The following is a 57671-nucleotide window of genomic DNA, read 5'->3' as shown; positions in this document are numbered from 1 at the left end:
TATATACCGCCTGCGATACTTGTACCCTTTAAGTCAAAAGGGAGAAAAGAGCTGAGGACGAGCGCTAGGGCAATCATTGCCATAACGACAATCAATCCCATAACGAGACCAGCTAGAACGCCGCGCCACGATGGACGACGCTGAGATGAGTAAGTAGGGGTCATAATCATTCCTTTTAAGGATTACATATCAATTGTTATAGGCTAAATACTTCACTAATATTTGTGATATAAAGGTTACACGGCACAAAGTTTAGTGAATATATGGCAAGCTTAGTCAAATGCATTTGATATTAGTAATACTATTAGGTAGAGAATAACAAGCATCTTGTATACAAGTGTTAACCTATGTCATTAAAACCTGTAAATGTAAAATCATGTAAAGTTTAAAAGCTAGGTTGTTGATAGAAAAGACTATTTGTAGGATATGGTGGACGCTTGAGCAAAGGCTTATTGTGCTAGAATAAATAAGGATCTAAAGTGCAGACGACAAAAAGCCCAGTCACAAAATCGTGGCTGGGCTTTTAGTTGTGCTTACTAGTCTTATCTCATGCAAAGCAAAAGAGCTAATAATTGACACCAAATAGTGGCGTCCCCAGGGGGATTCGAACCCCCGTTACCGCCGTGAAAGGGCGGTGTCCTAGGCCTCTAGACGATGGGGACGCATAGAGTGTTGTATTTAATGCAATTAAGCATCGATACAACGGTCAATCACAATATCAGAGAACTTATTACAGATAACATAAAAAGTCTTGCCTAGGTGCTGATACTGCCTCTTAACTGTTTCATCTAAGATAAAAGAATCTAACGATAAAAATATGGTGGAGCTAAACGGAGTCGAACCGTTGACCCCTTGCATGCCATGCAAGTGCTCTACCAACTGAGCTATAGCCCCTCGTTAAGAGTGAGCGTATTTTAGGGAATAGCTAGGAGGTTGTCAATAGGTAATTTGGGGAATCGTGATAAATAGTCTGGCATGAGCGTTATTAGTAGGGTGCGCCTCGCGCACCGATTATTACTTTTAGCAATAACTATAATTCGCAGTTCAACATACGCTACTTTCACAATGTTAATTGATTGTGGGAAATCCTATTTAAAGGATTTCCTTTGCAAGCCTAAAAGTGACAGGCAGCTTTTTAACGGTTCTCATCAGCCAACAAATCAGGCAAATCTGCTGCTGTTTTCTCTAACTTCTTTAGCTTTTTCTTACCCAAACCACCAAGCACATCGATGGCGTGACGCAAGCGGGTCATCGTCATGTCCGCACCGATAATCCACATGGAGTTCATCACTGGCGTGGATGAGGAGCTGCCTGCAATAGCGATAAAGAACGGCGCAATAAAATCGCGCATCTTGATATCTAGCGCGGCTGCCATGCCTTTAACAATGGCATAAATGTTGTCTTCCGACCATTCTGGCAGTGCTTCTAATTGCCATAATGTCAGCTGCAAGATTTCCATAATTTGCTCAGGGGTAAGCGTTTTGTGCACAAAATCCTCGCTAGTGATTTCAGGTAAGTTTTGAAAGTAAAAACCGCCCCAATTAACTGCGTCAGAGAGTAGCTCAATACGAGGTTGTATTGCGGCTGCCATCGCCGTCAGCTTATCACTATTATTGGCCCAGTCGAGGATTTTATTCTTTAATTCTTCAGGCGTCAGTGCGCGTAGCCACTCACTATTGAGCCAATACAGCTTTTCGATATCAAAGATAGGCCCGCCCAAAGACACGCGCTGAATATCGAAACTGGCTATCATTTCATCAAGAGTGAATTTTTCTTCGTCGTTTGGCATAGAGTAGCCCATACGCCCTAGATAATTGAGCAGCGCCTCAGGGAGCACACCTGCATCACGATAGTAGGTGATGGAGGTTGGATTTTTGCGTTTTGATAGCTTGGATTTGTCAGGGTTGCGCAGTAGCGGCATATGGCACAGAACGGGCATCTCCCAGCCGAAGTACTCATATAACAATTGATGCTTGGGCGCGGAATTGAGCCATTCCTCACCGCGCATGACGTGCGTGATCTCCATCAAATGGTCATCAACGACATTAGCGAGATGGTACGTTGGCAGGCCGTCAGTTTTGAGCAGCACTTGCATATCGACTTGTTCCCACGGGATCTCAACCGTACCGCGTAGCATATCCTCAACCTTGCACACACCATCTTTAGGTACACGCATACGAATGACGAAAGGTTTGCCATCAGCGACCATTTTATCGGATTCAGTACGCGGCAAATCAGCATAGCGACCGTCATAACGCGGCGTCTCACCGCGCGCCATTTGCTCCGCGCGCATGGCGTCTAATTCCTCAGGGGTACAAAAACAGCGAAAGGCATGATCTGAGTCTAGTAGTTTTTGGGCATGATCTTTATAGATATCCGCGCGCTCGCTTTGACGATAAGGCGCACGGGGCCCGCCAACATCAGGACCCTCTGCCCAATCTAGACCCACCCAACGTAGCGCGTCCAAAATCATCTGCTCGGAGGCTTTAGTTGAGCGCACTTGATCGGTGTCCTCAATACGCAAAATAAATTCACCACCGTTTGCCTTGGCAAAAGCCAGATTAAACAGGGCGATATAAGCGGTGCCAACATGCGGAAATCCAGTAGGCGACGGGGCGATACGGGTACGAACAGGGCGCTTGATGGAGCTACTAGTCTGGGTCATAAGGGTCTCGGGATGTTGTTGCTAGTTAAAAAGTTGCCAGCTAAAAAATAGTCAATTAAAGAGTAGAAATAGCGTAAAATATAGCGCTAGTATAACAGAGCGTTTCGATATTTTTAACGAAAAGCCCCTCTAGCGCTTGACTCACCGTGTATCCTTGCGATAATAACGCAAGTTGTCTGATAACTTGTTTATTTTTATACTATTACTGGCCGCCTAGGTCGTCATTTACTGAGTGATTTGTGTCCTTATTAGATTCTAAGCCTAACGCCAATCTTGATACTGTATCAAGTGCTACGCAAACGCCAGAGCGTGATGAGCCTGTATTTGTGCATGACGCGGTATTATTAAACGAAGCGGTTGCTGCAGTGCTGGGCGTCAAATCCTTACCAAAAGCAGCTCGTTTGCAAGCGGACGGTATTTATGTTGATGCAACTTTTGGGCGCGGCGGTCATAGCCGTTTGCTGCTCTCACACTTAGCTGACGATGCCAAGCTTATCGTCTTTGATAAAGACCCGACCGCGATTGCAGTCGCTCACGAATTGGCGGCGACAGACAGCCGCGTACAGGTTATTCATGATAGCTTTGCTACTTTGACGGGCAGCTTAAATGCTTTGGGTATCGCTAAAGTAGACGGACTTATGGCAGATCTGGGGATATCCTCGCCGCAGATCGATGATGGCACGCGCGGCTTTAGTTTTATGCGTGATGGCGTGGTCGATATGCGCATGGACACAACTCGCGGGCAGTCTGTTGGACAGTGGCTTGAGCAGGTCGATGATGAGACCCTTGCTAACGTACTCTATGAGTTCGGTGAAGAGCGTCATAGCCGCCGTATTGCCCGCGCCATCAAACAAATGGACAGTTATGAGTCGACACTTGAGTTGGCTGAAGTGATAAAAGTGGCGCACCCAAACTGGCAGCGCGGCAAGCATCCAGCGACCCAAAGCTTTCAGGCGATGCGTATCTTTATCAACAATGAGCTTGGCGATGTCGATAGCTTTTTGGCGCAAAGTATTGAGATGTTAAAAACAGGCGGGCAGCTTGCGGTGATTAGCTTTCACTCGTTAGAGGATCGCCGTATCAAGCAGTTTTTGCAGCGTCATAGTAAGGGTCAGTATCCAGAGGATGAAAACCTACCCATGCCGCCTAAACGCCCGCGGTACTTTAGTAAGCCCAGACGCATTGGACCTAGCAAGACTGAGATCGCTGATAATCCGCGCGCGCGTAGTGCGTGGCTACGCGCCGCGACTCGTAGTGACGTGATAGTTAGTACGAACTAACAGCCACTGCAAACTAACTGCACAAAAGCTTGATTTAACGATGCCAAGGCATGAATAGCTACGCGCCTGTTAAGAACCTGTAAATATTCTCTGTTAAGCTGCTTCACTTTTAGCAGTATTCTTTTTTATTTTTATTTTGAGAGCGTCATGGCACCTTCTGGCAAACCGACCAAGCAGCAGCATACTTCTACAGCTCATACAGATGTCGGTGAACTGTTTGCCAAACGTTTTAATGTGGTTAGTATTTATGTGGTGATACTGCTCTTATTAGCGGGCGCTATCATCTGGAGTGGTATCAAAACTGCCCAAAACGTGCAGCAATATCATCAGGACTACAAAACCTTGCAAGACATGAAAAAACAAGAGCGCAAATTGCAAATTGAGCACCAGCGTTTATTGATTGAGCAGCAAACCTTTAGCGCTACCCCGCAAATTGCCAGCCGCGCGGTTGCAGAGCTAGGTATGTACTCGCCTACGCTCAAAGACAAGCTCATCATTCAGCCAGGTGTTGCCGCTGTATTATCGAGTGCCGCGCCAAATCCGCAGAAACCCTTAGCTGAGAAAAACACTGTAGCTGAGCAAGAGTCCTTGAGCGATACGCTACTAGAGAACGCGCCACAGGCGAGCACAGACGTATCGGAGGCGGCGCTATGAGTACTAAAAAACCTGACTCCAAAGCTAACAAGAATAAAAAACCTGCTAGCGGTAAGGTTATCAAACCCCTTCGCCGTGCTAGTACCGCCAAATCAGGTAGTGTTAATACTCGCAAAGCAAAATTATTTGGTCGCCTAAAAAAGAATGAGAGCGAGGGCGCTTACACCAGCGTCAAAAACCGTAAAAAACTTGCTTTTAATAAAGCCTCAGGCGCGTCCACTCGCGGCGGCTTTGAGGATGACAAAGACCGGTTTCGCATGATTTGGGGCATTGCCTTTGTTATCTTAATACTTTTAATCGCACGCGCCTACTATGTGCAAGTCATCAACGCACAGTTCTATCAAGCCAAAGGCGATGAGCTGATCACCAGCACTCGCACGCAAAAGTCTTACCGCGGTATGATTACTGATCGTAATGACTTACCGCTCGCCGTTAGTGCGCCACTTGCGACAGTCTCTTTTAGCCCGCATGATTATGCGCGCGAATACTACGAGATCAAGCGCATTATTCTGACCAATCCAAACAGCCCGCAACTACGTGCACGGATGGAGCAGCGCCTAAAAGACATGGATTTAACTATTTTGGCTGCTGCTGCCAATATTCCTGTTACTGAATTACAAAAAGTGACGGCTATTGATGACAGTATTGACGTCACTGATCCTGATGCGGTGAAAGCGGCGCTACCCTCTGGTGCAGGCTCACACTATCTACCGCTACTGAACAAAGTCACCCCTGAGATTGCACAAAGTGTGAGCTCACTTGACTTTACTGCGGTATACGAAAAGAACTTCTTTCAGCGCTATTATCCCCAGCCCCAGCCCAACTCGCAGCTACTTGGCTTTATGGGTCAAAACTCCGCTGATCCTGAGGGCGGCTATGAGGGACGTGCGGGTATCGAGCGCCAGTATGAGACGATGCTCGCTGGTGATGATGGCAAAGTCTTAGTGCTAAAAGACGCCAAACAAAACAGTTTAAAAGAGATCAAGCAGCTTGAACCTGAGATTGCAGGTAAAGATGTGGCATTGACGATAGATTCGCGCTTGCAGTATTTATTATATAAAGAGCTAGAAAAGGCAGGACGCTTGCAGCGCGCGCGTTGGTCGACGGGTATGGTCGTTGATGTCCAGACAGGCGAGGTGCTTGCGCTCTCAACATGGCCCTCATTTAACTCCAATGATCTCAACGAGATGACTGGTGAAAACCAGCGTAACCGTGCGGTGCTTGATGTCTTTGAGCCAGGCTCGGTGATGAAGCCGTTTACCGTTGCTGCCGCTCTAGACTCAGGCAAGTACACCGCTAATTCTCTAATCGATACCAATCCTGGTTCCATTCGGGTGCGCGGCTATACCATTCGCGATCATAACAATTTGGGTATGATCAATATGGCAACGCTACTTCAAAAATCGAGCAACGTCGCCTCAACCAAGATTGCTTTATCCTTGCCGCCTGATGCCATTACCAATATGCAAAGACAGTTCGGCTTTGGGACCAAAACGCCCCTGCAGTTCCCAGGTGAGGGTAGTGGCCTTGTCGTTACGCCAAAAGAAAAAGAAACGGCAAGACGAGCCACGGTCAGTTATGGCTATGGTCTACAAGTGACGCTCGCGCAAGTGGCACAGGCTTATGCAGCGCTAGCGGCAGGCGGGGTTATGCATCCGCTTACCTTGATCAAAGATAACGAAGCAACGCCAAGTAAGCGCATTATGGAACACGAGCAAGCGATGGCTATTGTAAAAATGCTTGAGTCCGTAACTGAGGCTGGTGGTACGGCAAAAGCGGCAGCGATTGATGGCTACCGCGTCGCTGGCAAGACAGGAACCTCGCGCCGGATCAATCCTGATGGTGGCTACTATACGGATCAATACCGTAACGTATTCGCTGGTATGGCGCCTGCCTCTAATCCGAGACTGGTCGGTGTTATGCTAATCGAAGACCCGCGCGGTCAGATTTACGCCGGTTTGACGGTAGCGCCTGTTTTTCATAATGTGATGAAAGAGGCACTACGCTTGTATAATGTGCCTCTTGATAAACCTTTGCAGACCACAGAACCCTAAACAAAAATAAAACCCTGTGTTGTCTCTCATTTTCTTTAGGAGTTGTCCATGACTGAGTCAAATTATAACCTTGTTACTTTGCAGCAGTTGATGGACGGTTCTCAAAGCGGTGATAAGGATCAAGGTAGGTTACGTCAACACCTGCTAGATATGCTAGTACAAGACCAATCAGTCGCTGATATCGCATTCCACCAGTTTCAATTAGACAGCCGGCAAGTGGGTGCGCAGGATGTCTTTGTCCTGCTAAAAAGCCAAATACCGAACTGCCAAAAAAGCCGTCACTACATCGAACAAGCCGCGCAAAATGCAGCCTTCATCTTATCTGAGATTGACCCGCAAGCTTTGTTTGCTACTGCTCATGTTCCGCCGCACCGTCATATCCAACTCGGTAACCACCAAGATACTGACTTGGCTTTATCAGATCTGCCTTGTCCTGTTCTTTATGTGCCTGATATTCGGGATTTTTTGGGTGATTTGGTTCAGAGCCGTATGCAATATCAGCAGCCTATCGCTTTGCCTACAGTAGTCGCGGTGACGGGCACCAATGGCAAAACGACGATTAGTCAACTGGTCGCGCAGCTTGCGCAATTGGTCGGTATGAGTAGTGCGGTGATGGGTACGGCAGGCAATGGACGCTTGGGCGCACTGGTACAAGCGAGTCATACCACAGGCGACGCGCTGGCGGTGCAGCAATTTTTATATAAAATGGGTCAAGAGCAAGCGCAGATATTGGCACTTGAGGCCAGCTCGCATGGACTTGATCAGCAGCGTTTGCAAGGCATACCTGTGAGCGTTGCTATCTATACCAATCTCTCTCGCGATCATCTAGATTATCATGCTGATATGAGCGAGTATGCGCAGGCAAAAGCAAGATTGTTTGACAAAGCACACTTTCCAGCGCTGACTCATGCCATTATCAACAGCGATGATGAGCATGCGCAAATTATGATAGATACAGCGCAAGCGAGTGATCTTATTGTATGGACGTATAGCTTGCAGCCTGAAAAGTCAGCAACTTTTATGGCAACTCGCATTGAGCCTAGCCTTGAGGGTGTACAAATTGCCTTGCATAGCGAGTTTGGGGATATTACTATTATCAGCCCATTACTAGGGCTTTTTAATGTGGCCAATTTGCTTGCCGCTATTGCTGCCGCTGTCGCTTTAGGTGTGGATATCGAGCGTGTAGCTAGCGTCGTACCTAAGTTGCAAGGCGCTATCGGACGTATGCAGCGCGTACCGTCGACTGATGGCTGCTTTATCGTGGATTATGCGCATACTCCTGATGCGCTCAGCCAAGTGCTCGCTAGCCTAAGAACGCATTGCGACGGGCAGCTATGGGCAGTGTTTGGCTGCGGCGGTGACCGAGATGCTGGCAAGCGACCACTGATGGCGCAAGCAGGACTATCAGGTGCTGATAAAGTAATATTGACCGCTGACAATCCGCGCACCGAAGACCCGAGTGTCATATTGCAAGATATGCAATCAGGTATGACAGATGAGCAATACAAGCGCACGCACATAGAGCCTGCACGCCAGCGTGCTATTGACTATGCAGTGACCCACGCCAAGGCTGATGACATTGTGGTTATCGCAGGCAAAGGTCACGAAACGTACCAAGAGATTAATCATGTGCGCCATGATTTTGATGACAGTGTTGTTTTAGCGCAAGCCCTCAAAAAAGCGCAACGTCTCTGATTTTATAACCTTTTGATACGATAACTACTATTACGACAACCATTAGTAAGATAATGAAAGCCCTACAAGGTAACCCCTATGACAGCTGACAACGATAATACCCTTCAGTCGCAAGGACTCTACGTCTGGCAAGCGGACAATCTGCTCGCTGCTACCAATGCACTCGATGGTCATTGGCAGCTACCAGACTCTGATCAAGCAGATCAAACCCAAAGCCCTCAACTGACAAGTAATCGTATCGCTACCGATACGCGTACAATAAAGACGGGTGATATCTTTTTGGCGCTCAGCGGTGACAACTTTGATGGTCATGATTATATCAATCTAGCGGCCACTCAAGGCGCTGTCGCTGCTATCGTCTCACGTCCGATCTCAACCAGTATCCCGCAATTAGTCGTCACTGATACGCGCCTGACACTTGGGCATCTGGCCGCTCATCGTCGTCAGCAGCATACTGATTTAACGGTAATTGCTATTACAGGCTCTAGCGGCAAGACCACTTGTAAAGAGATGCTTGGTAGCATTTTTGGGCGCTTAGCGCCAACGCTGATCACGCGTGGCAACTTAAATAATGATTTGGGCGTACCCATGATGCTCCTTGAGCTGTCCGATCATCATCGTTATGCCATCATGGAGCTTGGCGCGAATCACATTGGCGAGATCGCTTATACCACCGAGATTGTCCGTCCTGATGTGGCTTGTATCTTAAATATCGGCACTGCGCATTTAGGCGAGTTTGGTAGCCGCGAGGGTATCTGTCAGACCAAAGCTGAGATTTATCACACTTTAAATGATACTCAGTTTGCCATTGTTCCAGACAAAGACGATTTTACCAACCAACTGCGCCGTATCGCTGAGACGTATACCTCCAATGTTATCGGTTTTGGTAATACTGATGTCAGCGCCAGTCACCTAGACGTCGAGCCTGAGCGCAGTGAGTTTAAATTGCATATCGGTACGCAGGTGCAGGATATCAATTTGCCATTAGCAGGCGAGCACAATGTCAAAAATGCCCTAGCTGCCGCCGCATGCGCTTATGCTTTAAACATTCCTATTGAAGACATCGTGACAGGCCTCGAAAATTCGCGCCCTGCTAAGGGTCGCCTTGATAGTCAAATGCTCGGCAACCACCGCTTGATCGATGACACTTATAATGCAAATCCGCATTCAGTACGTGCAGGTGCTAAGGTGCTCGCCGCGCAAACAGGGACGCAAATCATGGTGCTAGGCGATATCGGTGAGCTTGGCGATGCGGCGGTAAGTGAGCATCAAAGCCTTGGACGCACGATTGCCGCGACAGGTATCGATGTGCTGCTCTGCGTTGGTGAATACGCCCGCTATACTGTCGCTGGTGCCAAAGAAGTGAGTGATATCAATGCCCATGCTTTTGATGACAAAGACAGTCTGCTTAAGTATTTGCAATCGTTTTTACAAGCGCAGCAAGCACAGCCGTGTACCGTTTTATTCAAAGGGTCGCGCTTTATGGCGATGGAAACCCTTATCAATGCGCTAGTCGAGGAGTAGGCGGTGTTAGTTTGGTTGTTTGAATGGCTTAGCCAATATTACTCACCGTTTTCTGCGGTATCCTCTTTGACTTTGCGCGCGCTACTAGCGGTGGTAACTGCGCTTGGGCTTAGCTTAGCGCTGGGTGGCCCTGTTATTCGCCATCTGCGCACCCTTAAATATGGTCAGGCGGTTCGTGATGATGGGCCGCAGTCACATATCATCAAGACAGGTACGCCGACGATGGGCGGGGTGCTGATACTTAGCACTATTGGGGTGTCGACCCTACTGTGGGCGCGTCTTGGTAACCCCTATATTTGGATTTTGCTCATCGTCATGATTATTTTTGGCGCGGTAGGCTGGGCGGATGATTGGCTCAAGATTAAGCACAAAAACCCAACAGGACTTATCGCCCGCAAAAAATACTTTTGGCTGTCTGTTGGCGCGATATTCGTTGGCGCCTCACTGTACTATATTGCTACTTTGCAGCCAGATATAGCGACGACGCGCAGTATGGTAGATTTACTACTGCCTGTATTTAAAGACTGGGTTGTGCCTTTTTCAGTTGTGCCCTTTGGTATTGCTTTTATTATCTTTACCTATTTTGTGATCAATGGTGCCTCAAACGCGGTGAACTTGACCGATGGCCTAGACGGTTTAGCGATCTTGCCTGTCGTCTTAGTTGCCGCAGGTTTAGGCGCTATGGCCTATGTATCAGGGGATATTCGATTCTCAGAGTATCTACATGTGCCTTATATTCCCTACAATTCAGAAGTGATTGTCGTTTGCGGGGCAATGGTGGGCGCAGGTCTTGGCTTTTTGTGGTTCAACGCTCATCCTGCGCAGGTGTTTATGGGCGATGTTGGCGCACTGTCACTAGGTGCTATGCTCGGTACTATTGCGGTTATGACCCGTCAAGAGATTGCCTTTGCCATTATGGGCGGGCTGTTCGTCGCCGAAGCGGTGTCCGTTATCTTACAAGTTGGCTCGTATAAGCTACGCAAAAAACGTATCTTTCGTATGGCGCCGCTTCATCACCATTTTGAAGAGATTGGTTGGAAAGAGACGCAAGTGGTGGTCAGATTTTGGATTATCGCTATTTTGCTGGTGATACTGGGTCTTATGACACTAAAATTACGTTAGACTTCAATAGCAAAAAGGCCATCTTAGAGACGACTAAGGTGGCTTTTTTATCGGCTATCAATCACAAATTTTGTTAAGATAAGCGCCATATTGCGCCGATTTTGAGAACCCTGTGTCTTTATTTATTTGTCCTATCTGTCAGTCACCGCTAACATCTGCCGCAGATACTTGGCGCTGTGATGGCAGCTTGCACCAAAAGCAAGTCTCGCACCCGTTTGATGTTGCGCGTCAAGGCTACGTCAATCTATTGCCCGTACAACAAAAAAAGTCCAAGATGCCAGGGGACTCTCAGCACTCTATTGATGCCCGTAAGCGTTTTTTGCAAGCAGGCTATTATGAGCCGCTACAGACGCTTATTTGTGAGCAGATAAGCGCATTAAATCAAAAGACAAATAGCCAAGCAGGCAAGAGTCGCTGGTTAGATATTGGCTGCGGCGAGGGTTACTATACGCAGGCGATAGCGCAGACAGGGGTGGATACTTTGATAGCTGCTGATATTAGTAAGCCTGCTGTCATCCGCTTAGCAAAAGCGAGTAAAGTAGCAGGTCAACTCTGGTATCAGCAAGATAAAAACGCGCGTGTAGCGACTATCTACCCTATCGTTACCAGCGCTGCACATTTACCTTTAAGCGAGCAAAGTTTAACTGGTATTAGTAGTATTTTTAGTCCGATATTGCCAGCCGCTTTTGCCAAGGTATTGCAAAAAGACGGCTACCTTATCATTGCTAAGCCTGATATAGAGCATTTAGCCTCGATACGCGAAGCTTTATTCGATGAGGTGCGCGCTCATGATTCAGATAAGTTTTTGCTAGAGGTTGCGCCTTATTTCACCTTACTAAAAACGCATCAGATCAGTACCGATTTGCACTTATCGACATCTGCGCTCGATGATTTATTGACTATGACGCCCTATGCCTACCGCGCTCGCGTCCATAAGCGTCAAGCGCTGCTGGATATAAGCCAAGATCAGCCATTTGCGACCACGGCTAGATTTGTGGTGTATGTCTTGCAAAAACGTGTTGCTGGTTTAGAGTCATGATAATTCTGCTAGCAAATAAGTCGTTATATAGTCAGTCCAATATAAAAAAGAGACAGCGGGGCTGAAATAAATTTTTTGCAGCCTCTGTCTGCGTAGGCACAGCAAGCCAGAAAAATTTATACTAGTCCCGCGTTTTTGAATAACGTATCCATTTTATCTAGTGTTAACTACAGTACCGGCCCCATAGTCGCGACGATGTTGTTCCATATTCTATACAGCAAAGACCAGTTCTCGACCTGTTCACGGGTAACCTCTTCAGAGTCTGCCAGATACTCATGCTGGCGCTCGATGATCTCAGCGCTCAAAGTTTTGTCGCTGAAGATGACGTTGTTCTCATAATTTAGATCAAAACTACGCAAGTCCAGATTGGTCGAGCCGATCAAGCTTATCTCGCCATCGACGGTCAAAGTCTTGGCATGCAATAGGCCTGGTTTGTATTCATAGATTTTGACGCCAGCTTCTAGTAATTCCCAATAGTAGCTGCGCGACGTGGCGGCAACGATAAAAGAGTCATTGTATTTAGGAAATATCATCGTGACATCAACGCCGCGATAGGCTGCGGCGCACAGACTACTGACCAAAGAGTAATCGGGAACAAAATAGGGCGTCGATATAATTAAGCTATGTTTGGCTTGACCAATAAGCGTCGTCAAAAACTGCGGCGTGGTGCCGCGTCGCTGCGTCGGCCCGTCCGAGAAGACTTGCGCGGCACAGGCATCATCCTTTGGCTCAGTATAATAAGGGAAGCTCTCAAGCGCGGTATCAGGGTTCTTCATCAGCCAGTCACTAGCAAATAGCATCTGATTCTGCGCGATGATAGGCCCCTCAAGTCGTAGCATGATATCGACCCACGGCGCGTATTTAGGCTTGACCCGAAACTCAGGGTCGGCGCAGTTACGGCTACCGCTATAGCCGATTTTGCCATCGATGACAGTAATCTTGTGGTGATTACGCAGGTCAATACGGCTAAAGAGTAGCACCTTGATAATATTGCTGATCGGTAGCGCCACGCTAACCTCGACGCCCGCCTCGATCATCTCGCGCCAAATTTTGGAGCGCACCATCTTGCGCGAACCCATACCATCGACCATCGCTCGGCAACGCACGCCGCGCCGTGCTGCTCGCATCAGCGCCTGCGCGGTATCGATACCCATACCATCGATAAGCCAAATATAGTACAGCACATGGATATGATCGGTTGCCGCATCAAAGTCTGCAATCATGCGCCGGCTAGTCTCAGCAGCGTCGCTCATCAGCTCAGCACGATTACCGACTGTGGTACAAAAGCCTGTAGCATTGGCAGAGTAGGCAAACGGCGCTTGGTATTCAGGGTCGATAGCGGCGCGCATCGTCTCCTCAGAGCCGAGTACTTCAGGGTTATTACGGTACAGCTCATTTTTGATGTGCTCATAGTCTTGGGTAAACCTGCGCCCTAAATGAATTTCACCAAACAACCAGTAAATCACAACGCCGATATAGGGCAGTATAAACAGCACCACAATCCAAGATAAGCGAGCAGGCGCTGTCAGATCGTGACGAGCAAGCACCCGCAGCGAGATAAGCACTAGCAGTATAAAATGCAGCGTCAAGAGCACATCTAACAACATATAGGCATCCCGTTATTATTTAAAACCGCAGTCATAAGTTTTGGTTAGTATAACCCACTTCAAAACTAAGGCGTGCTGATGCAAGGTAACACGTCTTAATACTCACCCAAAAGCCAACCGCTGACAAAGGCAAAATATTCACGAAACCATGCATTATATCGAATCGATAACGGCGTCGTACTCGCTACCGTTATCGGCTGCGTATAACCTTGATGGCGGGCAATGCTAGCCGCGCGAATAGTATGAAAGTCGCTGGTCACGATGGCGATAGGCTGCGAGAGGCAGACGCCTTTGGCAGCTAATAGCGGCTTGCTTAGACTTAAGTTCTCCTCAGTGCTAGTGCTCAGACCTTCTTGTATGATGCGCCTAAATGCAATGCCGTGCGCTTCACTAAGATAGGTTGCCATAATATCGGCTTCACTACGACTGCGCCCAAAACCAACACCACCGCTAGTGATAGCGATAGCATCAGGCTGCACTTTAATAACAGGGGCAGCCGCGTCTAAACGTTTGGCGAGGGTCGGCGTCGGCTTACCATCGACTGTTCCTGATCCTAATACGATGACAGCGGCGATATCTGGCAATGGCTGACGACTGCGCTCAATCTGCTGCTGTAAAGAGCCGATAAACACCCCAAAGCTGACCAGCCATACTGCAAATGCGCCCCATAATGCGCCCCAAACTCGCTTATACAGACGTCTACGTCCAATAAAGTCGCGAATGCGCCGCCAGTATAGACCATGAGCGACAAAGATGATGCCAATAGCAAACGGCACCACAGTACCGAAGTTAACTTTGCCCACCATCATGAGCGCTACGCAATCAACGATGATAACGATACCGATGACGGTTAATACAATACGAGCAGTGACTAAGAGACGAGTAGGAACTAAGAGCTTGGGCATAGAGTTATGATTTAGCGAGGAAGTGATGGTATTAAAAGAATAAGTGCCGATTATCTACGTAAGAACTCACCTGATAGATGAGTTCTATGTAGAAGATAAGACTTAACGACTGGTATAAGTAACAGTTTTGATACCATTGGCTGTAGGGATAGAGGCCGTAGCCTTGCTACTTAAGATATCGCCCTTAGCATCGATATTGTAACATTCTACAGTACTGCTATCTGATACTGGAGACAACAGATTTTGTGAGGTATTAATGCAGAACCAAGCGGTCGTTGGGCTAGCCTGCGTAAGCGACCATGACTGCTGGTAGCGGCTGATTTGATTGCGTTTGCTGCTATCGCTATAGACGTTTTCGGTAATCAATGTGCCTTTATCGCCAACGCGAGCGACTTTAGGTAGGTCAGCAGTTTGGGTCGCTACCGAATACGCGCCTGAGCTGTCGGTATAACCATAAAAACGCGCAGGGTTTAGGGTAAAGTAATTGATACTGGTCGAACGACTGACTACGTTACCGCCTACTTTAGTGACAGTGGCGTACTCAGCGCCTTGTACACGCTTGCCCTCAAATTCCATGATGCCTTTAGGAGTCACTTTGGTGTCAATAGTTCTATTTTGGGTACTATTGACCTCAGTGAGCGTCTCAGTGCGCGGCTGGGTATAGATATTGAGTAGAGCCGTCTCAACAGGGTACTGCGTGATGATAGGCTCGCCGCCCAGTGCTACCTCATTATTGGTTATTGTGACGCAAGCGCTTAGCATCGTTATCAGGCTCAGTCCCAAGCCCATTTTTAGTGTCTTCATAAAATACTCCTTTATTATCACATGAGAATGATCGCTATCTACTATAGTCGAATTTTTCATCAATAACATCTGTCTTATGACAAGAGCAGTACGATAGAGTAAGGGAGTAATTGACTTATATAAGGGTAGAGAATATTGTAGGAAAGGATAGAAGTATAATAGTCTAAAGTCATACAAGACTTTGCAAAAGCAGAGTTTTATCTTATAGAAATAATCCTTTATTAAGAAATTACATCATATTTAAACAGTAAAATCGCTACAGAAAAGCAAATTAATACGCTCAAAAATATATAGAACAAAACATGATTACTAGCTAGTTTTTTTCTAAAATCAGAATACCCTAGCGTATCAAAGGTAATATAGTCCTGATTAATACTGGAGTAATCAATGGTTTTTACAGTTTCGATAAAGTGCTCAACGAACCAAGAAGGCCAGTGCTGTGGTTCAAACGGGGAGATATCAGTGAGCTGAGTACGAGCTGAAAATTTATCCCAATTGCTAGTACTTAGATTAAGACTGTGCATGCGCCAATCGGTAAAGCTATAACGGCTTACTCTTTGGGTAAAAACGACATCGACGTCTTTATGGTTGTTATCTTTAAAGATTCTTTGCATAAGCGCAAAGATAGTGCTCTTTGTGCCTTCTAGACACTGCAAAAAGTTTTGATTGTTATTGCACAAAAACCCCATAATATGATTATCTTTATTAAAGGATTTTGAATGATTCTGTATATGTTCAAATACAGAGCTTTCAGTCGTATTTATGGCGCTGACATATATCAACCTTATGAGAGAGTCTGCAGGAGTTTCTCTCATAGATTTCTCTAACATGTGGTGAGTGACTATATGGGTTTTAATAGTGATATTCCTAATATTATCTTTTGCTTCTTGTTAGCGTGCTAACGATTATCTTACCGTTTTTCTATATATTTATCCAAGTTTACCTTATGAGAAATACCTTTAAACGTCCATAATAAAAGGCATTTTATCAAAGTTAAGTAGATAGTTTTTAAAAGAACACACACCAGTGAGTAAAACCTCGTATCATAACCGTTTAAATGATAAGTTGAGCTTACAACAGCAGTAGCCACGCATAAGGAGCATGTATGTCTGCCACCAAAGATGAGATCGTCGCCTTTATGGCGCAAGAGTTTCCGCAAGTTGGGTATCAGGTTGAACAAGTTAATGAGAAGGGCGCGATACTATCGCGTGAAATAGGGGTGAACGAGCTACGCCCTGGTGGCACGGTCTCTGGGCCTGTTATGATGAGTATTGCTGACGTCGCTATCTATGTAGCGATACTAGGTAGAATTGGCATCGTACCGCTCACTGTAACAACCAGCCTTAGCATTAATTTTTTGCGCAAACCGTCCAGTGACGCACGTATTATCGCAGATTGCACCTTAATGAAAGTAGGGCGCACGCTGATCATTGGTGAGGTGTCTCTGTATTCAGAAGGCTCTGATGATATGGTCGCTCATGTTGTCGGTACTTATTCTGTGCCGCCTGCATCTGTAACGCACGGACTCAGCAAAGCAAAGACTTAGCAGTCAGCTTTATAATCAAAAAGGTTTTGGAGGGGTGTGGATGTAAAGCTAGAGGCAATAACTAAGCTAATAGTATAGGCTAATAGTATAAGCTAAAAATAAATGGCGGTGACGGAGAGATTCGAACTCTCGATACGCTATGAACGTATACACACTTTCCAGGCGTGCGGTTTCAGCCACTCACCCACGTCACCTTTTTTGATACGCTAAAATTTGTTTAAAATAAAGCGCTCGTCTATTTCAGACGGCTTATTATAGCTCACGCGCACCCAGATGTCACTGGTAAATCAGTCTCTTATTACTTTTACTACTAGGTTTTGGCGGCTAAACTTTCTTTATCAGCGAGCGCCTGCTAGGATAGCGTACAAAGAGTTGCTAGCAAAAATGATAGGTAAACGATGAGCGCCACAGAATATTATCCTAGTTCTAAAGAGTGCCAAAAAAGGCATATTGCGCGCGCGATAAGCGGTTGGCTAGTAGTGATTGTCGCCTCAGTCACGCCCGCATATGCCGATGAGCTATCTAAGTGTAGCGAGTCCTTTTACGGTGGTATTTATCCTGAGTTTATCAATGATAAGCTAAGCCAAAAGACTCAGCCACTTTGTATGGATGGTTTTGGGGTCATGTACTCAGGCGTCTCGCGTACGCCGCTGTGGTCAGCTGAGTATCTGACGCGCGCGCGTCTTAATCAAGCCAAAGAGATCGATCGTGAGGACAGCTTTCACGAAGAGAGCCGCTTGCCTAAATCCGCTCGTGCCTCTTTAGATGACTATTCAGGCTCAGGCTATGATCGCGGGCATCTAGCGCCTAACGCGGACATGGCAACGCGCTCTCAGCAGTACGATAGCTTTAGCCTTGCCAATATCGCTCCACAGTCGCCGCGTAACAATCGCTATATCTGGCGCAATATTGAGTCCGCGACGCGTTACCTCACTCAGCAATATGGCGAAGTGTATACGCTTACAGGTGTCGCTTTTACAGACAAAAAAGCCAAACAGCTAAATGGACAAGTCCTTGTACCGAGCCACTTTTTTAAGGCCGTTTATATTCCCGCGATCAATCAAGCGGGCGTCTATTATGCGCCAAACGATGAGTCAGAGCGTATCGATATCATTAGTGTCGATGAGCTGGCGCAACAGACAGGTATCGATGTGCTACCTATGCTCGATTATCAAGTCAAAGCAGAGGCTATGGCATTACCGCTCAAGGCTGGGGAGAGTATAGATGAGTCAGAATTGCCGAGCGATGAGCCTATATGGATGCTATTTGTCTGGGCGATTATTGATTGGCTAGTCGCGCAATTGCAGGCCTAACCGATAGTTATCATCAGGAGATATTATGATTGAACCCTTTGCCAATAATCACCAAAGCATGCAAATTGGTGAGCTAGTTATTGAGAATCAAAAAGATAAAGTTATCATTTACGGTGACATAGATCTAAGACTTACCAAAAGTGGACATGAGCAAGCGCTGAGACTACATGAGCTCACCACTCAGATTCTACAAGCGTTTGAGGACGATAATATCTACAGTAATAAAGAAGAAGAGTCAAAACAAATAAGTGACCAATCAGATAGAGATATAGACAATCCTTTTTTGTAACTATTTGATATAGTTCTGATTTTATAGCAATAATTATCTATAAAAAAATTACTATCCAAAGTTTTAAAAATGCTTATAATAAGCCAAGTCATCACTATGGTGCTGAATCTTTGATAAGTGATTTGAGAACAAAGTTCAAATCTAAAGATTTATAGCAAGGATAAGCACAAAACCATAGCGTTTTGAAACATCATCGTATGAAGGGAGTCGATATATGAAATTATTTACTAAAACTGCAATAGCAGCAGCTGGTATCAGTATGGCAACTATGGCATTTGCCGCTGATCCATTGCACAACACTTCTTGGCAGACTTATGACGAAGGCAAACCAAAAGGCGTCGTCAAAATTACTGAATCTAACGGTGTATTGACAGGTAAGCTTGTCAGCACAGTATCAGATAAAGGCCAAAAGCACGTTGGCAAAACCATCATTAAAGGTTTAAAAGCCGATGGCGGCGGCAAATATAGCGGTGGTACGATTACTGATCCTGAAAAAGGCAAAGACTATCGTATGACAGCCAATCTAAGTGGTAACACTTTAGATCTTAAAGGCTATATTGGACCGTTCTCACGTAGTCAAACGTGGAAAAAGAAATAAACTTATAGTTTATTGTTAGGTTCAAAAATCCCGCATTACCGAAAGGTTTTGCGGGATTTTTATTGGCTATACTATAAACATTTTTGATTAAATAACAAATTCAGGATAGGCCTCCATACCGCATTCGGCGATATCAGCACCTTCATATTCTTCCTCTTCTGAGATGCGTAGACCTATAGTCGCCTTGATAATCACCCAAACGATGAGGCTTACGATGTAGACCCAAGCAAATATCGTTAGCGCACCGACCAGCTGACCGATAAAAGTCGCTGCAGAGTTGGTAATCGGTACGATAAGCAGTCCAAACAGACCGACTACGCCGTGCACTGATATAGCTCCGACAGGATCATCAATCTTTATTCTATCTAATGCCAGTATCGAGATGACGACTATGAGACCGGCGATAAAACCAAAGAGTGTCGCTTGTAGCGCTGATGGCGTAGAGGGTTCGGCAGTAATAGCCACCAGACCTGCCAATGCACCATTTAAGAGCATGGTCAAATCTGCCTTACCAAATATCAAACGTGCTAATAGTAAAGAGCCAATAGCACCGCCGGCAGCAGCAGCATTGGTATTTAAAAACACCATAGCAACTGTATTGGCGCTAGCAATATCGCCTAGCTTGAGCACTGAGCCGCCATTAAAGCCAAACCAGCCCATCCAGAGGATCAAAGTACCAAGCGCTGCTAATGGCAGATTAGCACCAGGAATAGCTCGTATCTCACCACGGCTACCATATTTGCCTTTACGCGCACCTAGTAGTAATACCCCTGCCAATGCTGCTGCTGCCCCTGCCATGTGCACGATACCAGAACCTGCAAAATCAGAAAATCCAATTTCGCTCAAACTGTATAATCCAAAGACGTCTTGTCCGCCCCAAGTCCAGCTCCCCTCCATTGGATAAATGAAGCCGGTCATAACCACCGCAAACAACAAGAACGCCCAGAGCTTCATGCGCTCAGCGACTGCGCCTGATACGATAGACATACAGGTAGCGACAAAGACAACTTGAAAGAAAAAGTCAGAGGCTTTGGAGTAGACTGAATCCCCACCAAAGCCGTTCTCGGTGGAAGCAGCTAGGGCATCTGTAACTAAGCGCTCACCGCCTGCGATACCGCTTAAAAATAGCTCATCACCATACATGATGGCGTAACCGCATACCATGTACATAGTGCAAGCGATAGCAAAGAGTGAGATGTTTTTAGTTAGGATTTCAACGGTGTTTTTTGAGCGTACTAAACCTGCCTCTAACATAGTGAAGCCTGCTGCCATCCACATGACCAGCGCCCCACATATCAAAAAATAAAACGTATCAATCGCGTACTGAAGCTCAAAAATTTGGTTTTGCATGTAAATTCCCCCTTGAATTTATGCAATATAGATCTTTATAACCTCTTATATTTACAGAGGTGTTGACGCTTTAGATGGCATCAGGACCGGTCTCGCCTGTACGAATGCGTATCACTTGCTCAAGAGCGGTGACGAAGATTTTGCCATCACCAATTTTGCCTGTGCTTGCGATGCGAGTAATGGCTTCGATAGCAGGCTCGACCATCTCATCGATAACCGCTACTTCTACTTTTACCTTTGGCAAAAAATCCACCACGTATTCTGCGCCGCGATAAAGCTCAGTATGACCTTTTTGACGACCAAAGCCTTTGACCTCAGTGACCGTCACGCCTTTGACACCGATGTCTGAGAGCGCTTCACGCACATCATCGAGCTTAAATGGTTTTAAAATCGCAGTGATTAGCTTCATAAAAATTTCCTTATATAAGTAATGTCGTCAGCTGATTCACTCATAGCGTTATGCCATATCACATAGTCATTCAAGAACTGTGCCAGAGCCTCTCAAGGGGGAGAGAGCGAGCAAATGGCTTATGATGACTACAAGATATAATGCTTGTATAGACAGTGCTTGCGTTACTCAAACAAGCCTTATCTATACAAGCAAAATGACTCAACTTTCGATGTGAAAACAAAGAGTAGTTTATTATAACCAACTTTTTGAACGCATGGGGAGGCTATCGAGTGACGATTTGCTAAAACATCACAGACCCTAACCTTATACATACGAGGGTAGAGATTGCTAGATAAGAGAATACGCTTAGCCAATAACCACAGCCACGATATCGCTATGACAGCGATAGGCTTTAGAGATTAGAGCTAAGCTTTAGGATAGAGGAGGTACGGGGTTTTGGTGCTAATAAGTAGCTTTTCGGTATCGCTACCGCGTAGCAATTCGCGCAGGCGCGATTGACCAAAGGCTCCGCTCATAAGCAAACCAATATCATGCTCGCTTTGATAGTAGTTCAAGGCGGCGCTGACATCTCGGCTATCTAGTAGGGCTTTTTTGCAGCTGATACCTGCTTGCTTTAGACGCGCGTAAGCTTCACGCAGCGCATCACAGTTGGTAGTGTTTTCTTTGCCGACCATAACGATATGGATAGTCAATGCGCGCACAAGTGGCGTTTTGCATAGCCAATCTAGTAATTTATGAGAGGTGGCGCGATTATCAAAAGCAAAAAGCGCGGTAGTAGGGGGCAAAAATGGTGCATGAGTCACCAAGATGGGGCAGTGACTGAGTCGAATCAGTTGACTAAGCGTTGATTTACACGTCACATGGTGACCGATGACGATCAATTGTGACTTTTCATCGACATAATCAATACTTTGATTGAGGTTCTCGTGCCGATGCAGAGTATAAGTTTTACGCTTATGATGCTGCTGCTCACAATAAGCAGTAGCTTGATGCAAAAGCAGCTTGCCTTGTGCTTTGAGCTCACAATTACTTAAGTGCTCGTGGCTTGTGAACTGATCGAGCATAGCGCTTTCATTGTCAATAGTTAAGCAGCCTGAGTAATTCACTGCCGCTTTTTGTTGCAAGGTTGGCACGGCATGCAATAGACCAATAGGCGCTTGCATACGCGAGGACGCCCACATACTGGCATCCAATACCGCTTGCACATGATCAGGACAATCTAGGCAAGCGATGACACTGTCAGGTTTCAAATTACTCATAAGACAACCACATCATTTTAATAAAATACGGTTAGGCTTCAGATATGTTTTGGATAGGCTCTAAGTACGTTTTAGGTTCTAATCGAGCAAGCCAATATCGCGTCTATCATGCACCGAGAAGCGATCAATTAGGGTGCGACTGGCATTGTTTAATCCAACTACTTTGACATCTATACCCTCGCGTTGCAAGCGCATCACTAGCTTATCTAAAGTATCGACCGCGCTAACATCCCAAAAATGTGCTTGGCTGACATCAATCTCGATATTATCGAGCGCCTCTTTGCTATCAAAGCTATCGATAAACTGCGTGGTTGAAGCAAAGAATACCTGTCCTTGGACATAATAGTAGCGAGTGTTACTAGAGTCATCGTACTCACTATATATGGTTAAGAATTGACCGATCTTGTTAGCAAAGGCAAGTGCAGATAACAGTACGCCAACACCGACCCCATAAGCTAAGTTATGAGTAAATACAGTCGTCAAAACTGTCGCTAACATCACAATATTAAAAGATATTGGATGAGTTTTGAACTCGCGGATAGACTGCCAGTTAAAGGTACCGATAGAGACCATAATCATAACCGCTACAAGTGCGGCCATCGGAATCAGACTGACCCAATCACTCAAAAATACCACCATAATCAGCAGCACAACACCTGCAATCAACGCCGATAGACGCGTACGTCCTCCTGACTTTACATTAATCACTGACTGCCCAATCATCGCACAGCCTGCCATACCGCCAAACGAGCCTGCTACGACGTTCGCAATACCTTGTCCACGGCACTCGCGGTTTTTATCACTTGGGGTATCTGTTAGCTCATCGACAATAGTCGCTGTCATCATAGACTCAAGCAGACCGACGATAGCCAAAGCGACAGAATAAGGGGCAATAATAAGTAAAGTATTTAGGTTAAGTGGAATGTCAGGCAGCAAAAACATTGGCAGTGTATCGGGTAGATCGCCCATATCACCAACGTTACGAATATCAAGACCCATGTACATTGCCACTGCGGTTAGACCTACGATACAGATAAGCGGCGAGGGAATAATGCGACCAATCTTTGGAATCAGAGGAAATAAGTAAATGATAGCAAGGCCAGCTGCGGTCATAATATATACCGTCAAGCCGACGCGTTCGGTTGCAGGGTTTAGCTCTGGTATTTGCGCGGCAAAAATCAAAATCGCCAAAGCATTGACAAAGCCGATGACCACAGAGCGCGAGACAAAACGCATCAGATTACCCAGCTTTAAGATACCCATCACGATCTGAATCGCGCCGCATAATAACGTCGCTGCCAGTAAATATTGCAGGCCATGATCAGCAACCAGATCGACCATAAGTAGCGCCATCGCTCCTGTTGCTGCCGAAATCATTCCTGGTCGACCACCGACAAAACTGATGACCACCGCAATACAAAACGAGGCATACAACCCTACTTTGGGGTCAACGCCTGCGATGATAGAAAAAGCGATAGCTTCAGGAATCAATGCCAACGCCACCACTACACCTGATAGGATGTCGCCGCGAACGTTAGAGAACCATTCATCATGTACATTGGTATAAAAAGAGGTCATAGGTCAACTACATACATTTGGAGGTAAAAAAGCACTCATCGAGTCAGAGTGAGGCATTTAAGGATTAAAAATAATAGCGCTCAAGGTCAGCGTCAAAAGATGATTAGATAGTGTCTGATAAAAGTTGTGATGTGCTAAGATAAGCGCCTAAGCTTTCGCCCCAAATAGTACATAGGGACGTCAATACAAAAAATATGCGCATAATAGCATAAAGTGATGACGTAGCTGTACCGAAATATGAACGACTGCGTTATCTCACCAAGCGTCGTTATAGACAAGACGTTGTCTTCTAAGTGGTCAAATTATCGTTGTTAAACTACTTTTGTGAAATTACTTTTGTTAAATTACTCTTGTTAAATTATTGAGGATTCTCTATGAGCGCTGTTGCCGCCACCAAAAACTTACTTCATAAGGGCAGCGGCTTGCAAGTCGTCGTCGGTTTGGGACAGTCAGGATTATCCGCCGCGCGCTACCTAGCAGAGCAAGGCTATCAAGTGGCGGTGACCGATGCTCAAGCTACGCCTACGCTTGCCGATCAGTTGCCTAAGACAATTGAGATACGTCAGTTTGGTGCGATCGATGGCGAGCTATTGCTACAAGCCGCTCGCATTATTATTAGTCCAGGTATTGCTTTGGACATAGAGGCTGTTGCTGCCGCGCGCCGTGCCAATATCCCTGTGGTTAGTGATATTCAGCTGTTTTGTGAGGCGTGTAGCGTACCGATTGTGGCGATTACCGGCTCTAATGCCAAGAGCACTGTGACCACTTTGGTTGGACAAATGGCAAGTGATGCTGGCATCAATGTCGGCGTTGGCGGTAATATTGGTGTACCAGCACTTAGTTTGCTTAGCAATACAAATATGGCACTCGCTGTCCTTGAGCTCTCAAGCTTTCAACTAGAGACGGTCACCAACCTAGGCGCGCAAGTCGCTACGGTACTCAATATGTCACCTGATCATCTTGACCGTCACGGCGATATGCTGGGTTATCATCAGGCCAAGCACCGCATTTTTCAAGGCGCAAAGTCGGTGGTCATCAGTCGCGAAGATGCGCTCACTCGTCCGCTAGTAGCAGATAACTTGCCGCGTATTAGCACGGGTATTCATGCTCCTGACAAAGGTCAGTACGGTCTGATTACCGATCCTGATGGGCAAATTCATTTGGCGCGTGGCACTGAGCGCCTGCTACCTGCTGATAAATTACTCATCAAAGGTCGCCATAATTTACTCAACGCACAATCGGCTCTAGCACTCGGTGAGCTGGCAGGTATACCGTTAGAGAGCATGCTTAATACCTTGCAGCAATTTGGCGGCTTAGCGCATCGTTGTGAGTATATCGCTCAAGTGGCTGATATCGACTACTTTAACGATTCAAAGGGGACTAATATCGGCTCAACTATGGCAGCCATCGAAGGCTTGGGCGCAGTATACGCTCCAAAGGATGGCAAACTGCTATTGATATTAGGCGGTCAAGGTAAGGGTCAGCAGTTCGGCGAATTACGTCCTTTAATTAACAAGTATGTCAGTCAAATACTCTTTATCGGAGAGGACGCGGCGCTTATCGAAAAAGATTTACGCGCTGCAGGCTTAGATGAGGGAGTTGCCTTGCATCAGTGCCAAACCTTAGCAGGGGCTTTTAAGTGTATAGAGCCGATTACCCAGAGTAGTTTGTCACAAGTCCAAGCGGTATTATTGTCGCCTGCCTGTGCTAGTTTTGATCAGTTTAGCGGTTACGCCGATCGTGGTGAGCAATTTGCCGCTTTAGTGCAAAAACTTGAGCATAAATAATTGTTTTGCTTATATATTGCTACTGTAGATTGCAGCTACGGTCAGTTATAATCAAAGGCTCAAATGTGAATGGTGTTCTTACTTGAATCATGTTCTTAATTTGAACGACATTTTAATCCTATTTTTAAACGGTGGCGTTTTTTAAGCGTCGTGTTCCTTGTTTGCTTGTGTACCCAAATATTATGGCGCTCTCCTTTTTCTCTCGCTCAAATCGTCAATCATCCGCTACGCGTTCAGATGGTGTCCTATCTATGCCCTCAGCGGGCGCAATTTTGCTCGCGAGTGTTGGCTGTATGCTGGTGTTTAGTTTGTTGATGGTGGCCTCAGCCTCCATTCCTTATGCGCTAAGCCGCGGTATGACAGAGCTGCACTTTTTTACCAATCAGCTGACTTATATCGGTATCGGTTTAGTTGCCGCCGCTTTGCCTTATTATTTTGTACCGCTCAAAACCTTGTACAAGACTGAGACTCAGTTTTTGCTGCTGGCGATTACAGGCTTGTTACTCTTAGCAACCTTGTTTAGTACGCCTGTGAACGGCGCCAAACGCTGGCTGGATTTGGGTGTGATCAACTTTCAGGTCGCAGAGCTTGCCAAACTGGTGATGATTGTCTTTGTGTCAGATTTTGTAGTGCGTCGCTCCTTTGAAGTGCGCAACGGTTGGGATGGCTTTTTACGTATTATTTTAGTCGTTGGGATGATCACGATATTCTTGTTATTACAGCCAGATTTTGGCTCCTTTGTGGTTATTTTAGGCACAGTATTCGCGATTTTTTATATTGCAGGCGCGCCTTACAAGCAGTTTTTGGCGCTAGGGGCTGTCGCTGTTGGCGGTGTTATTTTGATGGTGACGACAGCTCAGTATCGTTTGGTACGGGTCATGTCGTTTCTTGATCCATTTGATGACGTGCAAGATACGGATTACCAATTGGCGCGTAGTTTGATCGCTTTTGGCCGTGGTCAGTTCACAGGGGTCGGCTACGGCGAAAGCGTGCAAAAGCTGTCGCATTTACCCGAAGCCCATACCGACTTTTTATTAGCCATTACGGGTGAGGAACTTGGTTTTGTCGGCGTTACGATGATTTTGTTGTTAGAGGCATTGATTATCGGTAGCGCGATGCGTATTAGCTACAACGCGCTCAAACGCAATCAGATGCGTATGAGTTATACGGCGTTCGGTATTGGGGTGGTGTTTATTGCGCAGACCATTATCAATGCGGCGATGAATATGGGCGCGATTCCAACCAAAGGTTTGACCATGCCATTTTTTAGTTATGGCGGCTCCTCCATGCTGATCAGCTTAGTGATGGTCGCTTTGTTGCTTAAAATTCATAGAGAAAGCCCGAATATCGAAAAGAGTCAGGGACGTTATTACTAAGTACGATCAAATCACTAAGGTCAATCAAATATCAAGAACGTCGCAATAAGCGACGTTTTTTGTTTAATAGTAGAGCAGTTATGATAATTAAGACGTTCGATCGGTGTGTAAAGGCAGAGCTATATGCTGCTGACCATGCAGGGCTGCATTGTCCCATTGAGCGATGGCTTGTTTAAGCATACGATCTGGCGTATCTACGTCTACAGGTTGTTGCTTTAACAGCTGCAAGGCAAGTGTAATCAGAGCACTAGGATTGCGAGTGTCAATAGGCTGGGCAAGGTTTTGTTTGGAGAGTTTTTGTCCATCAGCATGACAGATTAGCGGCAGATGATACCACTGCTCGATAGCGGGCAGATTTGCTGCATTTAAAATACTAATTTGAGCACTCGTCATCGGCAGAATATCTAAGCCGCGCATAATATGAGTGACGCCTTGCAATCCATCATCGATACTCGCCGCCAAAATATAATTAATCATCCCATTCTGGCGCCGCGCTACCATATCTCCAAGCACCTGCTGCGGATTGGCCCACTGCATACCTTGAATACCATCTCTAAAGCCTATGGCATAATCAGGCAGTTGCAGGCGCAGCTTATGCTGATCGCGCGCAAGATTGGCAGTGATGCAGCACCGTGGGTAGCGTTGTCTATAATGCAGTTTGTCATTAGCATCAAAGTTATCATTTTGACTAGCTTGCTCTTTTAATGATATCTGCTCTTGCCAGTAGTGCTCTAATGTCTTACGAGAACACTGGCAACCGTAGGTGAGCGGCTTTAGCGACGAGGATAAGTAGTCGTTGTATATATCAACACGCTCAGATTGATAAACGATATCACCGTCCCACAGCATTCCGAGCATCTCAAGATCCATGATAATCTGCTCACTAAACTGAGTAGAACAGCGCGCAGTATCGGTATCTTCAATACGCAGCAACCATTTGCCGCCTAGTGACTTAATATGGCAATAGCTGGCTAGTGCAGTCGTCAATGAACCTAAATGCAGCTCACCTGTTGGTGAGGGCGCAAAGCGTCCAATAGGGGGTATGGACGGTAAATCAAGCATAGTCAATACTCAAAATATAGAAGTGATTGTCTGATAAAGCAAAAGTAGAAGCATGCAGCGCAAACGAGCGACTAATCATATAGTCGCTCGCTCTTTAGGGTTTAGTTACTTTAGGGTTTGGATGCTATAAGAGAGTTAAACGCGTTACACGTGCCCCTGATTTTGGCGCTCTTTGATCTCTGAGAGCGTTTTGCAATCGATACACTGAGTCGCTGTCGGACGTGCCTCTAAGCGGCGCAGGCCAATCTCAACACCGCAGGTATCACAGAATCCATAATCGTCATTTTCAATTTCAGCCATGGATTTGTCTATTTTGCGAATCAGCTTGCGCTCACGGTCGCGAGTACGTAGCGCTAGGGCGAACTCCTCTTCTTGAGTGGCGCGATCGTTAATATCTGGCATAGCGCTTGACTCATCTTGGATATAAGTCTTAGTGCGATCCGCTTCACCGATAAGCTGGCTTTTCCAATCTAACAAAATAGCTTTAAAATGCTCTAACTGAGCATCGGACATGTATTCTTCATCTTTTGCAGGTACATAAGGGGTGAATTTTACATCACTTTGATCTGTGGGCAGAGTGGTCATATAAGTATCCTACTTATCCAAATTGATTCAATAAAACGGCTTGTCATACAAGGCGTTATAAACTTGCCAAACGTTATCTATCTTCCATTACAAAACGTTTTGTATCTATGCACAAGGTGCAAGAGTTAGCGGTATAAATGAGGCCTAATAATCAAGTCTCAATAGTGCTTTAACTTATTCTTTTTATTGAAGCTGTTTTATTTAAGCCGATTGTAACCAAAATACAGTAAGCGGCGGTGTTACTTTTTATAGTGTTTTTTAGACAAAATTATTGTCAGCAAATCAAGTATCTAATCTTTTCACCCAGCTTACAAGCCGCCCATTGTTATCAAGTTGCAACCAGCGATAACCAGGCATTGTCTGTGTATCATAAGCAAAATCATCATTGAATGGTTTGAACTGATAGCAAGTAGAGGGCGTACTATAAACAGTAACCTCTTGATGATAGCGAATCTGCTCTTGATGATTATGACCGCTAATAACAGCCTGTATGTGTCTAAAAGCAGCTAAGCTGTCCCAAAACGCCTTTGTGTTTTGTGCCATATGCGCGTCTATCCACTGAGATTGAATAGGCAGAACATGATGATGTACAGCAATAACTGCAGGCTTAGAACAACGAGCTAATTGCTCCGACACCCAAGCGATATCTGTATCATCAATATAACCCGCTACTTGACCGGGCACTGACGAGTCTAGTAGCAGTAGCTGCCAATACTCTGACTCGATTAAATGACGACTAAGTAGTCGTGGATCAGCAGGTTGAGCGATAAGTTTACGCTCATAAAAGGGCAGGTCATGACCGAGCTCATTGGTCACATCATGGTTGCCTGCGATGCACGCAAATGGAATATCAGTCGCTTGCAATACATCAAAGATATGATCGTATGTCGCCGTTTTGACTTCACTAACCAAATCGCCAGTCACCACAATCAAGTCGCAGCGTATCGCTTCACCAAGCGCCTGTTTGACAACGGCCTCAAAGCTTTGTTTACAAGTAAGATGACTTTTAGATGCGGTGTTTTGAACCTCAGTATTCGCTGTTGCAGAGACATCTGATAAATGTAGGTCAGTAATCTGCAGCACATTTAGAGTATCATCTGGGGTGCTGATCTTACGAGCAGGGTAGCTTGGCATAGCGTCAGTCCCATTGAGGATAAATATCATTTGTCTAAATAAAGGTCTATATTCTTTAAACAGAAATTTATAACATATCAGGCAATAAACCTCTAGTAGTATCTATCAAATAAAGTTGGTTACACTATACGCTTAGCTAAAATGAACTTATTCATAAACCATCTTATTACGACTTTGAAAGTGTAAACTTTGAGACAACTAACGCTAAAAAGAACAGGATCGCTAGTATCAAAACAATCGACAGTCCTGTCTGTATATCGAGCCATATGCTGCCCCAAACGCCCAGTGTAACGCCTACTTGCGCAATGATGAGTGACAAGATAACCATTTGCTTGGGCGTTGCTGACCATAGGCGCGCTGTTAATGCTGGCAATACCAATAAACCGCTAATTAACAGGCTACCGACCGCTTGCAAGGCAATAGCGCAAAACCCTGCTAATAATCCCATAAAGAATAAGCGCTGGCGAGTAGGGTTAATGCCTTGAATGCGAGCGAGTGCTTCGTGTGTTGCCAGCTTAATTTGGGCAGGCCAGATATAACTAAGTAGCGCAAGTCCAATAACGACGCTACCGCCAATCACAGGTAAATCACGCCAATCAAGCTCCAGCAAATTACCAAATAAGAATCCTAATACATTGGCCTGCTGATCGGTCATTTGAGTCAGCGTCAGCAGCCCCAAGCATAGTAGCGATACTGCAACTACTGCTAGTACCGCATCCACTGGCAAGCGCTCATCATCAATGAGCACCAACCCTATAACGACTAGCACACTCACCAGAGCAATACCTACGCCCATAGGCAGCTGCCACAGCACCGCAAGCGCTACGCCAAGCAAGGTACCATGCGCTAAGGCATCAGCAAAGAATGCCATACGCCGCCATAACACTAAGCAACCGAGCGGCGCTGACAAGAGCGCTAATATACTGCCAGCAATCCAAGCAGGAGCAATAATGGCCAACCAAGCAGTCATAAGCGATGTCCATTAATAAGGGGTAAATGGTTTTAAAAAGGTATTTTAAATATAAAAAACACTACATCTCATGCGGAGCATGATGCTCACAAGCATGTGGTTTGTGCACATAAGGCTGCTCGTAATGATGACCAAAGAGTCTTTGAAATTCAGTAGTAACCGCAAGCTCGCTGGGCTGACCTTCACAGCAAATGTGCTTATTGAGGCAAATGACCCGCCTGCTGCCTCTCATTACCCAATGCAAATCATGCGAGACCACCAGCATAGCGCAGCGCAAAAAATCTGGCAGCTCATCGATAAATTGATAGAGCCAAACCTCTGTCTCTGAATCAAGACCTTGCATCGGCTCATCTAATATCAGCAAATTGGGCTTATCAAGCAAAGCGCGCGCCAATAATACGCGCTGAGTCTCGCCACCAGATAAATTACGCATCTGCCGCGTCAGCAAAGACGTCAAGGACAAATTATCAAAAATAAAGTCACGCTGCGTAGGTGTCAGGCGTTTTTTGTCAGCTTGTGCCAGCAGATCTTGTACCCGTAGCGGCAGTATAGGCGGCACTGAAAAACGCTGCGGCACATAGCTTAGCTGCAGCGGCTGATGCGCGGTAATATGACCATGAGTAGGCGTAATGAGACCCAAGATGAGCTTGACTAAGGTGGACTTGCCAGCGCCGTTAGGCCCGATCAAACTCACAGTTTCGTTCACGGCGATGTCGATAGTGATATCAGATAACAACCGCAACTGATCGATATCGTAGCTGACGCTGTTTAAGCTTAATAGCTTTTGGTCACTCATAGAGGTTGTTGTCTTCTTATGATTGGGTTTATGAATAATTCAATAGTGATTATCACTGGCAATCTGAGCAGCGACCACTGAGCTCAATGACGCTACGAGTGACGCTAAAGCCGACATCTTGCTCAGCAAAACTCATTATCTCTTGCACCGGCAAGCTGCTGCACTCTTGCACTCGCAGACAAGTATCACAAATCAAAAATGCGGCGGTATGCTGCGCTCGCGGATGACAACAAGGCACATAGGCATTAATAGAGGTTAACTGATGGATAAGACCTTGCTCAAGTAAAAACTCTAAACTGCGATAAACCGTAGGTGGTGCAACATTTTTACTTGTTGATGGGTTTTGATTGACTGAGGTATCAGACTCAGACGAGCGCCTATGCTGCAACTGAGTGATGAGATCATAAGCACCTACTGGTTTATTGGCTTGCAATACCAGCTCATATATCTGCTCACGCAGCGGCGTAAAGCGTACCGAGCGCTTGCGGCATTGCTCTTTAGCTGCATTTATGCGTGCTGCGATATCAGATACTGTAAAATCCTGTACATCGTGTGGATGCATGCAAGTTGTCACAATACCAGCTCCTAAGTCAGTTTGATGTTTTAAGGTAGCGTTCTTTATTGTTATAGTATAACATAATGAAAATTAGAAGCTAATCGCTTTTTTGGCTGTCTTTGTGCTACTTAGTTTTTGATAGCTACTTTTGCGATAGCCCAGACTTTTATAGGATTGCAATATGAGTACGTTTTTTTTAACCATTAGACGGATTAATTTTTTCATTGTACATAAATCTTTAGCTAGTGTACTAAGAACGTTCTCTCAGCTAGCTAAGCGTTATTTTTTCGCTACCGCTATAATAATGCTTGGATTTATGGCAATAAGCGTACAAGCTGCTACGGTCACAGTCAGTAATTATCCGCTATTTTTACTAAGCCAAGCGGTAACCGCAGGCGCGCCGCCTGCCAAGCAGCTGCTACAAGCAGGGGAGGTCGGTCATCACGGCAGTATCAGTCCGCGCGATATAAAAGCCATTCAAGACAGCAAATTTGTGGTTTGGTTTGGCGAGCCTCTAGAGAATAATTTGGCCAGCAGCTTAAATAGTGCACCCAATGCCATTGCGCTTTTTAAATTTGATGCTTTTAAGCGTTATCCGCTACGTGATGCGCAAGCCAAATCTATCCCCAATACTTTAGACCCCCATATTTGGCTTGATCCGCAAAATGCCAAAGCGATCACACGCGCCTTAGCCGTCATACATAGCCACGCCAATCCGCAGTACAAGAATCTATATCAGACCAATGCGCAAAAATTCGCTCAACGTATGGATAGGGCAGTGACAAGCGTACAATCAGGCTCAAAAACCGCTCAGCCGTATTGGGCGTATCATGATGCATATCATTATATCGAGAATAGCTTAAACCTACAGCTCGTCGGTAGTCTAACAACCGATCATCACCTGTCACCAAAGGCCAGTCAGTTGCGTAAGTTGAACGAGCAGCGCCCTAACTCGACTATGTGCCTAGTCACTCAAAGCGATCCTGCCAAAGGCTTACTCGCCAAACTCCAACCAGTCAAAACGACGGTGCAAGCAGAAGACATGAGCAGCAGTACAGACTTTGTTATAGGTTGGCAACAAATGGCGGAGCAGATGCGCCGTTGTATTGATTAATTGCTGTAACGGCTTGATGGCCTAGCTGTTGTAGCAGTCAAACAGTGGAGCACAGCGTTTATCTTGCCAAAGTAACGCATGGTTATTACAATAAGCGGCTGATACAAGGCAAGTGATGTTTTATAGAAAAGTCATACCGTTTAAATAAGCACGATACTCTACTTAGTAAGACTCTACTTAGCAAGGTAACTAATGACCCAGCCTGCCAAACGCAATCAAAAAGATCAGATAGGGCGCCATATCAAACGTCAAGTTTGGATACTGCTGATTTTGATTATTCTAGCTTGGCTGCTAGATATCGTTTGGCTACGAAGCGATCTTTTGATCGTTCAAGGAGTAGCTCTTGGTGCAGTCCTAAGTTTTGCAACTCAAATGATCTTTACCTTATTTGTGTTTAGGCATACTGGATTTCGTGCGCGTGAGCATATTGTTAGACAGCTTTACCGCGGTCAGGCGGTCAAATGGGTATTGACGGCCTTTGGCTTTGCTTTAATCTTTATACTTATAAAACCGTTGTCAGCGCCTGCACTATTTGCAGGCTTTATTGTTATGCAAATGAGCTACAATTGGATGCTGGTACGACTAAACTAACTAGTACGTTTGGACTGATAAGTTAATGTCTAACGAGATACCAATTAGGCGCTAAATACTCGCAGTAATGTTGGTATTTATTTTGAAAATGTTGTAAAATCTAACAAATATTTAGCAGTTATAAAGTACTTACAAATTATATTTATCGCTTTATTATCGCTGTACCCTCACATTTATATACGTTCCCTATCACAATCAAGTATTTATCACAAATAAAAAGTTCACAATTTGCTTTACATGAATACAACGCTGCATTACTATATGCAGCTAAATATTTTGCTTAGGCGCATGTCTCTAATATAGACAAAGCAGACGCAAAATATCTATGTGTAGGTCTCAAGGGCTGGTAATGTTTACTCATAAGCCCTTTTTTGATAGCTAGAATTTATAAAACTGTATCAAAATCAGATATTTACATAGGTGCTACTTACTTAGGTGCTACGGGTTGGATGTTATCTGCTAAGTGATTTAAGTTGAACCACTTAACAGATGACAACTATATTTTTGGTAGTTGATTAAATCGTTGATTAATAAGAAGCTTACATTATGGCATCCGAACAAACATCATCAGAATATATCTCTCACCATTTAACGCATTGGACGTATGGCTATCTGCCTGGGGAGGGCTGGAAAGTTGCTTACAGCGCAGAAGAAGCTGGGCAGATGGGCTTTAATGCCATTCATCTTGACTCTATGCTATGGTCAATCGGTCTAGGTATTTTGTTCTGTGTCATGTTTTGGATGGTGGCTAAAAAAGTCACCTCAGGTGTTCCTAGCAAAACTCAAGCAGCGGTTGAGCTGATCGTTGAGTTTGTGGACAACAACGTTCGTGACTCTTACAGCGGTACCTCAAAACTGATTGCGCCACTGGCTTTGACTATCTTTGTCTGGATCTTTTTGATGAACTTGATGGACTTAGTGCCCATTGACTTTATCCCGTCTCTAGCAGGGCAAGTTGGTGCGGCGATGGGCTATGACTCACATCATGTCTTCTTCAAAATCGTACCAACAACTGATCCTAATATTACGCTAGGTATGTCATTTGCAGTCTTTGCTTTGATTATTTACTACAGTATTAAAGCCAAAGGCGTTGGCGGATTTATTGGTGAATTGACGCTACATCCCTTTAGTGCCAAAAACCCAATCGTACAAATTATTTTAATCCCAATCAACTTTATCCTCGAGTTTGTTACTTTGATTGCAAAGCCTGTGTCACTAGGTTTGCGACTCTTTGGTAACATGTATGCTGGTGAGTTGATCTTTATTCTGATTGCGCTGATGCCGTTTTGGATTCAGTGGGCGCTGTCAGTACCGTGGGCTATCTTCCACATCTTAATCATTACCCTTCAAGCGTTCGTATTTATGATGTTGACAATCGTTTATATGTCACTTGCATCATCAACTGAACATTAATTTTTCTATAGGTAAAAGAGGATACATCAATGGATCCAGTATTAGCAGTATTAAACGGCTACACGGTTATCGCAGTAGCACTTCTTATCGGTCTAGGTGCACTAGGTACAGGTATTGGCTTTGCAATTTTAGGTGGTAAGTTCCTAGAAGGCGTTGCCCGTCAGCCAGAGCTTGGTTCACAATTGCAAACTCGTATGTTCATCGTCGCAGGTCTACTTGATGCGATTCCAATGATCGGTGTTGGTATTGCTATGCTATTGTTATTTGCAAGCCCTCTAGCAGGTTAATCAGAAAGCTCAGTTGTAAATGTTTGGCTTTTGATATTGGTAAGCTCAGTAGATCGTCAAAACTAGTAGACTTATAAGAGCCAAACATGATCAATGAAACTGATTTTTCATTAACAAAGAGGTGATCACGTGAATATCAATTTTACTATCGTCGGTCAGGCTATCTCTTTTGCAATTTTTGTAATTTTCTGCATGAAGTTCGTATGGCCACCGCTTATCGGTGCTATCAACGAGCGACAGCGCAAAATTGCTGATGGCTTAAATGCCGCAGAAAAAGCAAAAGCAGATTTGGCTTCCGCAGAGCAAGACGTCGAGCAAGAGCTTAATCTTGCAAAGACTAAAGCAGCTGCCTTGATAGAGCAAGCGAACAAAAGCGCCAACCAGCTCGTTGAAGATGCAAAAACACAAGCCCAAGTGGAAGGTGAGCGCATCCGTCAGCAAGCACAAGCGGCCATCGACCAAGAGATCAATCAGGCGCGTGAATCACTACGTGCTCAAGTGGCTGAACTTTCTGTACTTGGTGCCGAAAAGATTCTGCAAGATAGAGTCGATGCACAAAAACATGCCAGCATGTTAGAACAACTGGCGGCGAAGCTGTAACTGTGAGGATATAATGGCTGACTTATCAACCTTAGCACGACCCTACGCAAAAGCGGCGTTTGACTATGCCAATGATAACGGTGCGGTCAACGAGTGGGAAGACTTCCTGTTTGTTGCTAGCACCATTGTCCATGACAAATCGTTTCACGCCTTGCTAGAGAACCCAGCTGTTACGGCTGAGCACAATTCAGCCGCTTTAATCGATCTTTACGATACACAAGTAGCTGGCGCAAGCGACTCTGCCCTAAAGCAATTACTAGGTGAGAGTAAAGGCACACGTTACGATAGCAGCACAAGCTACCCTAAAGTATCTCTCGCGCTTAGCAACTTTATAAATCAGTTAGCGCAGCAAGAGCGTCTGGCACTGCTTCCTGAAGTTTATGAGCACTATCGTCGCCATAAAGCACTCAGCTTAAAGCAACTTGACGCCTATGTGACTTCTGCCTACCCACTGACTGACGCGCAGCGTGAAATGTTCCAATCGCGCCTTGCAGCATCACTAAATGCAAGCGTAGTGATTCACGAAACGGTCGACCCTAGTCTCTTGGCAGGCGCTACAATCAAAGTCGGTGACAAGATTATCGACGATTCTATGCGCGGTAAGTTACAACAGTTAAAAACACAGCTAATGGCTTAGTATGTTTGTAGGTACCAACCGATTGAGTTTGGGCCTCAAGGGACGTATTTGAGTCAATAGGCGAGTTATCATAAATTAAAGGAAACAAGGCAATGCAACAATTGAATCCAGCGGAAATCAGTAATCTGATTAAGCAGCGTATTCAAGACCTTGATGCAGGTGCAACTGCAAAAAATGAAGGCACAATTGTCAAAGTATCTGACGGTATTGTGCAGATTCATGGTCTTGAAGATGCCATGTACGGCGAAATGATTGAGTTTGAAGGCGAAATCTACGGAATGGCGCTTAACTTAGAGCGTGATTCTGTTGGCGCGGTCGTACTTGGTGACTTCCTAAAACTACAAGAAGGTCAAAAAGCCTATTGTACTGGTCGTATTTTAGAAGTACCAGTAGGTCCTGAGTTGCTCGGCCGTGTTGTTGATGCCTTGGGTAATCCTATTGATGGCAAAGGTCCTATCAATGCCAAGATGACGGATAAAGTCGAAAAAATCGCCCCAGGCGTTATCGACCGTCAATCCGTAGATCAGCCAGTAATGACCGGTTATAAAGCTGTTGACACCATGATTCCAATCGGTCGCGGTCAGCGTGAGCTTATCATTGGTGACCGTCAGACGGGTAAAACCGCGATGGCTATCGATGCGATCATCGCTCAGAAATCCTCTGGTATTAAGTGTGTCTATGTCGCTATCGGTCAAAAACGCTCTACGATTGCGAACGTTGTACGTAAGCTCGAGCAAACAGGCGCGCTAGAATATACCACGGTTGTTGTTGCATCAGCTTCAGAGCCTGCAGCGCTACAGTACATTGCGCCGTACTCAGGTTGTACGATGGGTGAGTACTTCCGTGACCGCGGTGAAGATGCACTGATTGTATTTGATGATTTATCAAAGCAGGCAGTCGCTTATCGTCAAATTTCACTACTATTACGTCGTCCACCAGGCCGCGAAGCCTATCCAGGTGATGTCTTCTATTTACATTCACGCCTGCTTGAGCGTGCATCACGCGTCAACGCGGATTATGTAGAGAAGTTCACCAATGGTGAAGTCGTTGGCAAAACTGGGTCTTTGACTGCTCTACCTATTATTGAAACCCAAGCCGGTGACGTCTCAGCATTTGTACCGACTAACGTGATTTCAATTACTGATGGTCAGATCTTCTTAGAGTCAAGCCTATTTAACTCAGGTATCCGTCCTGCAGTGAACGCTGGTATCTCGGTATCACGTGTTGGTGGCGCCGCCCAGACTAAGATTATTAAGAAACTCTCTGGTGGTATCCGTACCGCTCTTGCTCAGTATCGTGAACTTGCAGCCTTTGCTCAGTTTGCCTCTGATCTCGATGACGCCACACGCGAGCAGCTTGATCATGGTGAACGCGTTACAGAACTTATGAAGCAAAAGCAGTATCAGCCGATGTCTATCTCTGAGCAAGCGGCCGTTATCTATGCTTCTAACGAAGGATACTTATCGGATGTGCCTGTAGAGAAGATCGGTGCATTTGAAGAAGCTTACTTGCGTTATTTGCATGATGAGAAAAGTGACTTGATGAACGAAATTGATGACACTGCAAACTATAATGATGATATTGCTTCTCGCTTGAAGGTTGCAGTTGAGACTTTTAAACAAAACCACAGTTACTAATTAATTAGCGACTAAGTTAATAAATACTCAGTTAATAAAACTAAGTTCATAAAACTAAGTTAACGGGTTAGGCTGATTTGGTTGGTTGTATCAAGCGATGCAGCCAACTTCATATGACTATATAGTGCTACAAAATGCTAAGATACTGTTTATAGGTAACTTAATTATAAACATAGCATTGACGATATATCGTTATATTTGCTAATGCTTTTAACCCATTTATATTGGAATCATTATGGCAAGCTTAAAAGAAATACGTGCCAAAGTCACCAGTATTAAAAGCACCCAGAAGATTACTCGCGCCATGCAAATGGTCGCTGCAAGTAAGATGCGCCGTGCTCAAGAGCGCATGGACGTAGGTCGCCCGTATGCTGACAGTATGCGCCGGGTTATCTCACATTTAGTACATGCCTCATCAGATTACAAACACCCTTATATGGTATCGCGTCCCGTTGAAAAAGTGGGATACATCGTCATTACCTCTGATCGTGGTCTTGCTGGTGGTTTGAACATTAACTTGTTCAAAGCGTTATCTAAAAGTATTCAAGAGTATCAAAATCAGTCTGTACAGGCCGAGTTTGCAGTCATTGGCGCAAAAGGCGTCAGTTTCTTCAAAAACTTTGGCGGTAAAGTAACTTCAGCGGTGACTGATTACGGTGACAAGCCTACTTTTGAGCAGATCAACTCTCCAGTACAAGCGATGCTTGATGATTATAGCAATGGCAAAATAGATCGCATTTATGTGGTTTATAATAAGTTTGTCAATGCGATGACGCAAAAGCCGACGATCAATCAACTGGTACCTCTACCAGAGGGCTCGTTTGGGGATGAAGAGAGCGGTATACAAACAGAGCTAAGCTGGGATTATATTTACGAGCCTGACATCAAAACTTTGATTGATGATCTGCTTGGTCGCTACATTGAGTCAATTGTTTATCAAGCAGTTATGGAAAACGTGGCCTCCGAGCAGTCCTCACGTATGGTTGCGATGAAAGCGGCGACAGATAATGCTGGCGACTTAATTAACGATTTACAGTTGGTTTATAACAAGCTGCGTCAAGCGGCGATTACCCGAGAGATCTCGGAAATCGTTGGCGGTGCTGCCGCTGTTTCATAAGTGAAACCCTTTATAAAACCTACTATATACAGAAGTTCAAGGAGAACGCAATGAGTAGCGGTCGTATTGTACAGATTATTGGCGCGGTTCTCGACGTTGAGTTCAACCGTGACGAAGTACCCTCAATCTACGATGCTTTGCAAGTAGACGGTACTGAAACCACTTTAGAAGTCCAGCAGCAGCTGGGTGATGGTATCGTACGTACCATCGCAATGGGTTCAACCGAAGGCCTTAAGCGTAACTTGCCAGTGACAAACACTGGTGGTCCGATTGCTGTACCTGTAGGTATTGGTACTTTGGGCCGTATTATGGATGTTCTTGGTCGTCCTATCGATGAAGAAGGCCCAGTTGCAGCCGATGAGCGCTGGTCTATTCACCGTGAAGCGCCAAGCTATGCGGATCAGTCAAACAGTACTGAATTGCTAGAGACGGGTATCAAGGTTATTGATTTACTTTGCCCGTTTGCTAAAGGGGGTAAAGTTGGTCTGTTTGGTGGTGCCGGCGTTGGTAAAACGGTCAACATGATGGAGCTGATTAACAACATCGCTCTAAAGCATGAAGGTCTATCAGTATTTGCTGGTGTTGGTGAGCGTACTCGTGAAGGTAATGACTTTTATCACGAGATGCAAGAAGCGGGCGTTGTCAACGTTGAGGACTTTAGCAAATCTAAAGTTGCGATGGTATACGGTCAGATGAATGAGCCACCGGGTAACCGTCTACGTGTTGCACTGTCAGGCCTGACTATGGCTGAGTACTTCCGTGATACCAAAGATCCTGCTACTGGCAAAGGTCGTGACGTCTTATTGTTCGTTGATAATATCTACCGCTATACGCTAGCGGGTACAGAAGTCTCTGCACTACTAGGCCGTATGCCATCAGCGGTTGGTTATCAGCCAACACTTGCTGAAGAGATGGGTCTACTTCAAGAACGTATTACCTCAACGCAATCAGGTTCGATTACATCTGTTCAAGCCGTTTATGTTCCAGCGGATGACTTGACGGATCCTTCACCTGCAACGACATTTGCTCACTTAGATGCAACCGTCGTACTAAGCCGTGATATTGCCTCACAAGGTATCTATCCTGCTGTTGATCCACTAGATTCAACCTCGCGTCAGCTTGATCCACAAGTCATTGGTGAAGAGCATTATAATGTCGCTCGTGGCGTGCAGGAAGTCTTGCAGCGCTATAAAGAGCTCAAAGACATCATCGCTATCTTAGGTATGGATGAGCTATCAGAAGAAGATAAGCTAGTGGTTTACCGCGCTCGTAAGATTCAGCGCTTCTTATCACAGCCCTTCCACGTAGCTGAAGTCTTTACTGGTGCACCTGGTAAGTATGTTTCATTACGCGATACTATTGCGAGCTTTAAGGCTATTATCGCAGGTGAGTATGATGATCTTCCAGAGCAAGCCTTCTATATGGCTGGTGGTATCGATGAAGTAGTGGCAAAAGCTGAAAAAATGAAGTCTTCTGCTGCATAATCTACTTTAGACTATGAGTGAGTAGGGAGATTGACTACTCACTTATCAAGTAGCTACTTTTATAATGAGGAATTAGGTATGGCAACATTACAATGCCGCGTCGTAAGCGCTCGTGAAGAGTTATACTCAGGCGATATCAGTATGCTAATCGCAACGGGTATTGAAGGCGAGATTGGTGTATTGCCAGGTCATACGCCACTGATTACTTTATTAAAGCCAGGTCCGATGCGCGTACAAGCGGCAAATGGCGAAGAAGAAGTTATCTACGTCTCAGGCGGTGTACTTGAGATTCAGCCAAAAATGGTTACTGTACTAGCTGATACGGCTATGCGTGCAAATAACCTTGATGAGAGCAAAATCGTTGAAGCTCGCAAAAAGGCAGAGCAAATGCTAGTGAATCAATCTGATACGGTGCAAACCAATGCAGCTTTGGCATCATTAGCAGAATCAGTAGCACAGCTACAAACGATTCGTAAATTTAAGAATCGCGTCTAGTATTCTTATTAATAAAAAACAGTCCACTATGGGCTGTTTTTTTTGTCTAAAATTTATACAGCCTTGTTATAAAATAAAAGATATGGTTTGTACTGAATTTTTAATGACAACTATTAGTACAAAAATAGTTAAAATCATAATGAATCTGCCATTATATGAAGTGTCTTAAAGTCTTCACAATTTATTATCTTGTTGTAGGTATCAAGGTTTGTATCTGCGCATTACTAATAGTTAGATTATAAAATGATGAATAAGACAACAAGGCTCGCGCTAGGTTATAAATAAATTAATCTTGGACGTTAACTAAAATTTTAATAGGTATTATTTATAGGTTTTGTTAACGTCTATAAGCTATAGTATAGGAAGCTTAGGGTTTGGTAGTATACTGTGCTACCACACTTGCAATACTTAAACTAAGATAAGTCAAGCCGCTTTATTGGCATTTAATTTTGATCATTTACCATTTTTAATTTAGATGTATTAGAGGACACCAAAATGACCACGAATGAAGAAGACAACACCCCGCGAATTTTGATCGTTGAGGATGATGAGCGTCTGGCCATGCTGACCCAAGACTATTTGGTCAAAAATGGCTTGGAAGTCGCTATAGAAACAGACGGGAATCGCGCTATTCGCCGTATCGTCAATGAACAACCAGATCTAGTAGTACTCGATGTGATGCTACCAGGTAGTGATGGCTTGACGGTATGCCGTGAAGTACGTCCGCATTATCAAAATCCTATCTTGATGCTAACCGCTCGTACTGAGGATATGGATCAAGTATTGGGTCTTGAGATGGGCGCCGATGATTACGTTGCCAAACCTGCTCAGCCTCGTGTATTGCTTGCGCGTATTCGTGCGCTACTGCGCCGCTCAGAGAATGCGCCATCTGAGGATGTGCCGCAGCGCCTTGAGTTTGGTGAATTGGTTATAGACAATGGCGGACGTTCGGTTACCCTAAGCGATGAGTTGGTTGACTTTACTAGTGCTGAATATGATTTGTTATGGTTATTGGCTTCTAATGCAGGTCGTATCTTGTCTCGCGAGGATATCTTTGAGCGTCTGCGCGGTATTGAGTATGATGGTCAAGATAGATCTATCGATGTTCGCATCTCGCGTATTCGTCCAAAAATCGGCGATGATCCTGAAAACCCAAAACGTATCAAAACCGTTCGAAGCAAAGGCTATCTATTCGTAAAAGAAGGCAACTAGTTGGTTAAACTTATAGTAGCTTTCAACAAAAAACCAGCGTCAAGCTGGTTTTTTTATGGCACAGGTTTTAATTTTTAAACTTATTTATCTGATTATATGGTTTAATTAGCGATGATTGTGGGTAGTAGATCAGCATTTATCGTTTTGCTCCGTTATCTAAGTTTGATTGTCAGTAGTTGTATTGGTGTTTACCAGTTATTAGCGCCTTAGTATTTATCTCGATTTATAATGAGTGGTCATCGCACGTATGTCATTAGTTTCTTCTTTAAAGCATAGTATTTTTGTACGTATTTACGCCGGTCTTTTGATAGTCTGTTTGTGCGTGGCGTTATTTGCGCAGCTGCTCATGGATACGATCAATAAAGAGCGCGTACAGTCTTATCGCGAAGATATGGCAACAGGCGCTTTTTATCTTATTAGCGAAGGCATAGATCATCAAAAGGATGAGATACAACGAGACTATTGGCTCTCTGACGCCAGTAGTTTATTTGGCACTACTTTTAAAATAGTACCTATTGATACTATTGATTTTAATTCAAATGAGCTGCGCCGCCTCGATGATATTCAGACTATCGTGCGTTATAACAATCAACCGACTTATGCAGATATCTATCACAAGCTACCAGATGGTAGCGGTGTTTTGACCGCGAGGGTATCGCAAGTTACTGAGCAGCAAGTGCGTGCGATAGCAGTGTTTTTGTTAGATGATTTGTCTTATTACACGACTCTTTCTGAGAAGCGTGCGCGCCTAAACGTTTTGGAAGAAAAGTTTCCTTTTCCTTTGAGTTTTCAAGGTGTCAATGCGCTTGATTTAGATAGCGATCAGATGGCACGCCTTAGCCGTGATGAAGTCGTTATTTTATTGCAAGATACCAATAATAGCCAAAGTAACTCTTCAATCAAGATTGTTGTACCCTCTGAAATTAATGATATGGCGATTTTGATAGGGCCAGTACCGCTATTTAATTGGTTCCCGCTCAATCTAATCGTCAGTATGGTTTTGATCAGTATGTTTTTGATAAGCCTTGGGGTCTATGCTCTAATTTTCCCACTTGAGCGCAAACTGCAACTGATCCAAGTCGGGGTCAACGAGGTTAGTCAGGGCAACCTGGATATTCAAGTGCAAGTGATCGGTCAAGATGAGATTGCACGGCTATCAGCGACATTTAACGCGATGACTGAACATATCAAGCGTCTTATTGAATCACAGCGGGAGCTGACTCGCGCCGTCTCTCATGAGCTGCGCACGCCTGTTGCACGTATTCGTTTTGCAGTCGATATGCTAGCTGATACCGAGGATGAGGATTCGCGGTTTATGCAGCGTGATTATATCGATGAAGATATTGAGTCTCTAAACGGCTTGATTGATGAGATTTTGACTTATGCAAAATTAGAGGAAGGCTCACCCAAACTAGATCTTGAACCTGTTAATCTCAAAGAGCTCGTAGAGCAGATCGTACGAGAGACCAATGCGCTGGGCAAAGACATCAAAGTCGTCGGGAATCCGCCGAGCAGTAAAATCACAGCTATTGCTGATCGCCGCTATTTACACCGCGTGATTCAAAACTTAGCAGGTAATGCCCTGCGTTATGCGGAGACAACGATTACCATCAGTGCAGGTGTCAAAAAAGGCGATGCTTTTGTCAGCGTCGAGGACGATGGACAAGGCATTCCAGAGGCCGATCGCGAAAAGGTGTTTATTCCTTTTGCACGCCTAGATGATAGCCGTACGCGCGCCTCAGGAGGCTATGGTTTGGGTCTATCTATCGTATCGCGCATCGCTTTTTGGTTTAGTGGTAGTATGAGTGTGGATGAAAGCCCAGAGCTTGGCGGCGCCCGCTTTGTGATGACTTGGCCAATCAAGCCACTCACTCAGACGATCGCCGCCGATCAAATCACGCAAGAAAAAAGCGACCGTACTTTTGAGAGCTAAATAAAACGCAAAGATTCATCTGAAACATTAAGGCTTGAACAACAAGGCTTGAAAATCGACGCTTGAACCTGAAGGCTTGGATAAAAAGGAGATTAACTATGCCTTATCTATTTGGTGGCTTGGTATTATTAAATGCGCTCACGCTCGGCTACTTTTTATTTATCAAGCAGCCTACAACGACCCAAAGTTTGCAAGAGGCTCAGGCGCAGATTACGCAGCCCTTAGCCTTTACCAATAGCGCAAAATACATTCCACCGCCTATCGGCAGCAAAGAGTAGAGAGAATCTACTGCTAGTAGAGCTGTTTACTTTTAGAGCTATTTACTTTGTGTCCTCTGCTGTCTCAGTTGACGCGCGCTCATCCCCAGTAACTTTTGAGATGAGAGGTATACGTATACAGACCTGCAAGCCGCCCTCAGGATGATTGATGGCTTCAACCGTACCATGATGTAAGCGGGCGATTCGATTGACAATCGCCAAACCCAGTCCACTACCTTGAGTGGTACGCGCCGTTTCACCGCGCTCAAACGGCTGCATAATGCGCTCTAATTGATCCTCGGCCACGCCGTCGCCGCAGTCTCGTACGCATATTACCAGCTGCTCTTGGGCCTCTGTATTGATTTCGCTCTCACTGACAACATCCGCATCCTCTACTACAGCCGTCTCTGTAAAGGTCGGCACGACTGTCGCTGAGAGATATATAGGCGGCTTGCCATAACGTTTGGCGTTGTTGACCAGATTGATAACTAAGCGCTTGATAGAAAGAGGTCTGACCGGCACCTGCTTATGACATTGTGATTCATAGATAAAGCGCATAGGGGCGAATTGAACCATCACTTCATTAAATATCGTATCCAGATTCGTCAAACGCACAGGTTCATCAGAACCATCTTTCATATAAGAGATGAACTGCTCTAAGATAGCGTCCATATCCTCGACATCATAGATAAGACCTTCCCGAAAAAAGTCATCAGGTAGCATCTCAGCGGTCAGGCGCATACGGGTCAGCGGCGTGCGCAAGTCATGAGAGATGCCAGCTAGCATAATCGTACGCTCTTTTTGCGCCTGACTTAGAGTAGTAAACAGACGATTAAACGCTGTGTTGACCTGCCTGATTTCAGTTGGGCCAGTAGTTGTTGGCAAAGTAGTAGCGTGACCTAGACGAATGTAGTTAGTCGCGGCACGTTGCAAATAGCGCAGTGGCCGGTTGAGCTGCTGCACTAGTAAGATAATAGTCAGCAAAGTCAGTATCGGCAGACCAATCAAGAATAGGATCAAAAGTGCAGGACTATATTGCGAATAGTAAACGACTGGCTCACGAATCCAAAAGCTCTTGTCGCCGCTGTCTTGCACCCAAAGCTGCGGTGTTGGTTTGAATTTAAAGTACACCTCTACAGGTCGACCCAATTGAGCACCAATCTCACTTGATAGAACATCGGTAAATAAGCCTACAAATATTTTGTCCTCAACCTCTGGAAAATCATTGGGGCTGTCAACCACTACAACGTGTGAGTGCTGATAGATCCATTGACGCACCCTAGGGTCATCTCGCCAGTCCTCACGCGCACCATTCATAAGACGCAGCTCACTGGTCAAATAGCGGGCGTGGTTTTTGAGCTCTGGCAAATATAGACTACGCCAAAAAAACAAAATCGTCAGGCCAACACTAATGAGCACAATAAAGGCAACGACTAGGGTAGTCAGCCAACTGTTTGAATAAGAGCGTTCAAGCCAGCTTTTGCGGCGCGGCATAAGAGGTGTAGTCATAACCATTTTCGGCATTTTTGATAAGGATTATAAAGTATAGTGCAATAGCGCAAGTGACGCTACGAGAACCCTCTGCCATTGCCCCTAAAAAGAGTTTGCAAAGTCAAAGGTTACGATGATAAATCATATATAACAGGGCACAGACAAAGCGGCACAAACTACTGTTATTAAATAAAAATAGTTTATGTTTTCAACATACGAAGTCTATGATATAATTGTGCCCTTTTTGGTATACCTGCGAAAGAGAGAATTCACATGGTTGTTATTCGTTTAGCACGGGGCGGTGCCAAGAAACGCCCATTTTATCAAGTAGTCGTTGCTGATCAACGCCGCGCGCGTGATGGCCGCTACATTGAAAACATCGGCTTTTTTAACCCGCTCGCTAAAGAGTCAGAAGAAGCGGTACGTTTGAACATGGAAGCGTACAATGCTTGGATCGAAAAAGGTGCACAACCTTCAGATCGCGTGGCTTCTTTAGCAAAAGCTTACAACAAGTCTGCTAATACCGAAGCAACAGCTTAAGTTTTAGCTATTGTTTTGATTTAGTAATGGCTTAATTTTACCTTTGGGATAAATTAAGTAGCGCAGCTGGCATGACCAGTAAGCGCGATTAGTTGTTTATTATTGTTTTGTTTATTGGTTATAGCTACTGTCAGGTCAACCGTTATGTCTACGCCTACTGCTGATACGCTCATGAAAATCGGCCAGCTCAAAAAGCCTTATGGCATTAAAGGCTGGCTTTGGGTATTTAGTGATACGGATGAACGTACGGCGATATTTGATATGCAGCCGTGGTGGATGAAAACTGCCGCTGGCATGAAGCCTTTGACCGTAAAAGCTTGGCGCGAACAGGGATCGGGGCTTGTGGCTCAGTTTGAGCAAGTCCCTGATCGCAATGTTGCTGAAACGATGAATGGTGTTACCCTTTGGGTTGAGCAAAATGTGTTGCCTGAGACGAGTGATGACGAGCATTACTGGTCAGATCTAGTTGGTTTAAGGGTAACTAACGAGCAGAACGAATATCTGGGTGATATCGCTGAGATGTTCGAAACTGGTGCTCATGACATCATGCGTGTTGCAGCAACATCGGCTAGCTTAGATAGTGAAGAGCGCTTGATACCTTGGCACAAACAGACGGTATTACAGGTCGATACGACTGCCAAAACCGTTGTTGTGGCTTGGCCAAGTGATTACTAACTCATGATTAGTGACGCCTAATGTATTTTGCTGTTATCAGTATTTTTCCTGAGATGTTCGCCGCGATTCGTGAGTTTGGAATTACGGGCCGAGCAGTCGCTGGGAATCAGGTGACTATAGAATGCATCAATCCGCGTGACTATACCACTGACAATTATCGCCGTATTGATGAGCGCCCCTTTGGTGGTGGTCCTGGTATGGTGATGATGGCAGAGCCTTTAGCGCAAGCTATCGAGGATGCCAAGTTGCGTGCTGCCAAGTACGGTTGCCGTATCGATAAAGCGCATTGTCCGGTGATTTATATGTCGCCGCAAGGACAAACGCTCAGTGAGAACAGTGTGGTCAGTATGGCTAAGTTTGACGGCATGATTCTGTTATGTGGTCGTTACGAAGGTATTGATGAGCGTCTGTTATCACAGTATGTCGATATGGAGGTGTCACTGGGTGATTATGTGCTCACAGGTGGTGAGCTACCAGCGATGGTAGTTATGGATAGTGTGATACGTCGTCTGCCTGATATCATGGGCGATGATAAGTCCGCCATACAAGACTCGTTCGTCGATGGCTTGCTGGACTGCCCGCACTATACTAAGCCGCATGAGTTCGCTGATATGAGGGTTCCTGAAGTACTACTCTCAGGGCATCATGCTAATATCGCCAAGTGGCGCTTTGGACAACAGGTTACTCGTACCCAAGCGCGTCGCCCAGATCTATGGCAAGCCTTTACGCCAACGTCTGAGCAAGCAAAATGGCTTAAGGCGCTGGCTAAAGAAAACAAAGCAAAATAGTAAGTAAGTAATCAGAGTAAAAATTTGAGAATGTGCTGTTTATTGATGGCCGTATCTTAACCCCTTTATGTTGTATCTTGTTGATGACTATCACTATTTTGATAGTTGCCGATATTAGATATGATCAATTATTACAAACAGGTAGTATGCGTAAAGCCTCTATTATCTAATGTGAGGAGATAACTCTCATGAGCAACAAGCATCCATTGGTTCAAAGCGTTGAAAATGCGCAGCTGGTAGAACGTCCAAGTTTTAGTCCTGGCGATACCGTTGTTGTACAAGTAAAAGTACGTGAAGGTGAGCGTGAGCGTTTGCAGGCATTTGAAGGCGTTGTTATCGCTAAGCGTAACCGCGGCTTGAACTCTGCATTTACGGTTCGCAAAATCTCAAGCGGCGTTGGTGTTGAGCGTGCATTCCAGTTGCATTCACCAATCATCGATAGTATCGAAGTCAAACGTCGCGGTGCAGTTCGCCGTGCGAAACTTTACTACTTACGTGAGCGTTCTGGTAAATCAGCACGTATCCGCGAGAAGCTTGGCGCACGTCCAGCAAAACAAGGCGCTCAGAAAAAGACTGACGCTGGTGTTCCTGATGCGGTTGAGACTGCACCTGGTATTTAATGGGTCGAATACGACGTATACGTATTTCACTTTTTAAATACTGAGTATAAGTATCTAAGCTCATATCGACGTTGATCTTTGAACCCATTGTTTTTAGATCAGCGTAAAGCCCTTATTCATAGGTTTTATTATAAATAAGTAGGCGTACCAAAAAAGACAAAACCCCAATCTAGCAGATGTTAGATTGGGGTTTTTGTATGGGTGTTTTATTACCTTTATACATTATTCATAATATGCTTAAAAGCCTAATCAGGAATAGGCATGCGACTGCTTTGCTCATTAGACTTACTGTGCTTACGCAGACGGATATAGAGGTTTTTGGTCACGGTGGCAACCGTCTTTTGCTGCTCGTCAACGATATCTACGGTATATTCGCGAAATACCGCCTCCCCATCTTCAGTAAGACTACGGATAGTTGCAATCTCGCCTGCCGGTATTTTGATACGAGCAGTGACTTTGCTGTTGCCCGGCGCAACAAAATCAATATGTGAGCTTTTATCCCAGACTACATACTTGCTACCCAATTGATGCATCAGCATAAGCATATAAAACGGATCTACCATGGAGTAGAGGCTACCACCAAACTGCGTGCCGACAATGTTCTTGTTCAAAGCGGTCAAGCCCATACTAACCACGCAAAGTCCTTGATCCAAATCCACATAGTCAATTTTGATACCTGCACCGACATAAGGGGCGTAGGTATTGATACGTAATTTGAGCAGGTGCGGCGTAAGTAATGGTACGATATTTTTTTTGGTATTGCGTTTTAGAGTCTCAAATCGTTTGGGTAGCAGTCGCATGATGTTATCCTTTTAACCTATAGTACTTTTTATCTTATCTACTGAGGGTGGTGCTATTGAGTGATATCAAAAGAAATCTATCATAATGAAAAGCGCTTGACACTACTAGCTTCAATCGGAAATAAAAGCTATTTTATGAATAAGCTGACCCCATCTCTTAACCATATAGGATATAGAACAAAAGGTATACTGCTATGCTGCAAAACGATGAGACTGATACGATAATACGCTGTGAGCTCTGTGGTCGTGATGAGTTGGTTTTAACGCGTCATCATCTAATACCAAGATCACGCCATAACAAATCGCGCACGCAGCGCCACTTTGATCGTGAAACGATGAAAACCGACATCGCTATGCTATGTCGTCCTTGTCACAGTCAAATTCATCATCTCTTTGACAATCACGAGCTTGCTAATTATTATCATACCATCGAGCGCCTACAAGACCACAGCGAAGTACAAAAGTTTGTGAAATGGGTAAAAAAACGTCCTTCAGGTCTAAAAATAAGAGTAAAACGCTGATATATGTTGGTTAATATCCACACTAAGCTCGTATTATAAATGCTAATGTCCTACAATAGTCGCTTATTTTTTGGACGATTATGTTTGTCATAGCTTATATCGTCATTCTATCAAAATCTCAGAAAATGTGAGGAGATATGATGAATAATACGCAAATACCCGCGACTGAACCAACCAAGCAGCAACCACCTTCATCTGATCATGAGCACTCTGCAAAAAGCTACGTTGATCTTCACAAACCTAGTTCTAGTTTTAAAACCCGTAACGCTTATCTAGAACGTGAGCTACAGATCATGCAGCCCAAGCGTTGGGGTGTGAATTTACCTTTTCGCGATTATCGTTTTGAATACGAGGATACTATCCCAGCTATGGCGGCGATGATCGGCAAGGTGGTGATGGTAGGGGCTATTGCAGCTACTTTTGCAGGGCCACTGGGTTTAAGTGACGCTTTTGTACTCGAAAACGTCCGTTACGAGCTGTTGATTGTTTCCTTCTTTGTTATCTTATTTTCAGGCTTTTTTTTACCGACGGCGAATTTGGCAGGTACTCATGGGCCGCTGATTCCACTGATTCCTATTGTGGTTGCCGCAGGTGGTCACCCGATGGCTTTTGGTCTGCTGATTGGTGCGTTTGGGTTATTATTAGCCATTAGTAAAGGCGGAAGTCTGCTGGCAAACTTGACCAGTAAAGGCGTGTGCGGGGGTCTGCTGCTATATTTGGGCTTTATTGGAACTACCTCGCAGGTCAAAAACCTATTTGCTTGGGCAGAGGGCATTGGTATGGCGCATATTGCCTTTACCGTGATCTTGCTCACGATTGTGCTATACGCGGTACTAGAGAATTACCAAAAGCGCTGGCTCGCTGTGCCACTGAGCTGTTTGCTTGGCGGCGGTGTCGCCTTTGCTATGGGCGCGCCGTTTACGTTCAAAACGCCGCCAGGTTTACCAAATATGAGTCCGATGTACTGGTGGGGCGAGAACACGGGCTGGATGTTGGGTCTACCTACTATTGAGAGTTTTATTGTAGTATTGCCGTTTGCTATTTTGGCAGTCGCAATGTGGTCGCCTGACTTTTTGGGTCATCAAGTGTTTCAAAAGATCAGCTACCCTGAGCGTACTGAACGGGTACAGATGAATATCGATGACACGATGGTCAGCGCATCAGTACGTCAAGTAGCAGGCTCGGTATTGGGCGGTGCTAATTTTGCCTCATCATGGGGTACTTATATCGTTCCCGCTGCTATTGCTAAACGTCCTATTCCGGCAGGCGCAGTATTGACAGGACTGTTTTGCTTGATAGCAGGGGTATGGGGCTATCCTATGGACTTAGCCATTTGGGAGCCTGTCATGTGCGTGGCCTTGATCGTAGGGGTGTTTATCCCGCTTCTTGAGGCGGGTATGGAGATGACGCGTGAAGGCAAAACCACCCAGTCGGCTGCGATTGTGGTGTTTGCCTCGGCACTAGTGAATCCAGCTTTTGGCTGGTCGATCACGCTAGTGCTTGATAATTTAGGATTGATTGGCTCAAAAGAGCGTAGTGCAAATTTATCCAAAATGAGTCGCTGGATAATACCAGTCGTGACTTTTATAATACTAACAGGTGTGATGGCTATGGTCGGTATGCTTCCAGGTATCCCAGCGCTAGCGCCAAGCTTTCGTCAGTGAGTTTTTGGGATAAAAGTCAGCTCTGTGCTGGCTTTTTATGCTGGTAATCCCTTGATAATTATCCTGATAGTGTTTCTTGCAAAATGCCTGATATTGCCCCATCAATAAGCGTAACTTAGTATTTTATGAGTATGATTGTTTATGGACAAGGTCTCAGTCGTGGATATCACTGATAATAAATCAAAAGACAGCAACAAAGAAGACAAGCAGCTGCGTCTTAAGCATCTCATCAAGCGTCTGCCAAATCTGCCAGGCGTCTATAAGATGCTGGGTAAAAACGGCGACATCCTCTATGTTGGTAAGGCTAAATCCCTTAAAAGTCGGGTGAACAGCTACTTTGCCAAAACCATTGACCATCCCAAAACGCGCGCATTAGTTGCTCGTATCCATAATATCGAAACTATCATTACTCGTAGTGAGACCGAGGCACTGCTACTTGAGCAAAACCTCATCAAAGAGTATCGTCCGCCTTATAATGTGCTATTACGCGATGATAAGTCCTATTTGTATGTGTTTATCTCAGCGGATAAGCCTTATCCAAGATTGGCTTACGGACGCGGTAAAGGCAACCATCAAAAGGGACGCTTCTTTGGGCCGTTCCCGTCAGCGCATGCCGCAAAAGAGACGCTGGTACTGATGCAAAAGATGTTTCAGATGCGCCAATGCACTAATACCTTTTTTAAGCAGCGCAAACGCCCGTGTCTTGAGTATCAGATCAAGCGCTGCCGTGCGCCGTGCGTTGGTCTGGTATCCCCTGAAGAGTACGCTGAGGACGTCAACAACACGGTGCGGTTTTTGAAGGGTGATTCAAGCGATATTCATAGTGCACTGATCGATAAAATGGAGCATGCCGCAGAAGAATTAGACTTTGAAAAGGCGGTATTTTATCGTGATCAGCTCTCTATGCTGCGCGAAGTACAAGCGCGGCAAGCGGTCTATACGGTACAAGGCGAAGCTGATGTCATCGCGATATCGAGTCAAGCGGGCATGAGCTGCGTCAATGTGCTCACGGTGCGCGGCGGACGGGTACTTGGCGGTAAAAACTACTTCCCTGATGTCGATAGTAGCGAGCCACTAGCAGATAACTTATCTGCCTTTATTACCTCGTTTTATTTTCAGGTGACTGATGATCTACCAGCTGAGATTATTCTCAGTCATGAATTGCCCGATCAAGTAGCAGTAAGTGAAGCGCTAGCTACGCACTTTGGCAGTAAAGTGATTATCAAAACCAATGTACGTGAGCATCGCTCAGAGTGGCTGGATTTGGCCAAACTAAATACCAATAATGCGCTCAAGACTAAGCTTGGTGATTATCTAGAATTGCATGCTCGCTTTGGCGCGCTAAAAGACGTCCTAGCTGATGTCACCGATCGCACGATTGACCGTATCGAATGCTTTGATATCTCTCATACTATGGGCGAGGCGACGATCGGTAGCTGCGTAGTGTTTGATCAAGGCGGTGCGCGCCGGCGTGACTATCGTCAATATGCGATTCACGACATTATCGGCGGTGATGATTATGCAGCGATGAAACAAGTACTCACGCGCCGTTATAAAAAACAGCCATTACCAGATTTGCTTCTTATTGATGGCGGCAAAGGTCAGCTAGGCATTGCAAAAGAGGTGCTGACGGAATTAGGTATTCTTGGCGATACCTTGCTGGTTAGTGTGGCAAAAGGCGAGGGGCGAAAGGCGGGGCTTGAGGTCTTGCACTTTATCGATCATGAGCCGCTTGATTTGCCTATGGACAGTAAAGCACTACATTTACTGATGCATATTCGTGATGAGGCGCATCGATTTGCCATTACCGCGCACCGCAAAAAACGTGATAAGCGCCGCTCATCGTCAGTACTAGAAGTCATACCGGGACTGGGTGAAAAACGTCGCCGTGATCTGCTCAATCATTTTGGCGGTATACAAAAGCTACTTGGTGCCTCGCAGCAAGAGCTGGCAGGAGTTGCAGGCATCGGTCCGGTACTAGCAAAAACGATTTATAAAGTGTTGCACGAATAATCCGATTCATCATAAAAAATGCCAACAGCGATTGTGCTGTTGGCATTTTTGATTTAATTGTTGAACTGATTTTATGTGAACGTTAGCGGATCAGTCTTCTTGTCTCTTATAAGTCACAAAACGATAGTCCAGCTTGCTTTTATCATCGTGCATCTGCTCAGACTCTTGCGCCACTGCAAAGTCATCAGGCAGCTCTGGATAAAATGCATCACCACACTCAATTTGGGTCTCGACATGGGTCAGCTCAATACGATCAGTGTACATCATCGCGTCTTTGAACACTTTCTCACCGCCAATAATCCAAATGGTCTCAAGATGCGCGCCATGCGCTAGGCTCGCCGCTTGCGTCAATGCATCGTCCAAATTGTGCATGACATAAGTATTCTCGTTATCTTTTAGACCCTTTTGCTCAGCATAGTCCATCTGCGTGCTGATAATAAAGTTAGCACGTTTTGGCAAAGGTTTACTGCCCATCGACTCGAAAGTTTTGCGGCCCATGATGACGATGCCTTGAATATCATCGGCATCGCTTTGTTTAGTGGTCATCTGTTTAAAGTGCTTAAGATCCGCTGAGATATGCCACGGCAGCGCATTGTCTTTTCCGATACAGCGATTACTGCTAATAGCAGCGATTTGGGCAACTTCGGTATGGGCATAACTCATGACTTATCCTTATGACATAAAAGTAGAAAATATTTATACGGCAACTTTGGCTTTGATAGCCGGATGCGACTCGTAACCTTCAACGCTAATGTCTTCGTATTTAAAAGCAAAAATATCATTAACATCACGACTCAGTGTTAATGTCGGCAACGGCAAAAGTGTCCGCGTTAATTGTAGCTCTGCTTGTTCGCGGTGGTTTTGGTAAATGTGACAATCGCCGCCTGTCCAGATAAACTCGCCAACCTCTAATCCGCACACTTGCGCGATCATATGGGTCAGTAGCGCATAACTAGCGATATTAAACGGTACGCCCAAGAACAGATCGGCTGAGCGCTGATAAAGCTGGCAGGAGAGCTTGTTGCCTGCGACAAAGAACTGAAATAGCGTATGACAAGGCGGCAGCGCCACTTGGTTGGCCTCTACAGGATTCCAGCCTGAGACGATTAAACGGCGTGAGTTGGGATTGGTCTTTATTTGCTCAACGACCTCGCTGATTTGATCGACGCCGTCATTATTGTATTGGCTTTGATGATTGTGCTGACTCTGCTTATTCGTCGCTATTTTAGCAGCGTCATCCTTCTTACTTGCGCCATAATTGCGCCACTGATGACCGTAGACTGGGCCTAGATCACCCGCAGGACGGTTGAAGCGCGCGGTCTGCTCGCCAGTTGCCCATTCATTCCAGATACGCACACCGTTTTGTTGCAGATACTCAACGTGAGTGCTACCACTCAAAAACCATAATAACTCATAGACGATGGACTTAAAGTGCACCTTTTTGGTCGTCAGTAGCGGAAAGCCATCAGCCAAATCAAAACGCAATTGCGCGCCAAAGTGACTAAGCGTACCTGTCCCCGTACGGTCGCCCTTTTCGGTGCCGTTGTCCAATACATACTGCAGTAAGTCGAGATAGGCTTGCTCGTTTTTGTTGTTACTAATCATAAGATGCTCTCTAGCGCTTTAATAATGAATTAATAAGCTTGCTTGCCCCAATCATAAACACTGCGTCTGTAAGCCAAGATAATGAGAACGATACCGATAATAATCATCGGCGCACTTAATATCTGCCCTTTGGTCACCCAGCCTAATAAGATAAAGCCTTGATCAGCGTCAGGCTGACGGAAGAACTCAGTGATAAAGCGGCTAAAGCCATAACCGAGCATGAACACGCCAGTTACCGCCATACGTGGGCGCGGTTTTGACGAATACCACCATAATAATAAGAAAAGAAGCAGGCCTTCAGTGAGCGCTTGATAGAGCTGCGAAGGATGACGCGGCAATAGGTACTGTCCATTAACCTCAGTCATTATCGTTTGTAGAGCTGGATTGTTCTGTAGCAGCTGCATATCGAACGCCGCTGCTTGCGGAAAGTAGGTGAGCCAATTATAGCCGCCATCAGAGACGCGTCCCCAAAGCTCGCCATTAATATAGTTTCCTATGCGCCCAAATAACAAGCCTGTCGGCACGCAAGGGACAATAAAATCGAGCACTTGAAACGGCGTCTTTTTGTATTTGCGGGCAAAGTACAACATCCCAAGTGCCACACCGATCAGGCCACCATGAAAGGACATACCGCCTTCCCAGACTTTGAGCAAGTAGGCGGGGTTTTGTAGTAGCTCGCCGAACTGATAAAATAACACGTAACCAATACGCCCGCCCAAGATGACGCCGAGTGCACCAAAGAACACTAGATCTGAGACCATATCTGTAGACCAAGCCTCAAGCTTGGTGCTGCGATACCACGCCAGCCCGTAAGCGGCAGCAAAGGCCAGTAAATACATAAAGCCGTACCAGTGGACTTCAACAGGGCCAAGCGCTAAGGCAACAGGGTCATACTGGGGATGAATCATCATAAGGGCATCATACAATTGATAATAGAATGTGGCTCATAATAGCAAAAATAGCTCTTTAGGCATACCATCTTGCTCTAAGCAAAAACTGACTTGACATAAAAAGCAGCCTAACGCGCAAAGTTACGGAAACTTTGACTATTATCCAGTAACTCGTAACGCTATTATCTAGATAAAGCGCTTAAAACTCGCTAAGATGAAAGGCTAAATGCCTTTGCAAAAAATCTGCTAAATATTAAAAGTTAGGATAGTAAGAAAGCAATTTAAGGGATGACTATTTTAAAGGACTATTATGTTAAACCATTTTGTACAGACCTCTGAGCCATTATCTAGACGGTTATTAAGTAAAAGCGCTTTTTCACTTAGCTTAGCTAGTTTGGCATTTTTTAGTATAAATACGGCTCAATCAGCGCCAAGTAGTATTGAGCAAATCACTATTTATCAAGGCCTAGCAAGCGTGACTCGCGCGCTACCTACTAGTGGAGGCGGCGAGCAGACCCTAGTTTTTTCATGCTTATCACCTTTTATAGATCAAAATAGTCTGAGCGTACAAGCAAGTAGTGGCGTCAATATCGGTGAGATCAGTACCGAGACGCTCAGCGGCGAGCAGGCGGCGCAGTGTCAGTATCAAGCAGATGCCGCTGTCCAGACTAAGCAAAACAGCCTCGCTGAGATTACCGCGGAGCTAGAAGCGGCGCGCTTGGCAAAAGCATATCTTCAAAATCTTACCAAAGTCACTCAGATCAGTACTGATGGTACGCCATCGAGCAACGCACGCGATATCGAGGCTCAAGCGGCAGCAGTCAATAAGAGAATATTAGCCATACAGCAGCGCCAGGCATTGGCGCAAGACGAGCTCAATCAGCTGATGGCTGGCAGCGCAACCTCGACGGGTACGACAGTGACACAAGTAAGCGTGCGCACTGCTAGTCGCACGCCTGCTGCAGTCAAGCTGCACTATCAAGTACGCGGTGCCAGTTGGGAGCCGACCTATCAAGCGCGGCTAAATACCAATACTGAGCAGCTTAATATTACCGCCTCAGCGATTATTGCTCAGCAAACTGGCGAGAACTGGAGCAATGTGCCGCTGACCCTTAGTACCGTCAATCCCAATCAAAACACTACCAGCCGATTGCCGCGTGTTAAGCGCTTGGGGTTATATGATGAGAGCCGAGGTAAAATCGCTAGGAGTGCGGCACCAGTCATGGAGGCTATGCCTGTAGTCGTCTCTGGCGAAGCAGATTATGCGGGTGCTGATCAGCCTAATAGAGCGCCGCTACCGAGCTTTACGGTGAGTAGCCAAAACAAA

55 protein-coding genes and 3 tRNA genes (2 of these 58 only partly in view) are annotated in these 57671 nt (G+C 45.3%); 34 read left to right on the top strand and 24 right to left on the bottom strand.

Translation table 11 applies throughout. The annotated features are described in order from the left end of the window. From ACTXGE_RS07540 to gltX, 4 genes are all read right to left on the bottom strand, one after another. On the bottom strand, positions 1-164 hold the beginning of the coding sequence (locus ACTXGE_RS07540; protein WP_443542696.1) for a hypothetical protein. It extends 895 nt beyond the left edge of the window; 164 of the gene's 1059 nt are visible here — the first part of the coding sequence; the start codon lies at positions 162-164; its stop codon lies beyond the left edge, outside the window. A 422-nt stretch (positions 165-586) separates the two neighbouring features. Next, positions 587-662 (bottom strand) — tRNA-Glu (locus tag ACTXGE_RS07535). A gap of 156 nt (positions 663-818) precedes the next feature. Next, positions 819-894: transfer RNA gene (locus tag ACTXGE_RS07530), tRNA-Ala, on the bottom strand. Between the two features lie 241 nt (positions 895-1135). Beyond that, positions 1136-2665 (bottom strand): glutamate--tRNA ligase, encoded by a 1530-nt coding sequence (gene gltX, locus ACTXGE_RS07525; RefSeq protein ID WP_443542698.1) that lies wholly within the window; start codon positions 2663-2665, stop codon positions 1136-1138. Positions 2666-2991: 326 nt separating this feature from the next. On the opposite strand from gltX, the gene rsmH reads away from it, so the two are divergent. The 7 genes from rsmH (at position 2992) to ACTXGE_RS07490 (ending at position 12033) form a co-directional block, all read left to right on the top strand. Further along, positions 2992-3945: a 16S rRNA (cytosine(1402)-N(4))-methyltransferase RsmH gene (gene rsmH / locus ACTXGE_RS07520; RefSeq protein WP_443542814.1), complete on the top strand. Its 954-nt coding sequence runs from the start codon at positions 2992-2994 to the stop codon at positions 3943-3945. 147 nt (positions 3946-4092) lie between these two features. Further along, a complete protein-coding gene (gene ftsL / locus ACTXGE_RS07515) occupies positions 4093-4599 on the top strand; it encodes a cell division protein FtsL (RefSeq protein WP_317200011.1) in 507 nt (168 codons plus the stop codon). Continuing rightward, on the top strand, positions 4596-6653 hold the full coding sequence (locus ACTXGE_RS07510; RefSeq protein WP_317200012.1) for a peptidoglycan D,D-transpeptidase FtsI family protein: 2058 nt from the start codon (positions 4596-4598) through the stop codon (positions 6651-6653). The genes ftsL and ACTXGE_RS07510 overlap by 4 nt, the downstream gene beginning before the upstream one ends. Before the next feature lie 48 nt (positions 6654-6701). Continuing rightward, positions 6702-8348, top strand: coding sequence for a UDP-N-acetylmuramoyl-L-alanyl-D-glutamate--2,6-diaminopimelate ligase (locus ACTXGE_RS07505; protein WP_443542700.1), 1647 nt, complete (start codon positions 6702-6704; stop codon positions 8346-8348). 78 nt (positions 8349-8426) lie between these two features. Further along, positions 8427-9872 (top strand): UDP-N-acetylmuramoyl-tripeptide--D-alanyl-D-alanine ligase, encoded by a 1446-nt coding sequence (locus tag ACTXGE_RS07500; protein ID WP_443542702.1) that lies wholly within the window; start codon positions 8427-8429, stop codon positions 9870-9872. Between the two features lie 3 nt (positions 9873-9875). After that, positions 9876-10994, top strand: a complete 1119-nt coding sequence (gene mraY, locus ACTXGE_RS07495; protein ID WP_317200015.1) for a phospho-N-acetylmuramoyl-pentapeptide-transferase — start codon at positions 9876-9878, stop codon at positions 10992-10994. A 112-nt stretch (positions 10995-11106) separates the two neighbouring features. Further along, complete coding sequence (locus ACTXGE_RS07490) at positions 11107-12033, top strand: putative RNA methyltransferase (protein ID WP_435949826.1); 927 nt, start codon at positions 11107-11109, stop codon at positions 12031-12033. Between the two features lie 167 nt (positions 12034-12200). On the opposite strand, the gene cls is transcribed toward ACTXGE_RS07490, so the two are convergent. From cls to ACTXGE_RS07470, 4 genes are all read right to left on the bottom strand, one after another. After that, positions 12201-13640, bottom strand: coding sequence for a cardiolipin synthase (cls, locus tag ACTXGE_RS07485; protein WP_443542703.1), 1440 nt, complete (start codon positions 13638-13640; stop codon positions 12201-12203). A gap of 95 nt (positions 13641-13735) precedes the next feature. Next, on the bottom strand, positions 13736-14545 hold the full coding sequence (locus tag ACTXGE_RS07480; RefSeq protein ID WP_443542705.1) for a YdcF family protein: 810 nt from the start codon (positions 14543-14545) through the stop codon (positions 13736-13738). Positions 14546-14647: 102 nt separating this feature from the next. Then, complete coding sequence (locus ACTXGE_RS07475; protein ID WP_443542707.1) at positions 14648-15349, bottom strand: hypothetical protein; 702 nt, start codon at positions 15347-15349, stop codon at positions 14648-14650. 221 nt (positions 15350-15570) lie between these two features. After that, complete coding sequence (locus tag ACTXGE_RS07470) at positions 15571-16164, bottom strand: BLUF domain-containing protein (RefSeq protein WP_443542708.1); 594 nt, start codon at positions 16162-16164, stop codon at positions 15571-15573. 290 nt (positions 16165-16454) lie between these two features. Between ACTXGE_RS07470 and ACTXGE_RS07465 the strand changes: the two genes are divergently transcribed. After that, entirely contained in the window at positions 16455-16895 is a 441-nt protein-coding gene (locus ACTXGE_RS07465) for a PaaI family thioesterase (protein ID WP_443542710.1), read from the top strand. 103 nt (positions 16896-16998) lie between these two features. On the opposite strand, the gene ACTXGE_RS07460 is transcribed toward ACTXGE_RS07465, so the two are convergent. Further along, positions 16999-17089: transfer RNA gene (locus ACTXGE_RS07460), tRNA-Ser, on the bottom strand. A gap of 204 nt (positions 17090-17293) precedes the next feature. Here ACTXGE_RS07460 and ACTXGE_RS07455 point away from each other — a divergent pair. The 3 genes from ACTXGE_RS07455 (at position 17294) to ACTXGE_RS07445 (ending at position 19095) form a co-directional block, all read left to right on the top strand. After that, entirely contained in the window at positions 17294-18208 is a 915-nt protein-coding gene (locus ACTXGE_RS07455; RefSeq protein ID WP_435949819.1) for a DNA/RNA non-specific endonuclease, read from the top strand. Positions 18209-18233: 25 nt separating this feature from the next. Next, positions 18234-18497: a hypothetical protein gene (locus ACTXGE_RS07450; RefSeq protein ID WP_443542712.1), complete on the top strand. Its 264-nt coding sequence runs from the start codon at positions 18234-18236 to the stop codon at positions 18495-18497. 214 nt (positions 18498-18711) lie between these two features. Next, positions 18712-19095: a DUF2147 domain-containing protein gene (locus tag ACTXGE_RS07445; protein ID WP_443542714.1), complete on the top strand. Its 384-nt coding sequence runs from the start codon at positions 18712-18714 to the stop codon at positions 19093-19095. A gap of 87 nt (positions 19096-19182) precedes the next feature. Here the strand turns inward: ACTXGE_RS07445 and ACTXGE_RS07440 are convergent, their stop codons facing one another. The 4 genes from ACTXGE_RS07440 to ACTXGE_RS07425 form a co-directional block, all read right to left on the bottom strand. Continuing rightward, entirely contained in the window at positions 19183-20445 is a 1263-nt protein-coding gene (locus ACTXGE_RS07440; RefSeq protein WP_317200026.1) for an ammonium transporter, read from the bottom strand. A gap of 70 nt (positions 20446-20515) precedes the next feature. Then, positions 20516-20854, bottom strand: coding sequence for a P-II family nitrogen regulator (locus ACTXGE_RS07435; RefSeq protein ID WP_010197981.1), 339 nt, complete (start codon positions 20852-20854; stop codon positions 20516-20518). Positions 20855-21261: 407 nt separating this feature from the next. Beyond that, positions 21262-22116: a universal stress protein gene (locus tag ACTXGE_RS07430; RefSeq protein ID WP_443542716.1), complete on the bottom strand. Its 855-nt coding sequence runs from the start codon at positions 22114-22116 to the stop codon at positions 21262-21264. Between the two features lie 78 nt (positions 22117-22194). After that, a complete protein-coding gene (locus ACTXGE_RS07425) occupies positions 22195-23694 on the bottom strand; it encodes a SulP family inorganic anion transporter (RefSeq protein ID WP_443542718.1) in 1500 nt (499 codons plus the stop codon). A 374-nt stretch (positions 23695-24068) separates the two neighbouring features. Between ACTXGE_RS07425 and murD the strand changes: the two genes are divergently transcribed. Both murD and ftsW read left to right on the top strand, forming a co-directional pair. Beyond that, positions 24069-25481 carry a UDP-N-acetylmuramoyl-L-alanine--D-glutamate ligase gene (gene murD / locus ACTXGE_RS07420; protein ID WP_443542720.1) on the top strand — a complete coding sequence of 471 codons (1413 nt, stop codon included), beginning with the start codon at positions 24069-24071 and terminating at the stop codon, positions 25479-25481. 182 nt (positions 25482-25663) lie between these two features. Beyond that, entirely contained in the window at positions 25664-26857 is a 1194-nt protein-coding gene (ftsW, locus tag ACTXGE_RS07415; protein WP_317200030.1) for a putative lipid II flippase FtsW, read from the top strand. Between the two features lie 87 nt (positions 26858-26944). Here the strand turns inward: ftsW and gluQRS are convergent, their stop codons facing one another. The 6 genes from gluQRS to ACTXGE_RS07385 form a co-directional block, all read right to left on the bottom strand. Then, entirely contained in the window at positions 26945-27919 is a 975-nt protein-coding gene (gluQRS, locus tag ACTXGE_RS07410; protein ID WP_443542722.1) for a tRNA glutamyl-Q(34) synthetase GluQRS, read from the bottom strand. A 144-nt stretch (positions 27920-28063) separates the two neighbouring features. Next, the gene (gene dksA / locus ACTXGE_RS07405) at positions 28064-28504 is read right to left on the bottom strand and encodes an RNA polymerase-binding protein DksA (RefSeq protein WP_317200032.1); all 441 of its coding nucleotides are present in this window, start codon (positions 28502-28504) and stop codon (positions 28064-28066) included. A gap of 282 nt (positions 28505-28786) precedes the next feature. Next, entirely contained in the window at positions 28787-29638 is an 852-nt protein-coding gene (locus ACTXGE_RS07400) for a metallophosphoesterase (RefSeq protein ID WP_435949811.1), read from the bottom strand. A 166-nt stretch (positions 29639-29804) separates the two neighbouring features. Beyond that, the gene (locus ACTXGE_RS07395; protein WP_435949810.1) at positions 29805-30608 is read right to left on the bottom strand and encodes a metal ABC transporter permease; all 804 of its coding nucleotides are present in this window, start codon (positions 30606-30608) and stop codon (positions 29805-29807) included. Positions 30609-30669: 61 nt separating this feature from the next. Then, positions 30670-31404 carry a metal ABC transporter ATP-binding protein gene (locus ACTXGE_RS07390; protein ID WP_443542726.1) on the bottom strand — a complete coding sequence of 245 codons (735 nt, stop codon included), beginning with the start codon at positions 31402-31404 and terminating at the stop codon, positions 30670-30672. A gap of 52 nt (positions 31405-31456) precedes the next feature. Next, complete coding sequence (locus ACTXGE_RS07385) at positions 31457-31966, bottom strand: transcriptional repressor (protein WP_435951074.1); 510 nt, start codon at positions 31964-31966, stop codon at positions 31457-31459. 310 nt (positions 31967-32276) lie between these two features. Between ACTXGE_RS07385 and ACTXGE_RS07380 the strand changes: the two genes are divergently transcribed. From ACTXGE_RS07380 to ACTXGE_RS07320, 13 genes are all read left to right on the top strand, one after another. Next, positions 32277-33074: a metal ABC transporter solute-binding protein, Zn/Mn family gene (locus ACTXGE_RS07380; protein ID WP_443542727.1), complete on the top strand. Its 798-nt coding sequence runs from the start codon at positions 32277-32279 to the stop codon at positions 33072-33074. A 192-nt stretch (positions 33075-33266) separates the two neighbouring features. Further along, the gene (locus ACTXGE_RS07375; protein ID WP_435949807.1) at positions 33267-33665 is read left to right on the top strand and encodes an ATP synthase subunit I; all 399 of its coding nucleotides are present in this window, start codon (positions 33267-33269) and stop codon (positions 33663-33665) included. A gap of 546 nt (positions 33666-34211) precedes the next feature. Next, positions 34212-35078 carry a F0F1 ATP synthase subunit A gene (atpB, locus tag ACTXGE_RS07370; RefSeq protein WP_443542730.1) on the top strand — a complete coding sequence of 289 codons (867 nt, stop codon included), beginning with the start codon at positions 34212-34214 and terminating at the stop codon, positions 35076-35078. Between the two features lie 29 nt (positions 35079-35107). Then, the gene (gene atpE / locus ACTXGE_RS07365; RefSeq protein ID WP_317200039.1) at positions 35108-35365 is read left to right on the top strand and encodes a F0F1 ATP synthase subunit C; all 258 of its coding nucleotides are present in this window, start codon (positions 35108-35110) and stop codon (positions 35363-35365) included. A 129-nt stretch (positions 35366-35494) separates the two neighbouring features. Then, entirely contained in the window at positions 35495-35965 is a 471-nt protein-coding gene (locus ACTXGE_RS07360) for a F0F1 ATP synthase subunit B (RefSeq protein ID WP_317200040.1), read from the top strand. 13 nt (positions 35966-35978) lie between these two features. Continuing rightward, positions 35979-36602, top strand: a complete 624-nt coding sequence (locus ACTXGE_RS07355) for a F0F1 ATP synthase subunit delta (RefSeq protein ID WP_443542732.1) — start codon at positions 35979-35981, stop codon at positions 36600-36602. Between the two features lie 92 nt (positions 36603-36694). Then, positions 36695-38239 (top strand): F0F1 ATP synthase subunit alpha, encoded by a 1545-nt coding sequence (gene atpA, locus ACTXGE_RS07350; protein WP_317200042.1) that lies wholly within the window; start codon positions 36695-36697, stop codon positions 38237-38239. A 235-nt stretch (positions 38240-38474) separates the two neighbouring features. Then, entirely contained in the window at positions 38475-39356 is an 882-nt protein-coding gene (atpG, locus tag ACTXGE_RS07345) for a F0F1 ATP synthase subunit gamma (RefSeq protein WP_317200043.1), read from the top strand. 50 nt (positions 39357-39406) lie between these two features. Continuing rightward, positions 39407-40840 (top strand): F0F1 ATP synthase subunit beta, encoded by a 1434-nt coding sequence (gene atpD / locus ACTXGE_RS07340; protein WP_317200044.1) that lies wholly within the window; start codon positions 39407-39409, stop codon positions 40838-40840. Positions 40841-40918: 78 nt separating this feature from the next. Continuing rightward, positions 40919-41335: a F0F1 ATP synthase subunit epsilon gene (locus tag ACTXGE_RS07335; protein ID WP_435949805.1), complete on the top strand. Its 417-nt coding sequence runs from the start codon at positions 40919-40921 to the stop codon at positions 41333-41335. A 495-nt stretch (positions 41336-41830) separates the two neighbouring features. After that, positions 41831-42547, top strand: a complete 717-nt coding sequence (locus tag ACTXGE_RS07330; protein WP_317200046.1) for a response regulator — start codon at positions 41831-41833, stop codon at positions 42545-42547. A 247-nt stretch (positions 42548-42794) separates the two neighbouring features. Continuing rightward, positions 42795-44480 carry an ATP-binding protein gene (locus ACTXGE_RS07325; RefSeq protein ID WP_317200047.1) on the top strand — a complete coding sequence of 562 codons (1686 nt, stop codon included), beginning with the start codon at positions 42795-42797 and terminating at the stop codon, positions 44478-44480. 98 nt (positions 44481-44578) lie between these two features. Continuing rightward, complete coding sequence (locus tag ACTXGE_RS07320) at positions 44579-44758, top strand: hypothetical protein (protein ID WP_317200048.1); 180 nt, start codon at positions 44579-44581, stop codon at positions 44756-44758. Between the two features lie 42 nt (positions 44759-44800). Here the strand turns inward: ACTXGE_RS07320 and ACTXGE_RS07315 are convergent, their stop codons facing one another. Further along, positions 44801-46246, bottom strand: a complete 1446-nt coding sequence (locus ACTXGE_RS07315) for an ATP-binding protein (protein WP_443542737.1) — start codon at positions 46244-46246, stop codon at positions 44801-44803. 255 nt (positions 46247-46501) lie between these two features. Here ACTXGE_RS07315 and rpsP point away from each other — a divergent pair, with 255 nt between their 5' ends. The 4 genes from rpsP (at position 46502) to rplS (ending at position 48851) form a co-directional block, all read left to right on the top strand. Continuing rightward, positions 46502-46768: a 30S ribosomal protein S16 gene (gene rpsP / locus ACTXGE_RS07310; RefSeq protein WP_317200050.1), complete on the top strand. Its 267-nt coding sequence runs from the start codon at positions 46502-46504 to the stop codon at positions 46766-46768. Positions 46769-46912: 144 nt separating this feature from the next. Beyond that, entirely contained in the window at positions 46913-47443 is a 531-nt protein-coding gene (gene rimM, locus ACTXGE_RS07305) for a ribosome maturation factor RimM (protein WP_317200051.1), read from the top strand. Between the two features lie 20 nt (positions 47444-47463). Further along, positions 47464-48231 carry a tRNA (guanosine(37)-N1)-methyltransferase TrmD gene (gene trmD / locus ACTXGE_RS07300; protein ID WP_443542740.1) on the top strand — a complete coding sequence of 256 codons (768 nt, stop codon included), beginning with the start codon at positions 47464-47466 and terminating at the stop codon, positions 48229-48231. A gap of 188 nt (positions 48232-48419) precedes the next feature. After that, on the top strand, positions 48420-48851 hold the full coding sequence (rplS, locus tag ACTXGE_RS07295; protein ID WP_317200053.1) for a 50S ribosomal protein L19: 432 nt from the start codon (positions 48420-48422) through the stop codon (positions 48849-48851). A 245-nt stretch (positions 48852-49096) separates the two neighbouring features. On the opposite strand, the gene ACTXGE_RS07290 is transcribed toward rplS, so the two are convergent. Further along, positions 49097-49651, bottom strand: a complete 555-nt coding sequence (locus ACTXGE_RS07290; RefSeq protein ID WP_317200054.1) for a DUF4442 domain-containing protein — start codon at positions 49649-49651, stop codon at positions 49097-49099. A 194-nt stretch (positions 49652-49845) separates the two neighbouring features. Here ACTXGE_RS07290 and ACTXGE_RS07285 point away from each other — a divergent pair, with 194 nt between their 5' ends. The 3 genes from ACTXGE_RS07285 (at position 49846) to uvrC (ending at position 53849) form a co-directional block, all read left to right on the top strand. After that, on the top strand, positions 49846-50172 hold the full coding sequence (locus ACTXGE_RS07285) for an HNH endonuclease (protein WP_317200055.1): 327 nt from the start codon (positions 49846-49848) through the stop codon (positions 50170-50172). Positions 50173-50312: 140 nt separating this feature from the next. Beyond that, positions 50313-51836, top strand: a complete 1524-nt coding sequence (locus tag ACTXGE_RS07280; RefSeq protein ID WP_443542816.1) for a DUF3360 family protein — start codon at positions 50313-50315, stop codon at positions 51834-51836. A gap of 141 nt (positions 51837-51977) precedes the next feature. After that, positions 51978-53849: an excinuclease ABC subunit UvrC gene (gene uvrC, locus ACTXGE_RS07275; protein ID WP_443542741.1), complete on the top strand. Its 1872-nt coding sequence runs from the start codon at positions 51978-51980 to the stop codon at positions 53847-53849. Between the two features lie 90 nt (positions 53850-53939). On the opposite strand, the gene ACTXGE_RS07270 is transcribed toward uvrC, so the two are convergent. Genes ACTXGE_RS07270 through lgt form a run of 3 tightly spaced genes read right to left on the bottom strand, consistent with a single transcriptional unit; the run spans position 53940 to position 56365 of the window. Continuing rightward, positions 53940-54512, bottom strand: coding sequence for a dihydrofolate reductase (locus ACTXGE_RS07270; RefSeq protein WP_443542743.1), 573 nt, complete (start codon positions 54510-54512; stop codon positions 53940-53942). A gap of 33 nt (positions 54513-54545) precedes the next feature. Next, the gene (locus ACTXGE_RS07265; protein ID WP_435949801.1) at positions 54546-55454 is read right to left on the bottom strand and encodes a thymidylate synthase; all 909 of its coding nucleotides are present in this window, start codon (positions 55452-55454) and stop codon (positions 54546-54548) included. 29 nt (positions 55455-55483) lie between these two features. Continuing rightward, complete coding sequence (gene lgt, locus ACTXGE_RS07260; RefSeq protein WP_443542745.1) at positions 55484-56365, bottom strand: prolipoprotein diacylglyceryl transferase; 882 nt, start codon at positions 56363-56365, stop codon at positions 55484-55486. A gap of 289 nt (positions 56366-56654) precedes the next feature. On the opposite strand from lgt, the gene ACTXGE_RS07255 reads away from it, so the two are divergent. Beyond that, a protein-coding gene (locus tag ACTXGE_RS07255) for a DUF4139 domain-containing protein (protein WP_443542747.1) crosses the window boundary here: on the top strand, positions 56655-57671 show its 5' portion. Its footprint extends 615 nt past the window's final position; 1017 of the gene's 1632 nt are visible here — the first part of the coding sequence; its start codon is at positions 56655-56657; its stop codon lies beyond the right edge, outside the window.

Source organism: Psychrobacter sp. T6-4 (genome assembly GCF_052258425.1).
In the GTDB taxonomy this organism is placed as follows: domain Bacteria; phylum Pseudomonadota; class Gammaproteobacteria; order Pseudomonadales; family Moraxellaceae; genus Psychrobacter.
The sequence above is the reverse complement of the archived record's forward strand: the minus strand, read 5'-3'. Positions and strand labels throughout refer to the sequence as shown.

Coding starts and splice junctions, on each gene's coding strand:
- ACTXGE_RS07285 (WP_317200055.1), top strand. CDS start 49,846: ATGCTGCAAAACGATGAGACTGATACGATAATACGCTGTGAGCTCTGT.
- ACTXGE_RS07355 (WP_443542732.1), top strand. CDS start 35,979: ATGGCTGACTTATCAACCTTAGCACGACCCTACGCAAAAGCGGCGTTT.
- ACTXGE_RS07280 (WP_443542816.1), top strand. CDS start 50,313: ATGAATAATACGCAAATACCCGCGACTGAACCAACCAAGCAGCAACCA.
- ACTXGE_RS07290 (WP_317200054.1), bottom strand. CDS start 49,651: ATGCGACTGCTACCCAAACGATTTGAGACTCTAAAACGCAATACCAAA.
- ACTXGE_RS07395 (WP_435949810.1), bottom strand. CDS start 30,608: ATGACTGCTTGGTTGGCCATTATTGCTCCTGCTTGGATTGCTGGCAGT.
- ACTXGE_RS07480 (WP_443542705.1), bottom strand. CDS start 14,545: ATGCCCAAGCTCTTAGTTCCTACTCGTCTCTTAGTCACTGCTCGTATT.
- ACTXGE_RS07470 (WP_443542708.1), bottom strand. CDS start 16,164: ATGAGAGAAACTCCTGCAGACTCTCTCATAAGGTTGATATATGTCAGC.
- ftsL (WP_317200011.1), top strand. CDS start 4,093: ATGGCACCTTCTGGCAAACCGACCAAGCAGCAGCATACTTCTACAGCT.
- ACTXGE_RS07445 (WP_443542714.1), top strand. CDS start 18,712: ATGAAATTATTTACTAAAACTGCAATAGCAGCAGCTGGTATCAGTATG.
- ACTXGE_RS07375 (WP_435949807.1), top strand. CDS start 33,267: ATGACCCAGCCTGCCAAACGCAATCAAAAAGATCAGATAGGGCGCCAT.
- atpG (WP_317200043.1), top strand. CDS start 38,475: ATGGCAAGCTTAAAAGAAATACGTGCCAAAGTCACCAGTATTAAAAGC.
- ACTXGE_RS07430 (WP_443542716.1), bottom strand. CDS start 22,116: ATGAGTAATTTGAAACCTGACAGTGTCATCGCTTGCCTAGATTGTCCT.
- ACTXGE_RS07505 (WP_443542700.1), top strand. CDS start 6,702: ATGACTGAGTCAAATTATAACCTTGTTACTTTGCAGCAGTTGATGGAC.
- ACTXGE_RS07465 (WP_443542710.1), top strand. CDS start 16,455: ATGTCTGCCACCAAAGATGAGATCGTCGCCTTTATGGCGCAAGAGTTT.
- ACTXGE_RS07435 (WP_010197981.1), bottom strand. CDS start 20,854: ATGAAGCTAATCACTGCGATTTTAAAACCATTTAAGCTCGATGATGTG.
- ACTXGE_RS07315 (WP_443542737.1), bottom strand. CDS start 46,246: ATGACTACACCTCTTATGCCGCGCCGCAAAAGCTGGCTTGAACGCTCT.
- lgt (WP_443542745.1), bottom strand. CDS start 56,365: ATGATGATTCATCCCCAGTATGACCCTGTTGCCTTAGCGCTTGGCCCT.
- uvrC (WP_443542741.1), top strand. CDS start 51,978: ATGGACAAGGTCTCAGTCGTGGATATCACTGATAATAAATCAAAAGAC.
- ACTXGE_RS07390 (WP_443542726.1), bottom strand. CDS start 31,404: ATGAGTGACCAAAAGCTATTAAGCTTAAACAGCGTCAGCTACGATATC.
- trmD (WP_443542740.1), top strand. CDS start 47,464: ATGTATTTTGCTGTTATCAGTATTTTTCCTGAGATGTTCGCCGCGATT.
- ACTXGE_RS07320 (WP_317200048.1), top strand. CDS start 44,579: ATGCCTTATCTATTTGGTGGCTTGGTATTATTAAATGCGCTCACGCTC.
- ACTXGE_RS07440 (WP_317200026.1), bottom strand. CDS start 20,445: ATGCAAAACCAAATTTTTGAGCTTCAGTACGCGATTGATACGTTTTAT.
- dksA (WP_317200032.1), bottom strand. CDS start 28,504: ATGACCACTCTGCCCACAGATCAAAGTGATGTAAAATTCACCCCTTAT.
- ACTXGE_RS07400 (WP_435949811.1), bottom strand. CDS start 29,638: ATGCCAAGCTACCCTGCTCGTAAGATCAGCACCCCAGATGATACTCTA.
- ACTXGE_RS07475 (WP_443542707.1), bottom strand. CDS start 15,349: ATGAAGACACTAAAAATGGGCTTGGGACTGAGCCTGATAACGATGCTA.
- atpE (WP_317200039.1), top strand. CDS start 35,108: ATGGATCCAGTATTAGCAGTATTAAACGGCTACACGGTTATCGCAGTA.
- ACTXGE_RS07325 (WP_317200047.1), top strand. CDS start 42,795: ATGTCATTAGTTTCTTCTTTAAAGCATAGTATTTTTGTACGTATTTAC.
- rimM (WP_317200051.1), top strand. CDS start 46,913: ATGTCTACGCCTACTGCTGATACGCTCATGAAAATCGGCCAGCTCAAA.
- ACTXGE_RS07455 (WP_435949819.1), top strand. CDS start 17,294: ATGAGCGCCACAGAATATTATCCTAGTTCTAAAGAGTGCCAAAAAAGG.
- atpB (WP_443542730.1), top strand. CDS start 34,212: ATGGCATCCGAACAAACATCATCAGAATATATCTCTCACCATTTAACG.
- ACTXGE_RS07385 (WP_435951074.1), bottom strand. CDS start 31,966: ATGCATCCACACGATGTACAGGATTTTACAGTATCTGATATCGCAGCA.
- rplS (WP_317200053.1), top strand. CDS start 48,420: ATGAGCAACAAGCATCCATTGGTTCAAAGCGTTGAAAATGCGCAGCTG.
- murD (WP_443542720.1), top strand. CDS start 24,069: ATGAGCGCTGTTGCCGCCACCAAAAACTTACTTCATAAGGGCAGCGGC.
- ACTXGE_RS07510 (WP_317200012.1), top strand. CDS start 4,596: ATGAGTACTAAAAAACCTGACTCCAAAGCTAACAAGAATAAAAAACCT.
- ACTXGE_RS07425 (WP_443542718.1), bottom strand. CDS start 23,694: ATGACCTCTTTTTATACCAATGTACATGATGAATGGTTCTCTAACGTT.
- ACTXGE_RS07335 (WP_435949805.1), top strand. CDS start 40,919: ATGGCAACATTACAATGCCGCGTCGTAAGCGCTCGTGAAGAGTTATAC.
- ACTXGE_RS07380 (WP_443542727.1), top strand. CDS start 32,277: ATGGCAATAAGCGTACAAGCTGCTACGGTCACAGTCAGTAATTATCCG.
- ACTXGE_RS07330 (WP_317200046.1), top strand. CDS start 41,831: ATGACCACGAATGAAGAAGACAACACCCCGCGAATTTTGATCGTTGAG.
- cls (WP_443542703.1), bottom strand. CDS start 13,640: ATGTTGTTAGATGTGCTCTTGACGCTGCATTTTATACTGCTAGTGCTT.
- ACTXGE_RS07270 (WP_443542743.1), bottom strand. CDS start 54,512: ATGAGTTATGCCCATACCGAAGTTGCCCAAATCGCTGCTATTAGCAGT.
- gluQRS (WP_443542722.1), bottom strand. CDS start 27,919: ATGCTTGATTTACCGTCCATACCCCCTATTGGACGCTTTGCGCCCTCA.
- gltX (WP_443542698.1), bottom strand. CDS start 2,665: ATGACCCAGACTAGTAGCTCCATCAAGCGCCCTGTTCGTACCCGTATC.
- ACTXGE_RS07450 (WP_443542712.1), top strand. CDS start 18,234: ATGATTGAACCCTTTGCCAATAATCACCAAAGCATGCAAATTGGTGAG.
- ftsW (WP_317200030.1), top strand. CDS start 25,664: ATGGCGCTCTCCTTTTTCTCTCGCTCAAATCGTCAATCATCCGCTACG.
- atpA (WP_317200042.1), top strand. CDS start 36,695: ATGCAACAATTGAATCCAGCGGAAATCAGTAATCTGATTAAGCAGCGT.
- ACTXGE_RS07500 (WP_443542702.1), top strand. CDS start 8,427: ATGACAGCTGACAACGATAATACCCTTCAGTCGCAAGGACTCTACGTC.
- rpsP (WP_317200050.1), top strand. CDS start 46,502: ATGGTTGTTATTCGTTTAGCACGGGGCGGTGCCAAGAAACGCCCATTT.
- atpD (WP_317200044.1), top strand. CDS start 39,407: ATGAGTAGCGGTCGTATTGTACAGATTATTGGCGCGGTTCTCGACGTT.
- ACTXGE_RS07265 (WP_435949801.1), bottom strand. CDS start 55,454: ATGATTAGTAACAACAAAAACGAGCAAGCCTATCTCGACTTACTGCAG.